Origin of the sequence: Bacillus sp. AFS088145 (assembly GCF_002564465.1) — a bacterium.
Lineage (GTDB): Bacteria > Bacillota > Bacilli > Bacillales > Bacillaceae_G > Gottfriedia.
In genome coordinates this window covers 57,672-115,342 of record NZ_NUUX01000025.1, presented here as the reverse complement: position 1 = coordinate 115,342, position 57,671 = coordinate 57,672, and the positions used below count along the sequence as shown (strand labels likewise).

At 32.5% G+C, this 57,671-nt stretch carries 62 protein-coding genes and 3 tRNA genes (2 of these 65 cut by a window edge); 45 read left to right on the top strand and 20 right to left on the bottom strand.

What is annotated here, in order from left to right:
* From ispG to COI44_RS16220, 3 genes are all read right to left on the bottom strand, one after another.
* Positions 1-169 carry the beginning of a flavodoxin-dependent (E)-4-hydroxy-3-methylbut-2-enyl-diphosphate synthase gene (ispG, locus tag COI44_RS16230; RefSeq protein WP_098233313.1) on the bottom strand. The gene continues 932 nt to the left of window position 1, outside the view, so only the first 169 of its 1,101 coding nucleotides appear in the window; the start codon lies at positions 167-169; its stop codon lies beyond the left edge, outside the window.
* A gap of 117 nt (positions 170-286) precedes the next feature.
* Positions 287-619, bottom strand: coding sequence for a hypothetical protein (locus tag COI44_RS16225; protein ID WP_098428852.1), 333 nt, complete (start codon positions 617-619; stop codon positions 287-289).
* 118 nt (positions 620-737) lie between these two features.
* Entirely contained in the window at positions 738-1,496 is a 759-nt protein-coding gene (locus tag COI44_RS16220) for a DUF1189 domain-containing protein (RefSeq protein WP_098428851.1), read from the bottom strand.
* A 314-nt stretch (positions 1,497-1,810) separates the two neighbouring features.
* Here COI44_RS16220 and COI44_RS16215 point away from each other — a divergent pair.
* The 17 genes from COI44_RS16215 (at position 1,811) to COI44_RS16135 (ending at position 17,363) form a co-directional block, all read left to right on the top strand.
* A tRNA-Asn gene (locus tag COI44_RS16215) sits at positions 1,811-1,885 on the top strand.
* Between the two features lie 12 nt (positions 1,886-1,897).
* Positions 1,898-1,974: transfer RNA gene (locus tag COI44_RS16210), tRNA-Met, on the top strand.
* 12 nt (positions 1,975-1,986) lie between these two features.
* Positions 1,987-2,076: transfer RNA gene (locus COI44_RS16205), tRNA-Ser, on the top strand.
* A gap of 207 nt (positions 2,077-2,283) precedes the next feature.
* Complete coding sequence (locus COI44_RS16200) at positions 2,284-2,892, top strand: superoxide dismutase (RefSeq protein ID WP_088010981.1); 609 nt, start codon at positions 2,284-2,286, stop codon at positions 2,890-2,892.
* A gap of 116 nt (positions 2,893-3,008) precedes the next feature.
* A complete protein-coding gene (locus tag COI44_RS16195; protein ID WP_098428850.1) occupies positions 3,009-4,226 on the top strand; it encodes an MFS transporter in 1,218 nt (405 codons plus the stop codon).
* A gap of 108 nt (positions 4,227-4,334) precedes the next feature.
* Positions 4,335-6,494, top strand: a complete 2,160-nt coding sequence (locus tag COI44_RS16190) for a peptidoglycan D,D-transpeptidase FtsI family protein (RefSeq protein ID WP_098428849.1) — start codon at positions 4,335-4,337, stop codon at positions 6,492-6,494.
* Positions 6,495-6,750: 256 nt separating this feature from the next.
* Positions 6,751-7,572 carry a phosphate ABC transporter ATP-binding protein PstB gene (pstB, locus tag COI44_RS16185; RefSeq protein WP_483295492.1) on the top strand — a complete coding sequence of 274 codons (822 nt, stop codon included), beginning with the start codon at positions 6,751-6,753 and terminating at the stop codon, positions 7,570-7,572.
* 23 nt (positions 7,573-7,595) lie between these two features.
* Positions 7,596-8,249, top strand: coding sequence for a phosphate signaling complex protein PhoU (gene phoU / locus COI44_RS16180; RefSeq protein ID WP_098428847.1), 654 nt, complete (start codon positions 7,596-7,598; stop codon positions 8,247-8,249).
* Positions 8,250-8,385: 136 nt separating this feature from the next.
* On the top strand, positions 8,386-9,372 hold the full coding sequence (locus tag COI44_RS16175; protein ID WP_098428846.1) for a nucleotidyltransferase family protein: 987 nt from the start codon (positions 8,386-8,388) through the stop codon (positions 9,370-9,372).
* A gap of 85 nt (positions 9,373-9,457) precedes the next feature.
* Positions 9,458-9,607 (top strand): 50S ribosomal protein L33, encoded by a 150-nt coding sequence (rpmG, locus tag COI44_RS16170; protein ID WP_056475024.1) that lies wholly within the window; start codon positions 9,458-9,460, stop codon positions 9,605-9,607.
* A 121-nt stretch (positions 9,608-9,728) separates the two neighbouring features.
* Positions 9,729-10,292 (top strand): 5-formyltetrahydrofolate cyclo-ligase, encoded by a 564-nt coding sequence (locus COI44_RS16165; protein ID WP_098428845.1) that lies wholly within the window; start codon positions 9,729-9,731, stop codon positions 10,290-10,292.
* A 191-nt stretch (positions 10,293-10,483) separates the two neighbouring features.
* Entirely contained in the window at positions 10,484-11,431 is a 948-nt protein-coding gene (locus tag COI44_RS16160) for an L-lactate dehydrogenase (RefSeq protein WP_098428844.1), read from the top strand.
* Positions 11,432-11,796: 365 nt separating this feature from the next.
* The gene (locus COI44_RS16155; protein WP_483295491.1) at positions 11,797-12,543 is read left to right on the top strand and encodes a M15 family metallopeptidase; all 747 of its coding nucleotides are present in this window, start codon (positions 11,797-11,799) and stop codon (positions 12,541-12,543) included.
* Positions 12,544-12,654: 111 nt separating this feature from the next.
* On the top strand, positions 12,655-12,858 hold the full coding sequence (locus tag COI44_RS16150) for a YqgQ family protein (protein ID WP_098428842.1): 204 nt from the start codon (positions 12,655-12,657) through the stop codon (positions 12,856-12,858).
* 57 nt (positions 12,859-12,915) lie between these two features.
* Positions 12,916-13,890, top strand: coding sequence for an ROK family glucokinase (locus COI44_RS16145; RefSeq protein WP_098428841.1), 975 nt, complete (start codon positions 12,916-12,918; stop codon positions 13,888-13,890).
* A gap of 308 nt (positions 13,891-14,198) precedes the next feature.
* Complete coding sequence (locus COI44_RS16140) at positions 14,199-16,091, top strand: LTA synthase family protein (protein WP_098428840.1); 1,893 nt, start codon at positions 14,199-14,201, stop codon at positions 16,089-16,091.
* A 336-nt stretch (positions 16,092-16,427) separates the two neighbouring features.
* Positions 16,428-17,363: a M14 family metallopeptidase gene (locus COI44_RS16135; RefSeq protein WP_179887147.1), complete on the top strand. Its 936-nt coding sequence runs from the start codon at positions 16,428-16,430 to the stop codon at positions 17,361-17,363.
* An 84-nt stretch (positions 17,364-17,447) separates the two neighbouring features.
* Here COI44_RS16135 and COI44_RS16130 read toward each other — a convergent pair whose 3' ends face one another.
* Complete coding sequence (locus COI44_RS16130; RefSeq protein WP_098428838.1) at positions 17,448-17,624, bottom strand: DUF2759 domain-containing protein; 177 nt, start codon at positions 17,622-17,624, stop codon at positions 17,448-17,450.
* A 156-nt stretch (positions 17,625-17,780) separates the two neighbouring features.
* On the opposite strand from COI44_RS16130, the gene COI44_RS16125 reads away from it, so the two are divergent.
* Both COI44_RS16125 and COI44_RS16120 read left to right on the top strand, forming a co-directional pair.
* A complete protein-coding gene (locus COI44_RS16125; RefSeq protein ID WP_056475045.1) occupies positions 17,781-18,407 on the top strand; it encodes an MBL fold metallo-hydrolase in 627 nt (208 codons plus the stop codon).
* 12 nt (positions 18,408-18,419) lie between these two features.
* Complete coding sequence (locus tag COI44_RS16120) at positions 18,420-19,550, top strand: SAM-dependent methyltransferase (RefSeq protein WP_179887145.1); 1,131 nt, start codon at positions 18,420-18,422, stop codon at positions 19,548-19,550.
* A gap of 29 nt (positions 19,551-19,579) precedes the next feature.
* Here the strand turns inward: COI44_RS16120 and COI44_RS16115 are convergent, their stop codons facing one another.
* Positions 19,580-19,822 carry a DUF2626 domain-containing protein gene (locus COI44_RS16115; RefSeq protein WP_056475051.1) on the bottom strand — a complete coding sequence of 81 codons (243 nt, stop codon included), beginning with the start codon at positions 19,820-19,822 and terminating at the stop codon, positions 19,580-19,582.
* A 348-nt stretch (positions 19,823-20,170) separates the two neighbouring features.
* Between COI44_RS16115 and comGA the strand changes: the two genes are divergently transcribed.
* The 9 genes from comGA to COI44_RS16070 are packed head-to-tail and all read left to right on the top strand — an operon-like array spanning position 20,171 to position 24,889.
* On the top strand, positions 20,171-21,232 hold the full coding sequence (comGA, locus tag COI44_RS16110; protein ID WP_098428836.1) for a competence type IV pilus ATPase ComGA: 1,062 nt from the start codon (positions 20,171-20,173) through the stop codon (positions 21,230-21,232).
* Positions 21,225-22,268, top strand: coding sequence for a competence type IV pilus assembly protein ComGB (gene comGB / locus COI44_RS16105; RefSeq protein WP_098428835.1), 1,044 nt, complete (start codon positions 21,225-21,227; stop codon positions 22,266-22,268). The genes comGA and comGB overlap by 8 nt, the downstream gene beginning before the upstream one ends.
* An 11-nt stretch (positions 22,269-22,279) precedes the next feature.
* Positions 22,280-22,576 (top strand): competence type IV pilus major pilin ComGC, encoded by a 297-nt coding sequence (gene comGC / locus COI44_RS16100; RefSeq protein WP_098233287.1) that lies wholly within the window; start codon positions 22,280-22,282, stop codon positions 22,574-22,576.
* Positions 22,542-23,015 carry a competence type IV pilus minor pilin ComGD gene (gene comGD, locus COI44_RS16095; protein ID WP_098428834.1) on the top strand — a complete coding sequence of 158 codons (474 nt, stop codon included), beginning with the start codon at positions 22,542-22,544 and terminating at the stop codon, positions 23,013-23,015. Before comGC ends, comGD begins: the two co-directional genes overlap by 35 nt.
* Positions 23,002-23,331 (top strand): type II secretion system protein, encoded by a 330-nt coding sequence (locus COI44_RS16090; RefSeq protein WP_098428833.1) that lies wholly within the window; start codon positions 23,002-23,004, stop codon positions 23,329-23,331. Before comGD ends, COI44_RS16090 begins: the two co-directional genes overlap by 14 nt.
* A complete protein-coding gene (comGF, locus tag COI44_RS16085) occupies positions 23,312-23,746 on the top strand; it encodes a competence type IV pilus minor pilin ComGF (RefSeq protein WP_098428832.1) in 435 nt (144 codons plus the stop codon). Before COI44_RS16090 ends, comGF begins: the two co-directional genes overlap by 20 nt.
* Positions 23,715-24,119, top strand: a complete 405-nt coding sequence (locus COI44_RS16080) for a hypothetical protein (protein ID WP_098428831.1) — start codon at positions 23,715-23,717, stop codon at positions 24,117-24,119. Before comGF ends, COI44_RS16080 begins: the two co-directional genes overlap by 32 nt.
* 13 nt (positions 24,120-24,132) lie before the next feature.
* Complete coding sequence (locus tag COI44_RS16075) at positions 24,133-24,657, top strand: shikimate kinase (protein ID WP_098428830.1); 525 nt, start codon at positions 24,133-24,135, stop codon at positions 24,655-24,657.
* A 22-nt stretch (positions 24,658-24,679) separates the two neighbouring features.
* Positions 24,680-24,889 carry a YqzE family protein gene (locus COI44_RS16070; RefSeq protein WP_098428829.1) on the top strand — a complete coding sequence of 70 codons (210 nt, stop codon included), beginning with the start codon at positions 24,680-24,682 and terminating at the stop codon, positions 24,887-24,889.
* Between the two features lie 119 nt (positions 24,890-25,008).
* Here the strand turns inward: COI44_RS16070 and COI44_RS16065 are convergent, their stop codons facing one another.
* Both COI44_RS16065 and COI44_RS16060 read right to left on the bottom strand, forming a co-directional pair.
* On the bottom strand, positions 25,009-25,815 hold the full coding sequence (locus tag COI44_RS16065; RefSeq protein ID WP_098428828.1) for a YqhG family protein: 807 nt from the start codon (positions 25,813-25,815) through the stop codon (positions 25,009-25,011).
* Entirely contained in the window at positions 25,802-27,487 is a 1,686-nt protein-coding gene (locus tag COI44_RS16060) for a DEAD/DEAH box helicase (protein ID WP_098428827.1), read from the bottom strand. Before COI44_RS16060 ends, COI44_RS16065 begins: the two co-directional genes overlap by 14 nt.
* A gap of 357 nt (positions 27,488-27,844) precedes the next feature.
* Here COI44_RS16060 and gcvT point away from each other — a divergent pair, with 357 nt between their 5' ends.
* The 4 genes from gcvT (at position 27,845) to COI44_RS16035 (ending at position 33,107) form a co-directional block, all read left to right on the top strand.
* Positions 27,845-28,948 carry a glycine cleavage system aminomethyltransferase GcvT gene (gcvT, locus tag COI44_RS16055; RefSeq protein ID WP_098428826.1) on the top strand — a complete coding sequence of 368 codons (1,104 nt, stop codon included), beginning with the start codon at positions 27,845-27,847 and terminating at the stop codon, positions 28,946-28,948.
* Positions 28,949-28,974: 26 nt separating this feature from the next.
* Complete coding sequence (gene gcvPA, locus COI44_RS16050; RefSeq protein ID WP_286133982.1) at positions 28,975-30,360, top strand: aminomethyl-transferring glycine dehydrogenase subunit GcvPA; 1,386 nt, start codon at positions 28,975-28,977, stop codon at positions 30,358-30,360.
* Positions 30,332-31,789, top strand: coding sequence for an aminomethyl-transferring glycine dehydrogenase subunit GcvPB (gene gcvPB, locus COI44_RS16045; RefSeq protein WP_098428825.1), 1,458 nt, complete (start codon positions 30,332-30,334; stop codon positions 31,787-31,789). Before gcvPA ends, gcvPB begins: the two co-directional genes overlap by 29 nt.
* A gap of 592 nt (positions 31,790-32,381) precedes the next feature.
* Positions 32,382-33,107, top strand: a complete 726-nt coding sequence (locus COI44_RS16035; RefSeq protein ID WP_098428824.1) for a group II intron maturase-specific domain-containing protein — start codon at positions 32,382-32,384, stop codon at positions 33,105-33,107.
* A 144-nt stretch (positions 33,108-33,251) separates the two neighbouring features.
* Here COI44_RS16035 and COI44_RS16030 read toward each other — a convergent pair whose 3' ends face one another.
* Positions 33,252-34,808 (bottom strand): bifunctional metallophosphatase/5'-nucleotidase, encoded by a 1,557-nt coding sequence (locus COI44_RS16030; protein ID WP_098428911.1) that lies wholly within the window; start codon positions 34,806-34,808, stop codon positions 33,252-33,254.
* A 645-nt stretch (positions 34,809-35,453) separates the two neighbouring features.
* Between COI44_RS16030 and COI44_RS16025 the strand changes: the two genes are divergently transcribed.
* The 3 genes from COI44_RS16025 to COI44_RS16015 all read left to right on the top strand — a co-directional run bounded on the left by COI44_RS16025 (position 35,454) and on the right by COI44_RS16015 (position 38,589).
* Positions 35,454-36,815 carry an aspartate kinase gene (locus tag COI44_RS16025; RefSeq protein ID WP_098428823.1) on the top strand — a complete coding sequence of 454 codons (1,362 nt, stop codon included), beginning with the start codon at positions 35,454-35,456 and terminating at the stop codon, positions 36,813-36,815.
* 74 nt (positions 36,816-36,889) lie between these two features.
* Positions 36,890-37,390: an Lrp/AsnC family transcriptional regulator gene (locus COI44_RS16020; RefSeq protein WP_179887144.1), complete on the top strand. Its 501-nt coding sequence runs from the start codon at positions 36,890-36,892 to the stop codon at positions 37,388-37,390.
* Positions 37,387-38,589, top strand: coding sequence for an aminotransferase (locus COI44_RS16015; protein WP_098428821.1), 1,203 nt, complete (start codon positions 37,387-37,389; stop codon positions 38,587-38,589). Before COI44_RS16020 ends, COI44_RS16015 begins: the two co-directional genes overlap by 4 nt.
* Before the next feature lie 46 nt (positions 38,590-38,635).
* Here COI44_RS16015 and COI44_RS16010 read toward each other — a convergent pair whose 3' ends face one another.
* The 8 genes from COI44_RS16010 to COI44_RS15975 form a co-directional block, all read right to left on the bottom strand.
* A complete protein-coding gene (locus tag COI44_RS16010) occupies positions 38,636-39,391 on the bottom strand; it encodes a sirohydrochlorin chelatase (RefSeq protein WP_179887143.1) in 756 nt (251 codons plus the stop codon).
* A 33-nt stretch (positions 39,392-39,424) separates the two neighbouring features.
* Entirely contained in the window at positions 39,425-40,210 is a 786-nt protein-coding gene (gene cobA, locus COI44_RS16005) for a uroporphyrinogen-III C-methyltransferase (protein ID WP_141546941.1), read from the bottom strand.
* 16 nt (positions 40,211-40,226) lie between these two features.
* Positions 40,227-40,445: a DUF3906 family protein gene (locus tag COI44_RS16000; protein WP_098428819.1), complete on the bottom strand. Its 219-nt coding sequence runs from the start codon at positions 40,443-40,445 to the stop codon at positions 40,227-40,229.
* 16 nt (positions 40,446-40,461) lie between these two features.
* Complete coding sequence (locus tag COI44_RS15995) at positions 40,462-42,084, bottom strand: nitrite/sulfite reductase (RefSeq protein WP_098428818.1); 1,623 nt, start codon at positions 42,082-42,084, stop codon at positions 40,462-40,464.
* A gap of 11 nt (positions 42,085-42,095) precedes the next feature.
* Positions 42,096-42,692: an adenylyl-sulfate kinase gene (gene cysC, locus COI44_RS15990; RefSeq protein ID WP_098428817.1), complete on the bottom strand. Its 597-nt coding sequence runs from the start codon at positions 42,690-42,692 to the stop codon at positions 42,096-42,098.
* 12 nt (positions 42,693-42,704) lie between these two features.
* Positions 42,705-43,856 (bottom strand): sulfate adenylyltransferase, encoded by a 1,152-nt coding sequence (gene sat / locus COI44_RS15985; RefSeq protein WP_098428816.1) that lies wholly within the window; start codon positions 43,854-43,856, stop codon positions 42,705-42,707.
* 79 nt (positions 43,857-43,935) lie between these two features.
* On the bottom strand, positions 43,936-44,637 hold the full coding sequence (locus COI44_RS15980; RefSeq protein ID WP_098428815.1) for a phosphoadenylyl-sulfate reductase: 702 nt from the start codon (positions 44,635-44,637) through the stop codon (positions 43,936-43,938).
* Between the two features lie 122 nt (positions 44,638-44,759).
* Complete coding sequence (locus COI44_RS15975; protein ID WP_097978548.1) at positions 44,760-44,903, bottom strand: YezD family protein; 144 nt, start codon at positions 44,901-44,903, stop codon at positions 44,760-44,762.
* Positions 44,904-45,221: 318 nt separating this feature from the next.
* On the opposite strand from COI44_RS15975, the gene COI44_RS15970 reads away from it, so the two are divergent.
* From COI44_RS15970 to COI44_RS15960, 3 genes are all read left to right on the top strand, one after another.
* The gene (locus tag COI44_RS15970) at positions 45,222-45,647 is read left to right on the top strand and encodes a divergent PAP2 family protein (protein WP_286163940.1); all 426 of its coding nucleotides are present in this window, start codon (positions 45,222-45,224) and stop codon (positions 45,645-45,647) included.
* Between the two features lie 246 nt (positions 45,648-45,893).
* Positions 45,894-48,125 carry an MMPL family transporter gene (locus COI44_RS15965; protein ID WP_098428814.1) on the top strand — a complete coding sequence of 744 codons (2,232 nt, stop codon included), beginning with the start codon at positions 45,894-45,896 and terminating at the stop codon, positions 48,123-48,125.
* Positions 48,126-48,288: 163 nt separating this feature from the next.
* Entirely contained in the window at positions 48,289-48,924 is a 636-nt protein-coding gene (locus tag COI44_RS15960; protein ID WP_098428813.1) for a peptidylprolyl isomerase, read from the top strand.
* Positions 48,925-49,019: 95 nt separating this feature from the next.
* Here the strand turns inward: COI44_RS15960 and COI44_RS15955 are convergent, their stop codons facing one another.
* A complete protein-coding gene (locus COI44_RS15955; RefSeq protein WP_098428909.1) occupies positions 49,020-49,343 on the bottom strand; it encodes a rhodanese-like domain-containing protein in 324 nt (107 codons plus the stop codon).
* 175 nt (positions 49,344-49,518) lie between these two features.
* On the opposite strand from COI44_RS15955, the gene COI44_RS15950 reads away from it, so the two are divergent.
* Positions 49,519-50,352: a lipoate--protein ligase family protein gene (locus tag COI44_RS15950; RefSeq protein WP_098428812.1), complete on the top strand. Its 834-nt coding sequence runs from the start codon at positions 49,519-49,521 to the stop codon at positions 50,350-50,352.
* A gap of 802 nt (positions 50,353-51,154) precedes the next feature.
* Here COI44_RS15950 and COI44_RS15945 read toward each other — a convergent pair.
* Positions 51,155-51,460 (bottom strand): hypothetical protein, encoded by a 306-nt coding sequence (locus tag COI44_RS15945; protein ID WP_098428811.1) that lies wholly within the window; start codon positions 51,458-51,460, stop codon positions 51,155-51,157.
* Between the two features lie 343 nt (positions 51,461-51,803).
* On the opposite strand from COI44_RS15945, the gene splB reads away from it, so the two are divergent.
* Positions 51,804-52,829, top strand: coding sequence for a spore photoproduct lyase (splB, locus tag COI44_RS15940; protein ID WP_098428810.1), 1,026 nt, complete (start codon positions 51,804-51,806; stop codon positions 52,827-52,829).
* Between the two features lie 182 nt (positions 52,830-53,011).
* Positions 53,012-53,449, top strand: coding sequence for a transcriptional regulator MntR (gene mntR / locus COI44_RS15935; RefSeq protein ID WP_097978553.1), 438 nt, complete (start codon positions 53,012-53,014; stop codon positions 53,447-53,449).
* A gap of 89 nt (positions 53,450-53,538) precedes the next feature.
* On the opposite strand, the gene COI44_RS15930 is transcribed toward mntR, so the two are convergent.
* Together COI44_RS15930 and COI44_RS15925 are read right to left on the bottom strand one after the other, a co-directional pair.
* Positions 53,539-53,934: an SA1362 family protein gene (locus tag COI44_RS15930; protein ID WP_098428809.1), complete on the bottom strand. Its 396-nt coding sequence runs from the start codon at positions 53,932-53,934 to the stop codon at positions 53,539-53,541.
* Between the two features lie 110 nt (positions 53,935-54,044).
* Positions 54,045-54,974: a DUF1385 domain-containing protein gene (locus COI44_RS15925; protein ID WP_098428808.1), complete on the bottom strand. Its 930-nt coding sequence runs from the start codon at positions 54,972-54,974 to the stop codon at positions 54,045-54,047.
* Between the two features lie 206 nt (positions 54,975-55,180).
* Between COI44_RS15925 and COI44_RS15920 the strand changes: the two genes are divergently transcribed.
* From COI44_RS15920 to efp, 4 genes are all read left to right on the top strand, one after another.
* Positions 55,181-55,795, top strand: coding sequence for a YqhR family membrane protein (locus tag COI44_RS15920; RefSeq protein WP_098428807.1), 615 nt, complete (start codon positions 55,181-55,183; stop codon positions 55,793-55,795).
* A gap of 89 nt (positions 55,796-55,884) precedes the next feature.
* Positions 55,885-56,343 (top strand): type II 3-dehydroquinate dehydratase, encoded by a 459-nt coding sequence (aroQ, locus tag COI44_RS15915; RefSeq protein WP_098428806.1) that lies wholly within the window; start codon positions 55,885-55,887, stop codon positions 56,341-56,343.
* Positions 56,330-57,391, top strand: coding sequence for a M24 family metallopeptidase (locus COI44_RS15910; RefSeq protein WP_098428805.1), 1,062 nt, complete (start codon positions 56,330-56,332; stop codon positions 57,389-57,391). The genes aroQ and COI44_RS15910 overlap by 14 nt, the downstream gene beginning before the upstream one ends.
* A 150-nt stretch (positions 57,392-57,541) precedes the next feature.
* A protein-coding gene (gene efp / locus COI44_RS15905) for an elongation factor P (protein WP_098428804.1) crosses the window boundary here: on the top strand, positions 57,542-57,671 show its start. It continues 434 nt past the right edge of the window; 130 of the gene's 564 nt are visible here — the first part of the coding sequence; its start codon is at positions 57,542-57,544; its stop codon lies beyond the right edge, outside the window.

The window sequence follows — 57,671 nt, the reverse complement described above, 5'->3', positions numbered from 1 at the left end:
CAATCTGACATCCAGCTTCTTCAAGTCGTTTAATTTCTGCAACTGTTGCTTCAACATCGTGTGTTTTTGTCGTTGTCATACTTTGGATAGAAATTTCATTCGCTCCACCAACAACTACATTACCTACTTTAACTGCACGTGTTTTACTTCTATGTGTAATTTCGTTCACGAGTAACTCGCTCCTTCAAAAATAACTTTATTTCTATTTTGTATAAATCTACATTATCATATTTTCTACATGATTACTCTTTTTATCAACTGGTTCTAAAGAAATATATCACAAATTTTATTTTTGTGAAGAGTAAATTGGGAATTTATATGATTTTCCACTTTGAATTTTAGTAGGTGAAAGTCCATTGTTTAATGCACTAAAATCTTTTGTAATTTGGCTAATTGGCTGGTTAAAATCAGGGTTAAGGTCTTCGATAATTCCTAAAACAGTGTCACCATTTTTAACTTGAATTTTTTCATATTTTGGAAGTGAGGTTGCTTTTGTTTCTGATTTTGTTGCTTTTGCCACTGTAGCAATATGTTTAGTTGGGATCGTCCCTACTTGTAGGTCAAAAAATATTATATATGCAAGCAATAAAGAACCTAGTAAAAAAGCTATTTTTTTCATTAATAATCACTCCTTTTGTAGACTATATGCTTGTCCACAACGAATATTCCTACTAGGAGCTTGGACTAATAAATATTTTAGCAAAAAAAAAGAAGTGTGAAACACACTTCAGTAAACATTATTTTTTAGAAGGTAAATTTTTAATTGTTAATGTGTACATACCAACTGTAATTAAAATAAAAATTAAAGTTTGGAATGGAATATTTATTTTCAATAACCCTAGCAATAAATAGATAACAGTAGGTAGTGTTAAGCTATATGATACCATTGCAAAGCGTTGTCTAAAAGGCAAGTGCTTAGTCGATTTAAATAAAGCTGTTAAAAACGCTAATAATGTAGCAACTATAAATATGAAGATACAAGATCCTAAATAAAATAGGAAAAATAATGCGATTAAAAATACTGGAAGAGCTTCTTTTATATTTTTAATAAATTTTGAAACGTCTGCTTTGTTTATTTTTGTAGATTTTAATGAAGGGTAAGGAAAATCTTGCTCGCCTTTATCATTTTTTATAATTACTCTATTTTTTAAAACAACAACAGCAAATTGTTCATTTTTTAATTTTGAAGGTATAACTGTTTCATTTGGATAAAAAGCATATTTATATTCGCCGATATTTCGTTCGAACGGCGTATTATCGTTAATTGTTATAGCTCCTTTGTTTAAAGAAATTGACTGTATATTGTCTTTAAGTAAATCAGAAACATTGTTGACCTGAAGCTTTACATTTTTTTCAAATGAAAAGAAACCCGGAAGAGTATATAAAATTGCTAGTAGGAAAAGAAAAAAGATTGTTTTACCGATTTTTTGGAGTCTATATCTTGATATTGTTTTTGGAGAGTATAAACTAAACCAAAATTGTTTAAATATATTCATAAACTCATCCTTTCTTATTTAATGTTATTTCACTTCCCGACATTTATTATGTAACTTTCGGGCTATTTTGTATATTATAATCTTTTTTTGGTCATTGAATATTAAACTTTAATTAAAATGATAAGAGTAAATAAGAAGAGCAAGACAATGGTTTAAGGATCGTATTTAAGTTTGGCTTTAAATCTCGATAAAACAATTTATTTTCACTAAAAAATAGTTAATATAAATTAATAATCAAAAAAATAATAAAAAGTGTTGACGTCTAGTTTGAAACATGATAAATTAAATATTGTCTTAAGGACAACATAAATTATTCCGCAGTAGCTCAGTGGTAGAGCACTCGGCTGTTAACCGAGTGGTCGTAGGTTCGAACCCTACCTGCGGAGCCATTTATATAGTTTGGCGGTGTAGCTCAGCTGGCTAGAGCGTACGGTTCATACCCGTGAGGTCGTGGGTTCGACTCCCTCCGCCGCTACCAATATTTTATTATGGAGTAATACCCAAGTCCGGCTGAAGGGATCGGTCTTGAAAACCGACAGGGGTGTAACAGCCCGCGGGGGTTCGAATCCCTCTTACTCCTTAATTAGTGAAAAAGTCTTCAACTTTCATGTTGAAGATTTTTTTCGTTTTTTATATCTTCTATGATCCACAACGCTTAAATAATTTTCTTCCAAAAATTAATCTTTTTTACTTTCTTTCCCTTTTCTGAGCATTACTATTGAAATCTTTCAGTTTATTTGATAACTTTAAATTGAAATTCACTATTATCTTTGGGAGGAAATAAAAAATGTCAAAATTTGAATTACCACAATTACCTTATGCTTATGATGCATTAGAGCCACACTTTGATAAAGAAACGATGAATATTCACCACACTCGTCACCACAATACATATGTAACAAACTTAAACGCTGCTTTAGAAGGTAAAGAAGTAGCTGCTTCTTCAATTGAAGAATTAATTTCAAACTTAGATGCACTTCCAGAAGGTATCCGTACAGCTGTACGTAACAATGGTGGCGGACATGCTAACCATAGCTTATTCTGGACTTTATTAACTCCAGAAGGCACAGGCACTCCAGTTGGTGAAGTTGCTGAAGCAATTAACGCTAAATTTGGTAGCTTAGATGAGTTAAAAGCTGCTTTCACTCAAGCTGCATTAACTCGTTTCGGTTCTGGTTGGGCTTGGTTAGTAGTAAACAATGGTGAGTTAGAAGTGACTAGCACAGCTAACCAAGATTCACCTTTAATGGAAGGCAAAACTCCTATCTTAGGTTTAGATGTATGGGAGCATGCTTACTACTTAAACTACCAAAACAAACGCCCTGATTACGTTGGTGCATTCTGGAATGTAGTAAACTGGGAAAAAGTAGAAGAATTATACCAAGCTGCAAAATAATTTATAAAAAATGAACACTACTTAATTTATTTAAGTAGTGTTTTTTTTTATGTTTAAAAAAGGATAAATTTTCATTTACTCGGAAAACTAGTTCATGAGACAAAGGAGAGTTTAATATGAGTAAGTGGAAATTTTTATTAGGTGACGTAGATTTAAATAAAGATTTAATTCTTTTGCTGAGTGTCGGTGGATTGTTTACTTTAGCGACAGCTTTATCTAGCACATTTGTAAATGTTTATTTGTGGAAGCAATCAAATAATTATTTACCAATTGCTTCGTACCAATTTTCGATCGCATTTTTTCAAGCTCTTACATTCGTAATAGCAGGCAGATTAGCTAAAACAATTGATCGAGTTGTCATTTTAAGAGTGGGTATTTCTTTTTTGGCAATATTCTACATAGTCGTTTTACTATTTGAAACGAAGACATTATTAGCAACAATTTTGATTGGAGCGATTTTAGGGGTAGGTAATGGTTGTTACTATTTAGCGTTTAACTTATTAACGTTTGAAGTTACTGAACCTGAAACTAGACAATTTTTTAATGGTTTTTTAGGGCTAATTAATTCGTTCACGGGAATGCTTGGCCCATTTATAGCTGGAGCGATTATTTCTTCAATGATCGGAAATAAAGGTTATCATTTTGTGTTTCTTGCTGCAGTTATTTTATTTATATGTGCAGTTGTCTTAAGTTGTTTCTTAGTTAGACGGGAACTTGATAGTGAATTCAATATTAAGCGCGTCATTCAAGAAAGAAAATTAAATGAAAATTGGCGGAAAGTAACTTATGCTAATTTCTTTCAGGGGATTCGTGAAGGGATTTTTATGTTTGTTATTTCAATTTATATTTTCTTATCTACAGGAAGTGAATTTGCTCTAGGGAAATACGGATTAATTACATCGTTAATTAGCTTTATTACCTATTATATTGTTACAAGAATTATAAAAGAAAATTTTAGAATGAAAGCTATATTTATTGGTGGTTTTCTATTATTCTGCGCTGTTTTTGTAATCGCTTTTAAAGTTTCGTTTCCTTTATTAATCATTTACGGTGCAATAATTTCTTTGGCATATCCAATCATTTTAGTACCTTACTTATCTTTAACATATGATATAATAGGAAAATCGTATAAGGCCAGGGAATATAGAGTGGAATATATCGTAATACGTGAAGTGTATTTAAATAGCGGTAGAATGTTTTCTATTGCAGTTTTTATTGTATGTACATCACTATTCCAACCAGAACAAGTTATTCCATTATTAATGTGTTTATTTGGTGCAGGACACTTTTTGGTCTATTTCGTAATGAGAAAATTAGAATATAAGCATGCTTAAGTATTGTCACTAAATTGTCAAAAACTTAGCAGTGATTCTTTTTCCAAATCATTAAAATATTAATATGTAGAATTAGAATTAGTAATTGTTGAAAAAAGAGGAGAAAAAATGAATAAGCCTAAGAAATATAAAATCACATTACCAACACGACTGAATACACTATTTTTTCTTGTGTTTGTCTTATTTTCTTTTTTAATTCTAAGATTAGGTGTCGTACAAATTGTTAAAGGTGAAGACTATAAATTAGAATTAGAGCGTACAGAAAATATGACCGTCGATCAAGCTGTTCCAAGGGGAAAAATTTTAGATCGTAACGGAAAGGTTGTCGTAGATAATACGCCTTTACGTACAATTACGTATACAAGAAAAAAAGGGACAACTTCAGGTGAGTTATTAACAATGGCTACAAAGTTAAAAAGTTATCTTAAGATGCCAACTAATAAAATAACTGAACGAGATCGAAAAGATTATTGGTTATTAACAAATCCTAAAGAGGCAAAAAAACTAGTTTCAAAAGAAGAGGATAAAGCACTAAAAGCCCAAAATAAAGATGATGACGCTGCTTACAATAAGGCTTACTATAATTTACAGCTTGATAAAATTACAGCAGCTGATATTAATTCACTGAGTGCAAATGACTTACAAATACTTGCAATTTACAAGCAAATGAGCGTTGGTTATGCACTAACCCCACAATCAATTAAAAGTGAGGGAGTTACTGAAAAAGAATATGCCACAGTTAGTGAACATTTGGATCAGCTTCCAGGTGTAGATGTAACAACAAATTGGGAACGAAAATACGTTTATGGTGATACGTTCCGAACAATTTTAGGTAATATTACTTCTGAAAAAGAAGGATTACCTGCTCAGAATGTAGATTATTATTTAGCACGTGGTTATGACCGTAATGATCGCGTAGGAAAAAGTTATATAGAAAAACAATATGAAGATGTTTTACGGGGTACAAAAGGTAAGGCACAAAATGTTATTGATTCAAATGGAAATGTTATTGATACGAAAGTGATTACAGAAGGGGAACCTGGAAGTGATTTAGTACTATCAATTGATATTGAACTTCAAGGTAAAGTTGATGAAATTGTAAAAAGAGAGCTCTTAAAAGCTAAAGGAACGTCAAATGGTCGATATTTGGACCGTGCATTTGTTACGATGATAAACCCGAATACGGGTGAAGTTTTAGCAATGTCAGGAAAGCAAATTGTTAAAGACAAAAAGACAGGAAAAAATAAAGTTGTCGATTATGCAACTGGAAATCTTACTTCATCTTATGAGATGGGTTCAACAGTAAAAGGTGCAACACTTTTAACTGGTTATCAAACAGGAGCAATTACTCCAGGACAAAGGCAATTCGATACACCGATTAAAATTGCAGGTACACCAGTAAAAGCGTCATATAAAAACTTCGGATGGATTAATGATTTAGATGCACTAAAATATTCATCAAACGTTTATATGTTCAGAACGGCAATGGCTATTGGACATGCACATTACGTAGAGAATAAGCCTCTAGATATCGACGTTAAAGCGTTTGATACATTCCGAAAAAGTTTCAGTCAATTCGGACTTGGTGTTAAAACTGGAATTGATTTACCTAATGAAGCAATTGGATTTAAAGGTGTAGATAAAAACCCAGGTTTCCTACTAGATATGGCGATTGGGCAGTATGATACTTATACACCACTTCAATTAGCTCAATATGTATCTACAATCGCAAATGGAGGTTACAGAATTCAACCACATGTTGCGAAAGAATTGAGACAACCTTCAATCGGTGAAGATACAGGTGTCATTAGACAAGAAATTAAGCCTAAAGTTTTAAATCGTATTGATATGAAAGATTCATACATCAATCATGTTAAACAAGGTTTTATCAAAGTATATAATGAGACTGGTGGTACTGCTCGAAAATACTTCTTAGGCGTAGACTATAAAATAGCTGGTAAAACAGGTACAGCCCAATCATTTTACGACGGTCCAGATCGTAAAAAATACAATGGGCCACAAAAAACTTATAATGAAACATTGATGGGATATGCTCCGTATGACAATCCTGAAATTGCCTTTGTAGTAGTAGTTCCTTGGTTGCAAACTGACCAAGCGCCAGTAAATAAATACATTGGCCGAGATATTATGGATGAATACTTTAAATTGAAAAAAGAAAGACAATCAATTTATAATGACGAACCAAAAGACAATTTAGATAACCAAGACAATCAAGATAGTCAAGATACTCAAAATAAAAATCAATAAGAAGAGAAGGGGTTAAACCCTTCTCTTTTTTATTTGGAAAACACTCCTTTTCTACACCCTTCCTTCACCTTCTGAACTTATTTACATAATCTTTACATTCGGTTAAAACAGGTTTAATAGTTTGAGAATATGATTATTCATGTAACGTATTACTGATTTTAAACGATTATAAATTTTATCTATTGTTTAGTTAATATTTTATCTATCAAAAATAGAAAGCTTCCTTTAGGATGAGAGGGGATCGAAAGTTATGACAATGACATTAAATAGAGAAAATACAATTAAAAACGATGATATTGAAGAGATTAATACAATCGTAAAAAAATCGATTGTTTATGATACTCAAGATTTGAATTTATGGTATGGACAAGATAAAGCATTAAAAAATATAAATTTAAGTATTTATGAGAATGAAGTTACTGCGATTATTGGACCTAGTGGATGTGGTAAATCGACTTATTTAAAAACGTTAAATCGTATGGTTGAGTTAGTTCCTTCAGTTCGAACAGAAGGCAAGATCCTTTACCGCGAACAAGATATTTTCGACAAAAACTATCCTGTTGAAGAATTAAGAACGCACGTAGGAATGGTATTCCAAAAGCCAAATGTATTCCCTAAATCAATTTGGGAAAACGTTGCATATGGACCGAAAATACATGGTATTAAAGATAAAGCTACATTAAATCAGATTGTTGAAAATAGTTTAAAAGGCGCAGCAATTTGGGATGAGGTTAAAGATCGTTTGCATGAGAATGCTTTTGGTCTTTCAGGAGGGCAACAACAACGTTTATGTATCGCGCGCTGTTTAGCAATCGAGCCAGATGTTATTTTGATGGATGAGCCTACGTCAGCATTAGATCCTATCTCAACTTTAAAAGTTGAAGAGTTGATTCACGATTTAAAGAAGGATTTTAGTATTATTATTGTGACACATAATATGCAACAAGCAGCCCGTGTTTCTGATAAAACTGCATTCTTTTTAAGCGGTGAAGTAGTTGAGTTCTCAGATACAAATAAACTGTTCTCAACACCTAAAGATAAACGTACTGAAGACTATATTACTGGACGATTCGGATAATAGAAGGGAACAGGTGAAAAGAGATGAGAAATCAATTTGAAGCAGACTTAAAAACATTACAAGAAATGATTATCGAATTGGCTGAGAAAACAAAAAAAGCAGTCATTAAAAGTATGGAGGCATTTCGTACTGAAAATATAGAACTAGCTTTAGAAGTAATTGACGAAGATGATCGCATCAATAAATTAGAAAAAGAAGTGAATGAATTAATTTTAGTGATTATTACGAGACAACAACCAGTTGCTGTAGACTTAAGAAGAAATTTAACTGCTATTAAGATTGCACATGATCTTGAACGAGTTGCAGATTATGCAGTAAATATTGCAAAATCGACAATTCGTATTCGTAGTCGTCAAGAAAACTTACCATTAGAGAATATAGAAAAGATGCATGAACTTGGCTTAGATATGTTAACAAAAGCTTCAGAAGCATACCGAACGGAAGATTTACAAGCAGCCAAAGAGATTGGTGAAATTGATGATATTGTTGACGAATTATATGGCACTACTGTTAGAACTTTAATGACAAGTATTGCAAATTCACCTGAGCATGTATCCAATATCATGCAAATGGCATTTATTTGCAGATATCTTGAAAGAATTGCAGATTATGCAACAAATATTGCAGAGAATATTTATTATTTAGTTAAAGGGAAACATTATTTATTAAATCAATAATATTAGACTATAGTTTATAACAGTTAAATAAATTAAAAGGGTGTTCAGACAAAATTTACCTGAATGCCCTTTTGTCATATTTATGTAATATGAAGCATACTTCTTTAACTAGTATAAGATATTGAGGTGGTAATAAATGAAGGTTGTTATTTTAGCTGGAGGATACGGTCAAAGGCTTTTACCAATTACTAACAACATTCCTAAGCCACTATTACCAATCGCAAATAGAGCGGCAATTGAGCATTTAATATTACATTTAACTAGACTTGGGTTTAAAGAATTTATCATTCAGCTTCATTATATGTCCCAAGCAATAATCGAGACGATCAATGCAATGAAATTAAAAAATGTTTCAATTGAATATATTATAGAAGAAAAAAGTTTAGGGTCTGCTGGTTGTTTAAGGCTATCTAAGCATTTTCTTCATGAACCCTTTCTATTAGTGAATGGTGATATTTTATTTGACGGTGATATTAGAGACGCATTAAAAACTCATTTAGAAAGTAAAAGTAGATTCTCTATGTTTGTAAAACAAGTTGATAAGTGTGGATCATACGGAAATGTAAAAGTAAAAAATGGACAAATAATCGATTTTATTGAAAAGCCGAATGAAGGTAGTGAAATTAGTAAATTAGTTAATACTGGAATTTATATTATGAATCCTGAATTATTATATCAAATTCCAGAAAATCGTTATTTTGACATTAGTAATGATCTGATTCCTTTAATGTTAAAAAATAATATCTGTTTAAATGCTTTTCATTTAAAAGGTTATTGGATTGATTATGGGACACCTAGAAGATTTGCAAAGCTGAACGTAGATTGGATTGAAGAGAAATTAAACTTACCTATTCCTGCTGTTCAAATATTACCAAGAATCTTTTTAGGTGAGCATGTAACGATAAATAATAATGTTAAGATTGTTTCTCCCGTTATTATTGGGAATGATGTTACGATTGAAGAGAACTGTGTAATTGGCCCATATGTGTCGATTAGTTCTAATATTCGAATCGATCAAGGCAGTGTTTTACATCATCAAGCTGTCTTTCAAAAATATACTCTGAATTATGAGAATAAGTTTGTACATAATTCAATAAAAAAAAAATCAAAAGAAATACATTGAATCAATAAAAACTATGGAAATTATCGCGAAAGAATGTTATTATATACAAGTCTGATTATGTCACTATGTCAGGAGGGAAAATAAAATGCGCGTAAATATTACATTAGCATGTACAGAATGCGGAGATCGTAACTACATCACTACTAAAAATAAACGTAATAACCCAGACCGTCTTGAGCTTAAAAAATATTGCCCAAGACTTAAAAAAGTTACAGTTCATCGCGAAACAAAGTAAACAGTAGGAATTTTCCTACTGTTTTTTTTATATTTAAATACTTATAATTTTAATTAGAATACATATCAATAAACCTTTTTTACTTAAGAAAACTCGATCTTGACCTAAGGAGGCCAATATTATGGAAAAAAAAGAAATTAGAAGTTCTATGATGAAAAACTTGAAAAATATTTCAGTATCGGAAAGAGAAGAAAAGTCAAAACAAATTATAGAAAAATTATTAAATACACAACAATTGAAGAGTGCAGATATTATAGCAACAACGATGCCTATGGAGCATGAAATAAATACTAAGTATTTAATCACTGCTTGTTGGAAAATGAATAAATCAGTTGTTGTGCCTAAATGCAACCATGAGACTAGAAAAATGCATTTTTACAAAATCAATTCATTTGATGATTTAAAGAAAGGTTATTTTGGAATACAAGAGCCGATAGTCGAAAAATGCAAGGAAATAAGAAAAGAACTTATTGATTTAATAATTGTGCCTGGAGTAGCATATACAAAAAATGGTGAACGACTAGGATATGGTGGTGGTTATTATGATCGTTACTTAGAAGATTATAATAAACAACTCTTGGCCTTAGCTTATGACATTCAAATCATTGATGAACTACCAACAGAAAAACATGATATTAAAATGTCGTTGGTTTTAACAGAATCAAGAATAATAGAAGCAATTTAATAAGTGCATAATGTGACACGATTTGTTTGAAAATAGTTAAGACTTAATTAGAGTCTTATTATAATCAAATTTGTAAACGACTAATATTGTAACAAATTTGTAAAAAGTTTCACAAACTTTTAGTGGAAATACATATATAATATAGAAGTCCCAATTACTTACACTTTTATAACACAAATGAGGTGGATATTATGTTACACAAAGAAATAAATCGTGTCGCACTTATCGGAACAGGCGCAGTTGGAGCTAGCTATGCTTTTGGTATGTTAAATAAAGGTGTTGCCGAAGAATTAGTTATGATTGATTTAAATAAAGATAAAGCGGAAGGGGACGCAATGGATTTAAGTCATTGTTTGCCTTTTGTAGATTCTAGAACAAAAATTTGGGCTGGGGATTACAGTGATTGTAAAGAAGCAAGTTTGGTCGTTATTACAGCTGGAGCAGCTCAAAAGCCTGGAGAAACTCGTTTAGATTTAGTTGCAAAAAATTGTGCTATTTTTAAAGGGATTGTTGGAGAAATTATGGCTTCAGGATTTGACGGTATCTTTTTAATTGCCACAAATCCGGTAGATATTTTAACTTATGCAACTTGGAAATTTTCAGGACTACCAAAAGAAAGAGTAATCGGATCTGGTACTAGTTTAGATACTGCACGTTTTAGATATATGCTTGGGGATTATTTTAATGTTGATGCAAGAAATATCCATGGATATATTATTGGTGAACATGGTGATAGTGAACTGCCAGTTTGGTCTAAAACAAATGTTGGTACCTCACCAGTACACCATGTATTAAAGAAAAATCCAAAATACAGCCAAAGAGAGCTTGATGAAATATTTTTAAATACACGTGATGCCGCATATCACATTATAAAGAAAAAAGGTGCAACATACTATGGAATTGGAATGGGCTTAGTTAGATTAACAAAAGCGATTCTGAAAAATGAAAATAGTATTATTACGGTTTCTGCATATTTAGATGGACAATATGGAGAACACGATATATATATTGGCGTTCCAGCAGTAATTAATCGTGGTGGAATTAGAGAAGTTGTTGAACTAGATTTAAATGAATTAGAACAACGTCAGTTTAAAAACTCCGTAGACACATTAAGAAAAACGATGGAACCTATTTTATAAACTTGTACAAATAATACCTCTTTCTATTTGAAAGAGGTATTATTTGTTAGAGTGTTGAAATATATAATGGTCAATCGAGAAAACGTACATTAGTATTATGAGCTAATGATTAGAAAAACAATTTAGAATGATTAGTTTATAGATTAATGTTAGTTATTAATTGATCTACAAACTGTTTATTATAGAACAGTTACGTTACTCTAAGTAAAGGCTATTTGATAATAAATTGACAAGATTATTTTTCAAAAGTGTGAAGACCTCTTTCTATTTGAAAGAGGTCTTAGTGTATAGATTATTTGAAAAATATACCATCTTTTAATATTGTGAAAGTAACAAAAAAAATTAAGGAGGTAATTGTGAAAAAAATATATAGTAAGTACGCATGGATATTAATAGTAATATTCATTATTGGACTAGCTCTATTTTTTGGAAACCAAAATTATTTTAAAAATCATCTAAAAAATCCTAAAGAGACTGCGTTGAAATTTCCTAATTACGATGATACAGCTATCGAAGCTGAGAATGGATTATTAGCTGTAACGAATCCTACATCTAATTTAGTATTAGTTAATAAAGAAAGAAAGCTACCAGATGGGTATGAACCGCCAGATCTAGTTTATCCAATCGTTCCTTTACATGGTGTAAACAAAGAGAAGACATTAATGAGAAAAGAGGCAGCTCATGCTTTAGAAAAATTATTTGAAAGAGCAGAAGCAGATGGCATAAAGCTTACTCCAGTTTCCGCATATCGCTCATTTGATCGACAAAAAAGCTTGTATCATTATTATGTACAAATTCATGGTGAAGATTGGACCCAATCTTTTAGTGCTGTGCCTGGTACAAGCGAACATCAAACTGGTTTATCAATAGATGTATCATCTCCAAATTTCGGTAACAAGCTTGAACAAGGATTTGGAGAAACGAAAGAAGGAAATTGGCTTGCAGACCATGCACGTGAATTTGGATTTATCATTCGTTATCCAGAGGACAAAGTAGATATTACTGAATACAATTATGAACCATGGCATATAAGATATCTCGGGATAAAATACGCTACATATTTATATAAAAATGATTTAGCTTTAGAAGAAGTAATGAAGCCTAAAAAATAATTATAAATGCCTACAAAATAAATGGTTTGTTTGGTATTTCACATTGACGAGTAATCGTTTCCAACTTATACTTATTACATGTTTAGAAAGATAAAATAATAGGAGTTAAGTATGAAATCCGTATATGATATTCAACAATTTCTAAAGAATTATGGCACCTTTATTTATACAGGTGATCGATTAGCTGACTTGATGTTAATGCAAGATGAGCTAAAAGAATTATTTTTAGCGAATATACTTGAAAGTAAAGATTTACAAATTGCTACCATGATATTAAAAAAAGAAATGGATGAAATAAAAAATAAAACGGTTTGAAGAAATCGTTTTTTTTTAGAATCTATTGCAAACGATTTCACTGCGAAGGGAGAAGGCATTATGGCTAAAATGATTGTAGGTGTAGATTTAGGTGGTACAAGCATTAAATTGGCATTATTAACAAATAACGGGGAATTCATCGATAAATGGGAAGTACCAACAGATAAATCTGATAGTGGTAAGCATATTCCTAAAACAATTACAATTGCAATTGAAGAAAAGCTTAAAGAGATGGATAAGACAAAAGAAGATATCGCTGGAATCGGTATTGGAGCTCCAGGTTCGGTTCGGTTAGAAGATGGACTTATATTTGCAGCAGTAAATTTAGGGTGGGTTAATTTTCCTTTAAAGGAAATTCTAGAAAAGGAATCAGGTATTCCTGTAATCGTTGATAATGATGCAAATATAGCAGCTGTTGGCGAAATGTGGAAAGGTGCTGGAAATGGAGCAAAAGATGTAGTAATGGTTACGCTTGGAACAGGAGTCGGCGGAGGCGTAATTGTAAATGGGGACGTTGCACATGGAATTAGTGGATCTGCAGGTGAAATTGGTCATATAACAGTACAACTTGAAAATGGAGTATTATGTAATTGTGGAAAAACGGGATGCTTAGAAACAATTTCTTCAGCTACAGGAATTGCAAGAATAGCAAACGAGAAATTACAAAATACGACAAAAGAAACGATTTTAAGAGAAATGTCGAATGATTCACCAATTACAACAAAGGATGTTTTTGAAGCTTATTCAAATGGTGATGAAGTTGCAGAAGAAATCGTTAATCATGTAATTAGATATCTAGCTTTAGTTTTAGCCGGAGTTGGAAATACTTTAAATCCTGAAAATATCATTATTGGTGGCGGAGTATCAAATGCAGGTGAACTGTTATTAAAACCTTTAAAGAAATATTTTGACGAATTTGCTTTCACAACAGTGCGAGATTCGACAAAACTTTCGATTGCCAAGTTAGGGAATGATGCAGGAGCAATTGGAGCAGCATATTTAGTAAAAAAATTTATTACTAATGAAATTTAACTTAAATTTAAGGTACTTCTAATTGAAGTACCTTATTATGTTTATTGTATTGAATTGAAAAAGAAATTAGTTATTTGACGAGGGAACTAGTTTATGATAAATTGAATGACGTTAGAAAAAAACTAAGGTAACGTCAAATGAATTTTTTAGATCCATACATTTAGTAGCTAATAATTGTATGAATTTGTATGAATCATTTCAAAAATTCTTGGTATTTAAATGCCAATAAAATAGATATGTGAAATGCCAAACATTGTTTTATAATAGATAAAATAGATTAATAGTCTAAACAAGAGGAGGAACAGAATATGTGGAAAAAGTTTATTAAAAACTTTGGATTCCCGTTACTTGCTGTATTCCTTTTATGGATTAAAGCAACTATTCTAAGCCAATTTTATTTTGATTTAGAAATTGAAAATTCAATGCAAGAATTTATTTTGATAATTGCTCCTATATCTTCATTATTAATATTTATAGGTATAGCTCTTTTTGCAAAAGGACCAAAACGAAATCGAGCAGTTATTTGGATTACTATAATCATGTCCTTTATTTTAGTAGCCGATACGGCTTATTATTCATTCTTTGACGATTTCGTAACGATTCCAGTGTTATTTATGACTCGAAACTTTGGGGATTTAGGTTCAAGTGTTAAAGCAATGATCAGCTATAAAACAATCTTAGCTTTTTCTGATATTTTTATCTTAATTGCTGTTAATTATTTCTGGGGTAAAAAATTCTTTACTACTGGTAACATTAAAGGGAAAGCTAGAACAGCTTATTACTTAGCAGCGGTTGCTATTTTCTTAGTTAACCTTGGATTAGCAGAAACTGAACGTCCACAATTATTAACACGTTCATTTGATAGAGAATACATTGTTAAATTCTTAGGATTATACAATTATCATTTATATGATATGGTTATTCAATCAAAAACATCTGCTCAAAAAGCGATGGCTGATGATAGTGAATTAGCAGGAATCGAAAACTTTATTCGTGCTAACGATACAGGTGTGAATGCACAATTACATGGTAAATATAAAGGTAAAAACGTAGTAGTAGTTTCATTAGAATCATTACAAAATTTCGTAATTGGACGAAAAATTAATGGACAAGAAATTACGCCTTTCTTAAATAAATTTACGAAAGAAAGTTATTATTTTGATAATTTTTACCACCAAACAGGACAAGGTAAAACATCTGATGCTGAATTCTTAATTGATAATAGTTTATTCCCGTTAGATCGTGGTGCTGTTTACTTTACAAACAGTGGTAATACGTTTACTGCTACACCAGCAATTCTTAAACAGGATCAAAATTATTACACTTCAGTAATGCATTCAAATAATAAATCTTTCTGGAACCGAGATATGATGTATCCAAGTCTAGGTTACGATCGTTATTATAATGAAGTTGACTTTAAAGTATCTGCAGCTACTTCAATTGGCTGGGGACTAAAAGATAAATATTTCGTTGAACAAGCAGTAGACAAAATGGTAGCAGAGCCTAAACCGTTCTATAACCGTATGATTACACTAACTAACCATTATCCATTCGAATTAAACGATGAGGATTTAATGATTCCACGTTTAAAAACTGGAGACCAAACTGTTGATAATTATGTAACAACAGTACGTTATTTAGATGAATCACTTAAACATTTCATTGAAGAAATGAAAGCAAAAGGTTTATATAATAATACAATCATTGTTATGTATGGTGACCACTATGGTATTTCTGAAAACCATAATCGTGCAATGAGTGAAGTATTAGGACAAGACATTACACCTGCAGAACATGTTAAATTACAAAAAGTACCTTTCTTTATCCACTTACCTGGACAAACTAAGGGTGAAACAATTCATAAAGTTGCAGGTCAAATTGATGTTAAACCTACAATTTTAAACTTATTAGGTGAAGATCCAAATAAAACATCTATCAACTTTGGTAATGATATTTTCTCTCCAAAACACAAAAACTTTGTAGTTTTCCGTGATGGAACAATTGTTACAGATAAATATATTTACACTGGCGAGAAGATGTATGATCCAAATACTGGTGAAGAATTAAAAGGACAAAAACCACCTAAAGAAGACTTAGCAAAAGCAAATAAATCACTTGAGTATTCAAACTCAATTATTTATAAAGATTTACTTCGTTTCTATGAAGTTAAATATAAAAAAGCTGATACGAAGTTTGAATAAACAAAAAAGCACTCCCTTCATGGGAGTGCTTTTCTCATGTTACAAAAAAAAGTAATTTGTTATTAAAAAAAGTAACATCATGTTAATTTCCACTACAGGATGCTTGCCTTTAAGTGTATTGAGAATTGGAGCTACCTTGTGATATTCGTCCTGCAAATCTTTTAACCCCATTTCTCAGCCATTCTGCTAATCATAGAAAAGTCCAGAACTCACGAAGCTTTAATAATTTAATATGACTATGTTAAAACGCTAAATAAAGCACTTCCTAAACGAAAGTGCTTTTCTTTATTTTAATTACATACAATTAACTAGAATATAACTGATGAGGTGAAAATTTTGTATAAAAACAATTGGCCTTTATCCTTTCATCCAAGAAGATATGATTTTAATGAACTTTCAAAAGATATTAGTTTATTAGTACAAGAATTTCCTTTTCTTCGTTTAAATACGATTGGTCACAGTGTTTTATATCAGCCTATATATGAGATTCAAATTGGAAATGGACATAGAAAAGTACATTGGAATGGTTCGTTTCATGCAAATGAATGGATTACAACTTGTGTAATCATGAAAATGCTTTTTTGGATCTGTAACACTTTAAAAACTGAAGAGTTGCCATTTCATAAAGAATTGGTAGCTTTATTTAATGAGAATACTTTGTCGATTGTCCCTATGGTGAATCCGGATGGGGTAAATTTAGTTATAAATGGAGCTGTTGAACAAAGTGATTATATGGAATTTGTTCATAAAATTAACGAAGGAAATGATGGTTTTACTGGATGGAAAGCAAATATAAGAGGTGTTGATTTAAACAATCAATTTCCTGCACATTGGGAGTTTGAAAAAGAAAGAAAGAAACAAAAAACATTCTCTCCTAGAGACTACCCAGGAGATGCTCCTTTAACTGAACCAGAAACAATCGCTATGAGTAATTTAGCAATTGAAAGAAAGTTTGATCTTATTTTGGCTTTGCATACCCAGGGGAAAGAATTTTATTGGGGTTATGACAATCTTGAACCGCCTATCTCAGAAGTCTATGCTAATTATTTTTCTATTGTGAGTCCGTATAAAGCAGTAAAAACAATTGATAGCCATGCTGGTTATAAGGATTGGTATATACAAGATTTTCGGAAACCAGGATTTACACTTGAATTAGGTAAAGGAATAAACCCATTGCCACTTTCTATGTTTGAATCGATTTTTTCCGAGACATTTCCAATTCTGTTAGCGTCATTATTTAATTTAGAAAATATCCAATCATCTCTTAAATAAAAAAGCTGACANNTGTCAGCTTTTTTATTTAAGTAACATGTTTTCTATATATAGAAAATAGTCCGTTACATAAAGAAATAAATATTATAAGTGCGCTGGTGGATAACCGTTATGTAAAATTGTCATAATGGCAAACCAACCAAATAAAACTAATGTAGCGCCAGACCAAAAAACGGCTAAAAAGTTCTTCTTCTTTAATGATCCTAATAAAGCAGGAACACTTAGAATAGCTACTAGTATAAAAATAATAACTGTACCCATTGTAAACCCCCTATAAATTTCGTCAAGCAACCCCTGTTTGCTATCACATCATTATTATTGTAAAACTTTTGCGAACAATTGTCTATTTGAAATTAAGTGCTAAAACAAAATTATGATATAGTATTATATAGATTAAAAAGAAAGCAGGGTATGAATATGAATGTTTTACAATTACCATTAGGTCCATTACAAACTAATTGTTATATCTTAAGTAATGATATGAATGAAGCAGTTATTTTTGATCCAGGCGAAGAAGCACATGTAATCTTTAATGTTATTGAAGAAAATAAATTAAAGCCATTAGCAATCCTTCTAACTCACGCCCATTTTGATCATATTGGGGCTGTTGATGATGTGCGTGATGAATATAATATACCCGTTTATATTCATAAATATGAAGCAGATTGGCTAACAGATGGACAAAAAAATGGTTCTGAATTATTTATGAGAAATCAGTCAATATTTGCAAGGGAAGCAGATCACTTGATTGAAAAAGAAGGTAAAATGGAAATTGGTCGTTTCTTATTTTCAATTTTCGAAACTCCAGGCCATTCACCAGGAAGTGTTTCATTTTATTGTAAAGAAATAAAGACAGTATTTTCTGGCGATGCATTATTTGAAGGAAGCATTGGACGAACTGATTTACCTGGTGGGGATCACGACCAGTTGATTAGAAGTATAAAAGGTAAACTTCTTTCTTTACCTGATGATGTCGTTGTATGTAGTGGTCATGGAGAAACTACAACGATTGGTGATGAGAAAAGACATAATCCATTTTTGTAATAAGGTAATATGATGAAAAACATAATTATTAATGCGATAAATAACAGCAAAAAAGGTTTTATTACATACGAACAATTTATTTCGTTAGTGCTTTATGAATATGAAAATGGTTATTATCAAATGGCAAATGAAAAAATTGGACGGAAAGGTGATTTCTATACTACAAGCTCAGTAGGTACAGTATATGGAGAAGTAATTGCAGCTACATTTTGTCGGTTTGTTAAGAATAACCTAATCGAACCTTTTTTTGTTGAAGTTGGTGGTGGAAATGGCAGATTCGCATCATCCTTTCTTTCGTACTGTGAAAAAAAAGAGCCTGAAATTTACTATAATTTAACTTATTATATTATTGATGCAAGCCAATATCATGGTAAATTACAAAAAGAATTATTGGCGAACCATTTGAATTGTAAATACTTCTCAAATATATTAGAAATCGAGCAAATCAATAGTGGAATGGTATTTTCAAATGAATTGTTTGATGCTTTGCCTGTTCGAGTAGTTGAATTTAATCAAAACGAATGGCATGAGGTAGTAATTGTAATTGATGGACAAAATAATCTGAAAGAAAATCTCATTAAAATACAAGATAGTGAAATCAGTGATTTTCTAAGTAGATACAATTTTGTTGGAAAAAATGGGCAAAGAGTTGAAATTCCTGTTGGTATGGAAAAAGTATATGACCTTTTACAATCGAAAATTAGTAAAGGAATCATTTTAACTGTTGATTATGGTTTTACGAGGGAAGAATGGGATGCACCTCATCGAATTAAGGGAAGTTTGCGCGGTTATTACAAGCATGAAATGAAATCAAATATACTAGAGCATTTAGGGCATATGGACATTACAACTCATATTCATTGGGATGAATTAAAAAAGTTCGGATTACAGAATCATATCGAAAATCTATACTTTTCTAACCAAAGAGATGCAATATTAGATTTTGGTATTTTAAATTGGCTTATTCCGCATGCTCAGTCAAATCCATTTTCAAGCGAATATAAACAAAATAGGGCTGTACAATCTTTAATTATGCCTGGGGGAATAAGCGATTCCTTCCAATGGCTATTACAAACAAAAGGTATGTCAACAAACGATCTTACTAAGTTGATTGAATTGATTTCATTAAATGAATACAAATAAAAAAACCAGTCATATGACTGGTTTTTCTATTACTCACTAAAGCCTGGTACTAATAAGAAAGTACTATAATATGTAAATCCAATAAAGAACACAGTTAAGTATGCGCCAAAGATATAGATGTACATACGCTCAGAAAGCTTTAGATAGCCTAATACTACGAAAAATGCTGTTTGACATGCGAAAATAAGTGCAGCTGCTGACATATGTCCAACAAAGAACATTACCGTAAATATAGCTGTCCAGAATCCTAGAACGCGGAACATTCGATCCATCCTAAATCCCCCCATTAAAAATTTCTACCCATTCATTATTATAAAATAAGAAAGTTACAATTGTAAACAATGTATTAATACAATTCTAAATTGATTCTAGAGATAATGAAATTAACATATCTGATATTATTTTTCTTATTTAATGATTTTCTATACATTGATTTGAAAACATACTTTTTGTTTTATGATATATATTTGATTTTCTTGTACGTTATTTAGGTAAATTAACTTTAGTTTATAGATAAATGTTAGCTAAATTTAAATTTTTCGTCTAGTTTCATAATTATCATGATTTGATAGCTGAGGAAAACAAAAATATAATTGCTCATATAGAAAGGGGGAGTAAAAATGGTATCAGTAGAAAAAATGGTCGAAGAACTTCTAAAAAAAGCTTGCCATTTTGGAGCATCGGATATTCATTTATTACCAAAAAAGGATGATGTACAAATTTTTTTTCGTGTTGATGGTGAGTTGAAACTGATTCAACGAATAAATAAAGAGAAGTCTAAGAGGATTATCATGCATTTGAAGTTCTTAGGAAGTATGGATATAGGTGAAATTAGACGACCACAGACTGGAATTTTAGTTGTTAACATTAATGAAATTTTATTATCACTTCGCTTGGCTACTTTACCAACGATTATTGATGAATCTATGGTTATTCGTATTCATCCTCAACAAAAAATCGCTCCAATAGAAAGTCTTTCCTTATTCCCATCTACTACTCGTAAGCTTTTGTCTTTATTACATCATTCTCATGGGCTAATGATGTTTACAGGACCAACAGGCTGCGGGAAAACGACAACGCTGTATTCCTTATTACAGTCAGCAAAAAAAGACATAGCAAGAAATATTATCACTTTAGAGGATCCGATTGAAAGGAAATCTGACGAATATTTTCAAGTCCAAGTTAATGAAAAAGCAGGTTTAACATATGCAACTGGATTAAAAGCTATTCTTCGGTCTGATCCAGATATAGTTATGGTAGGAGAGATTAGGGATGAAGAGACTGCGAAAATTGCCGTTCGGGCAGCATTGACCGGTCATTTAGTATTAACGACAATTCATTCAAATAATACAAAAGGTGCATTATATCGAATGTTAGAGCTTGGAATTCCAAAGGAGGAATTATTTCAGGCAATTGTTGCGATTGTTTCTCAAAGATTAGTTCCAGTAAAATGCCGTTTTTGTGAAGGGGATTGTGAACCAAACTGTTTTGTAAATCGAAATCACAGAAGATTAGGGGTTTATGAATTGCTTTATGGTAATGCTCTAAATTCGGTTATTAATGAATTTAGAGGGATACAAGAAGATGTTCAATTTCCTACTTTAAATAATCAACTCATTAAAGGTTATGCATTAGGTTTTATTGATAACAAACATTTGGACAGAAGTATAATCTATGGGTAAATTTTTTAATAAAGTAAAATTAACTTATATTGAACAGGCTAATCTATTAAAAATATTAGGAGAACTTTTACAAAAAGGTTATCCTCTAATTCAAGCAATTGAATTCTTAACGATTCAATTCCCAGATGACCTAAAAGAATTGATTTATAAAGCAAAAATAGCTTTGGTGGAAGGAGGATCATTCATCGATTTTGCTAAAATGCTTGGTCTTCATCAAGATGTACTCGTTTACTTGTATTATGCAGAAAAGCATGGTGATTTGTCCTTAGCGCTAGGGGAAGGCAGTTATATGCTTACAAAAAAGATTCAACACAGAGCTTACATAAGAAAAGTCATGGGGTATCCTATTTTTTTAATCACAATATTATTGTTAATTTTGTTTTTGTTTAGAAATATAATCATTCCTCAATATGAAATGCTATTTTCAACATTCCATTCTAATCAGAACTCTTTTATTTTCATCTATCTTCAAGTTATAAAAAGATTACCTTCCATTATGTTTTCTTCTCTTTTCCTAATTGGATTGACAGCCTATGGATACTTATTGGCAATTAATAAATTAAATTCAATCGAGCGAATGGATAAATTAATTCAAATCCCGTTAGTAAGGAAGTATTTAATTACAATGAATACTTATGAATTTTCAATGCAGTTAAGTATATTATTACATGCTGGTTTTCCCATAGTAGATGCACTAAAAACAATGCAGAATAATGATAGTAGGACATTTATAAAAGAAAAAGCAGTAGTTTTCTACAATCAAATATTAAACGGAATTTCTATGCAGGAAGCATTTAAAAATGAACGTGCATTCCATAGAGATATTATATTTGTGATTGAACATGGCATGAACAATAGTACTCTTAGTAAAGAACTTGCTGACTATGCTGATTATTTAAAGGAGAGTATTGAAGCTTACTTTCACAAATCGATAAGGATCATTCAGCCGATTATTTTAATCCTAATCTCATCAAGTATTCTATCACTGTATATAGCCATCTTGTTTCCTATGTTTCAATTGATGAACAATATCTAGGGGGAGTTAGTTTGAATGAAAAAGGATTTACTTTAATTGAAATGTTAATTGTTTTATTTATCATTTCACTTCTTTTATTGCTTGTGATACCAAATTTAGGAAAACAGCAACAGTCGATTCAAACGAAAGGATGTTCTGCACTTCAAAAAATGGTTCAGTCAAGTGTTGAATCATATCGATTAGAAAATGAACAATTACCTGAGAGTTTATCAGTCTTAAAAGAACAGGGCTATATAACATCATATAAATGCAATAATAAAGTTGAATTATCGTATGACAAAGCAACTGGATCTGTATCAATACCTTAAAAAAAGGTTGGATAATTCGTTTGGTTTTACATTTGTTGAGATGTTATTAGTCCTTTCAATTATGATATTGTTATTGGGTTTACCGATTAATCAAGTTAGGAAGATAGAAGACGAACAAAAGTTAACATTATTTATTCAAATGCTTCAAAATGATATTTTTCTTGCACAAAGGAACGCAATAATAAAACAAATTCCTACTAGGATCATCTTTTATCAAAATAAATATGAAATGGAAGATAATTTACTAAATACCCCTGTAGTCATTCGAAATTTCGACAAATCAATTAGTATAACTAACCTTACTTTAAAACCTCCGTTAAGATTTAACTCCGATGGTAATATCTCAAGCTCTGGAACGATTTCAATTAAATATAAAAAAGCAGAATATATAGTTACTTTTTATTTAGGAAGTGGTCGATTTAAATATGATCGGAAATGAAAAAGGATTTACATTTATCGAGGCAGTTATATCTTTAAACTTACTAATTATTTTTTGTATTATGATTGTTCCTTCAATGTCATTATTTTTACAAAAAAAAGATAAGATAACGATTAGCAATATGGCAGATGACTTATTAACAGATATGGTTCATCTTTATTTTATTAACAGAGAAGATTTTAAAGTGGGTTTCTATACAAAGAATGGCAGAGAGTTTTTAGTAAAAATAAACTCTAGAAATAATTTTAATTCGATTTGTGTTACTTGGACTGATCGAAAAAAGGAAAGTGAAATTTGTGAAGAAATTGCAGAATGAAAAAGGCTTTACTTTACTAGAAACACTTTTTTCACTTGTTTTATTTTTAATGATTATTTCTATATCAACTTCAAGTATAAAAAGCTTTGTTAAACGAAATTACAGTTATGAATCCGTAAATAGGTTAGAATTTGATAATTTTATAAAAGAAGTTCAAAAAGAGGCAAACAAAAGTATAAGTTTTACAGTTCATTCCGACCTTCTTCTCTTTGAAGAGTTTAATCAAGTTACGATTAGTTATCGAAAATATGCAACAATAATTCGACGTCAAAGGCTTGGATTAGGACATGAAATTGTACTTCAGAATATAAGGGATATAAAGTTTGAACAAATAAGCGAAAGGCAAATCCTAGTAAAAGTAATCGATTTAAATGGTGGAATATATGAAAAAACTATTCGGATGTTTATCAATTAAATTTAAAATACTTGGTGAAAATGGAGTGTATTTACCTTACACGATCTTTATGATAAATATTTTACTAATTTTTTTTCTAATACAAATAGATATTTTTCATTCGTTCAATACCTTTTATTCTTATGCGATAAATCAAAACAAACTAGACCGCGTGCATTCACAAGCAATTTACGATTTAAAGCATGGTAATTTACCACTTCAAGGAAATACAGTAAAGTATTATAATAATACAAAAATTATATTGAATACTTTTTTAGTTGCAAATGATGAATATCATGTAACTTTAACTTGTAGTAATTCAAAAATAAAAAAATATGTAGTTCAATTTAAATATAAAAAAAGTACAAATCAAGTATCGGATTGGATCGATTAAGTTGGAGGATGAAATGGAATCAATTTATTTAGTAGGATTTATGGGGTGTGGTAAAACGACAGTTGGAAAGGAATTAGCTAAAAGAGTAAACAAAAAGTTTATTGATTTAGACGAGGAAATTGTTTCTCAAACAGGCAAAAGCATACCAGAATTGTTTAATGAGTTTGGTGAAAGCGGTTTTCGCGATCTAGAAACCCAAGTATTAAAAAATTTACCATCAAAAAAAATGATTACTTCAACTGGTGGTGGAATCATTCTTCGTGATGAAAACATTGGATATATGAAAGAAACTGGCAAAATAATTTATCTTGAAACTCCAATTGAAATAATATACGAAAGAATCCATTTGGATTCTAACCGACCAAATGCTGTAAATCGAACGATTGAAGAACTAACGGAACTGTTTCAAAAGCGAGAATCACAATATAAAAAAGCGGATTATGAAATTTCAACGAATAATTTAACACCAATTGAAATTGCGTTGGAAATCATTGACTGTTTAAATTATGCAAAAGGAGGAGATAGTAGAAATAAGTGACAAGAAAGTAAGGTGATTTCTATTGAAAACAAATGATTATGTAAAATATATGACAGAACAATTTATTAATTATATCGATCAACCAAAAGAGAAACGTGATTCAATAAAACAAGAAAAAGAAGAGTTGAAGGCTCCATTTTCTACTAACATGTTTGGAATGTTACCATTAAGTCTAGCTTTATTTATGAAAAAAATTCAAAATCGTAAAGACAAAGAAAAGAAAAGTATTTAGTTAATAAGACTGATTTCAAAAAAAGAAGTCAGTCTTTATTTTTTTGTGATAGGAAGAAAAGGGAAGAGGAACAATCTTATTTAGATTTCCCTCTATACCTAATCTCCACTTAAAACCCTTTAACTTAATTTATTCATTGTGTTTGGTGATAGATAAAAAAGTCCACCATTAATTGCATCAACATGAATAATTGGTTCGTAAAGTTCTTTAAGTGCATTGAATTCTACATGATAATTTTCAGGTTTTTCTTCATCAGCTTCATAAAATTGATTTAATAAATCTAAATCATGTTGCCATCTATTCCTTGCTTCTTCAGCCCATACCGTATCTTCTTTTTCAATTTTGTTTCGAAGTAATTGTTCCATTCGATTTAAACCACTTATTGGTTTAATCAAAGGTGACATGGAATAGCAAAAATCAGGTATTTTAGAGTTGAATTGGATTTTTTCAAGTTTTATATGAAAATCTTCAATAATCCTTCCGGAAATTAAATGGATTCCAAAAGAATATAAATAATCTTTTTTATGATCACAAGTAAATGAAACCTGATAATTAACAGCTAACCAAGGGTGTAATGCAATTTGTTGGCCGGTTGGTGCTTTTGTATCTTCATAAAGTCTAATTGATTGTCCTAGTTCATTAACGATTGAGAAAATTTGGTGAAGGCGGGGAGACCCAAAATGAATTTGTTCACCTTTAAGATCTTCAGGTGCATTATCACTATCTGTAATCAGTGTTAACTTCATTGGATTTGGGATACCGCCTGTTTTTTCTAAATAATGCCAATAGAAAGGACGATTCATTAATTTTTTATCCATCTCAATTGTTAATTGTATTTCTAAATATGTTGGTGTTTTCTGTAGAATTTTACAATCATTATGTCTAAAAAAGTATTCGATATAATCATGAATTTCATGTTGCTGCATAACTATCACCTGCTTGTTTATGTTGCTGTAATTGAATGATGGACGTTAAATTTTCCATTTTAATTTTCATTTCGCCTTCAGTTTTAGAGTGAATAAATATTTCATTCATATGAGCTTCAAAATCTTTATAAGGAATTCTAGTTAGAATATCATCCAGTTCACCAATCACACGCTCGAATAAATTGATTTTTTCATAAAGTAGTCTTAGTATGTGTTCTTCAATTGAGCCAACAGTCGCAAAGTTATAGATACTTACATCCTCTGTTTGTCCAAGTCGATGTATACGTCCTATTCTTTGTTCTAGCCTCATTGGATTCCATGGAAGGTCATAATTAATCATATTTGAACAAAATTGTAAGTTAATACCTTCACCACCAGCTTCGGTTGCTATTAGCACCTGTACACGATTTTTAAATAATTCTTTCATCCAATCTTTCTTACCACGTTTAAAGCCACCACGAAATGGTACTGATGTAATACCGTTTTGCTTTAATAACCATTGCAAATACAACTGTGTTGCGCGATATTCAGTAAAAATTATTACTTTATCATTTATTTTTTTAATTAGTTCAACTACTTTATTTGCTTTTGAATTAGACGTAATTTGATTAATTTGATGAAAAATTTTCTCGATATAAGGATCGTTAATATCAATATTTTCTTTTTCAAATCTTTGAAGCATTTTTTTCATTGATACATAAACTGCTTCACGACTACTACAGGCTTCACGCTTAAATGTTAAAAAGGAGAATGCTGAGGTTACCCCAGTATATTGTGATTTCTGCCATTCATCGATTAAATCATAAAGTTTTTGTTCTTCCTCATTAAAATTAATTAACACTGTTTCTACCTTTCGCTTTGTCCATTCGATGCCTGTATCTTGTCTACGATTTCGAACCATTACTTTTCCAATGAGTTCTCGTAATAAGTCTTCATGCTCTAATGAGCGGTTCTTAGCAGAAAAATATTCTTCAAAACTAGATTTATTACCTAAATGGCCAGGTTTTAATAAAGAAACTAAATGGAAAATTTCTTCTATGTTATTTTGAACTGGTGTAGCAGTAAGCAGTAAACAATATTTCTTTTTAAGATGTTGTACAAACTCATAGTTTTTTGTTTTATTATTTTTAAGTTTATGAGCTTCATCGATAATGACGAGATCATAATTGATACTTAATATTTTTTCTCGATGAGGATCTCTTTTTGCAGTATCAATCGATGATACAACTACATCACAGCTATCCCAAACATAATTCTTTTTTTGTTGTGCGATTGCTGGAATATGGAATTTTGTATTTAATTCAAAGGTCCACTGAGATACAAGTGATGCTGGAACTAGTATAAGCACCTTATTAACTAAACCACGAATCATGTATTCTTTTAAAATTAAACCAGCCTCAACGGTTTTACCTAATCCTACTTCGTCAGCTAAAATTGCTTTTCCATTCATTTTTTCAATTACAGTCGTAGCTACATCTAATTGATGAGGCAGTGGAGTTAAATTAGGTAAATGTGTAGGAGCAATCATACCTGTAAAAGATGGAACTGCTAATCTGGTAGAAGTATGATAGGCAAGCTTATAATTCTCCCAATTTGACCATGGTCCATCATTTTCAAGCTTCTCTAAGAACTCTTCCTGCCACTCTGTATGGAATTTAATCTCAATTGACATGTAATCCTCACCTATTTCATTTTTATATTGGATAATCATGAACGATATAGTGGAATAACAGCTATAATGTTCGTTGTTTTATTTTTAAAAAAATTCACTTTGATATTGCTGAAACTTGTCGTTTAATGTTAGGATAATAGTGTAGAAAAAAGTAAAAATTTATTATTCTTTTATTAAACAAAAAACTCTTATTGTTAAGAAAAAACAGTTAACTAATATAGATTGATATTATTTTCTTGTTTTCTACTAGTTTTTCCGAAAATATACAAAATATGTAAATTATTTAATGGTTAGCTGGACGAACTATTAATTTAGTTTTCCATCATGCTAGCATGTAGATAAGGGGGAAATGGCTACATGACGACTTTATTACGCACACCATTGTTTGAAGATTACAAAGTATTAGGTGGTAAAACAATTGATTTTGGTGGCTGGGAGCTACCTGTGCAATTTTCGAGCATTAAAGAAGAACACGAAGCTGTTCGTACAGCAGCTGGTTTATTTGATGTTTCTCACATGGGAGAAATTGAAGTAACTGGTAAAGATAGTCTTAAATATTTACAAAAAATGATGACAAATGATATTTCTAAATTAAATGAAGAAGGCGCATTATATACAGCAATGTGCTATGAAAATGCTGGAACTGTAGACGACTTATTAGTTTATAAGTATAACGATGAACACTATTTATTAGTTGTAAATGCGTCTAATATTGAAAAAGATTTTGAATGGTTACTTTCACATGTTGAAGGTGATGTAAAAGTAGTTAATAAAAGTAATGAAGTTGCACAATTAGCTCTTCAAGGGCCAAAATCTGTTGCAATTTTACAACGTTTAACGAATGAGAACGTTACTGATATTAAGTATTTTACTTTCAAAGATAATGTATTAATTGGTGATCTAAATGTTTTAGTTTCACGTACAGGTTACACTGGTGAAGATGGATACGAGCTGTACTTAGCTGCTGAAGATGCGTCTAAGCTTTGGACTTTACTTTTAGAAGCAGGTAAGGAAGACGGTTTAAAACCATGTGGATTAGGTGCTCGTGATACACTTCGTTTCGAAGCTGCTCTAGCATTATATGGTCAAGAACTAACAAAAGATATTACTCCATTAGAAGCTGGTATCGGCTTTGCTGTGAAATTAAATAAAGAAGAAGATTTCTTCGGTAAAGAAGTTCTGAAAAATCAAAAAGAGCAAGGTGTACCTCGTAAACTTGTTGGAATTGAAATGATTGACAAAGGTATTCCAAGAACTCACTATCCTGTATATGTAAACGGGGAAGTAATTGGTGAAGTAACAAGTGGTACACAATCTCCAACATTAAAGAAAAATATTGGACTTGCATTAATCAAATCTGAATTTTCTGCTTTAGGTACTGAACTTGAAGTTGAAATTCGAAATAAAAAATTAAAAGCAGTTGTAGTTTCAAAACCATTTTACAAAAGAGAGAAGAAGTAACTAGGGGGAGAAAGGGGATTACCTTAATGCATCGTTATTTACCAATGACAGAGCAAGATCGTCAAGAGATGTTAAAAGTAGTAGGTGTTTCATCAGTTGATGAATTATTTAGTGATATTCCTGAAAAAGTTCGTTTTAATGGCCTATTAAACATTAAAAAAGCAAAATCTGAATCTGATTTAATTCAGGAGTTAAGCGAATTAGCGAAAAAAAATGCTAACTTAAGGGAGTATGTGTCTTTCTTAGGTGCTGGTGTTTATGATCATTACTTACCAACAGTTGTAGATCATGTTATATCTCGTTCAGAGTTTTATACTGCTTATACGCCATATCAACCTGAGATTTCACAAGGTGAACTTCAAGCAATTTTTGAATTCCAAACGATGATTTGTGAATTAACAGGAATGGATGTAGCAAACTCTTCAATGTATGACGGAGGTACTTCTCTTGCTGAAGCAACTACTTTAGCAGCTGGTCATACTGGTAAAAAGCGCATTTTAGTTTCAAAAGCTGTTCACCCACAATCACGTGAAGTTATTTTATCTTATGCTAAAGGTCAACACTTAGAGGTTGTTGAAATTGGACTTAAAGATGGAAAAACTGATCTAGAAGAGCTTAAAAATGAAATGAACGATAATGTTGCTTGTGTTGTTGTTCAATACCCTAACTTCTATGGACAAATTGAAGAATTAGATCAAATCGAGCCAATTGCTCATACAGGAAAAAGCTTATTCGTAGTTTCAAGTAATCCATTAGCATTAGCGGCTTTAACTCCTCCTGGAGAATTCGGAGCTGATATCGTTGCTGGTGATGCACAAACTTTTGGTATTCCTACTCAGTTTGGTGGACCTCACTGCGGTTACTTTACAACTACAACTAAATTAATGCGAAAAATGCCAGGTCGCTTAGTTGGTCAAACTGTTGATGGCGAAGGTCGTCGTGGTTTCGTATTAACATTACAGGCGCGTGAGCAACATATTCGTCGTGACAAAGCGACTTCAAATATTTGTTCAAACCAAGCATTAAATGCTTTAGCAGCTTCTGTTGCGATGACAGCTCTTGGAAAAAATGGTGCAGTTGAAATGGCAACTCAAAATATTCAACGTACACAATATATGAAAAAGAAATTAACTGAAAACGGTATCTCAGTAGTATTCGGTGGCGCAGCATTTAATGAACTAGTAATTGATGTAAAACAAAATGTTACTGAGATTAATAAACATTTATTTACAAAGAAAATTATCGGTGGTTATGACTTAGCAAAAGTTGAACCTGCTATGGAAAATCATATGTTAATCGCAGTAACAGAATTACGTTCTAAACAACATATTGATACATTTGTAGAAGAGCTAGCTTTATTAGTAGACGGAAAGGGGATGCAACATGCTGAAGGATCAACCGTTAGTTTTTGAGATGAGTAAAGAAGGTCGTATCGCATATAGTCTTCCAACGATGGACGTTGAGGATTTCGATATCGAGGAAGTAATTCCGGCGGCTTATGTACGTAAAGAAAAAGCGAATTTACCAGAAGTATCTGAATTAGATTTAATGCGTCATTATACAGCGCTATCAAAAAGAAATCATGGTTTAGACTCTGGTTTCTATCCACTTGGATCTTGTACAATGAAATACAATCCAAAAATTAATGAAGCTGTAGCTCGTATAGCAGGTTTTGCACACGTTCATCCACTACAAGATGAGTATTCTGTCCAAGGCGCTTTAGAATTAATGCATGAGCTTCAACAAGAATTAAAAGAAATTACTGGTATGGATGAAGTAACTTTACAACCAGCTGCAGGTGCACATGGTGAGTGGACTGGATTAATGATTATCCGTGCTTATCACGAAAGCCGCGGTGACTTCAACCGTACTAAAGTAATCGTACCTGACTCTGCTCACGGTACAAACCCAGCATCAGCAACTGTTGCAGGTTTCGAAACAATCACTGTTAAATCAAATGAAAAAGGTTTAGTTGACTTAGATGATTTACGTCGTGTAGTTGATGAAAACGTTGCAGCATTAATGCTTACGAATCCAAATACATTAGGTCTATTTGAAGAAGATATTTATGAAATTTCTGAGATCATCCATGCTGCAGGCGGAAAAGTTTATTATGATGGAGCTAACTTAAATGCTGTATTAAGTAAAGCACGCCCTGGAGATATGGGATTTGATGTAGTACATTTAAATCTTCACAAAACATTCACTGGTCCACACGGTGGCGGTGGCCCTGGTTCAGGTCCTGTAGGGGTTAAAGCAGATTTAATTCCATACTTACCAGCACCAATCGTTGAAAAAGTTGGAGAAGAATATGTTTTAAATTTCGATCGTCCAGAGTCAATCGGTCGTGTAAAACCTTTCTTTGGAAACTTTGGAATCAATGTTCGTGCATATACTTACATTCGTTCAATGGGTCCAGAAGGTTTAAAACAAGTAACAGAAGATGCAGTTTTAAATGCTAACTATATGATGCGTCGTTTAGAACCACATTTTGACCTACCATTCGATCGTCATTGTAAGCATGAGTTCGTATTAAGTGGAAAACGTCAAAAGAAATTAGGTGTTCGTACATTAGATATCGCTAAACGCCTATTAGACTTTGGTTACCACCCACCAACAATTTACTTCCCATTAAACGTGGAAGAATGTATTATGATTGAACCAACTGAAACTGAATCAAAAGAAACATTAGATTCATTTATCGATACAATGATTACAATTGCTAAAGAAGCTGAAGAAAATCCAGAAATCGTACAAGAGGCTCCACATACAACTGTTGTAAGTCGTCTTGACGAAACTTTAGCAGCACGTAAACCAGTATTACGTTATATTAAAGCATAAATCAAAAAGTTCCCTTATCCAAGGGAACTTTTTTTATGGGTGTGCCCATCATGTGCATAATCTATAGGGTGCAAGTCCCGAACCGCGAAGGCAGTAGTAGTGGTTAGCTTAAGACAAGGGTGTCCGTGGTGACGCGGAATCTGAAGGAAGTCGGCGGCAAATTTCCGGCCTAAGGAACACGAACTTCATATAAGGCTAGGTAACATTGGATGAGTTTGCCCAACAAAACGAAGTCCTTACTGCCAAAGATGGTACAGAGTAAATGAAGTAGGTACATGGAAAGAAAGAGTATGCACTTACCTGGGGAGGTCTGACAGAGATGCTTCACACATGGAGTAACTTATCTAGTGATAGATAACTGAACTGTCAGAAGTCAGCAGACGTCATAGTACTTGATGGTTCGAAACATTAAGGAAGGGCTGAACAAATTAAGAAGAACTGATACTAATAGAATACATTCTATGAAGAAGCAGATAACCTTAAGTAAGGCTTACTCAAAGGAGGAAATGGTGAATACATGGGGGACTTTGAGAAGGTGGAGTAGAATGTTACGCAAATAGACCATCATGTTCACGTAGAAAGGAAATATCAAATGTTAATGGAAAGGATACTAACACGGGAAAATCTTCTGAACGCTCTAAAAAGAGTGGAACGAAACGGGGGCAGTCACGGTGTAGACAACATGACGACCAAAGACCTGCGTTCGTACATTGTCGTGCACTGGGATGAATTAAAGAAGTCACTCTCAAATGGAACCTACAAACCTCAACCTGTCCGTCGCGTCGAAATTCCGAAACCGAACGGAGGAAAAAGGCTACTAGGCATTCCAACCGTGTTAGACCGATTCATTCAACAAGCAATTACCCAAGTATTAACACCAATTTATGAACCAAGTTTTTCGGAACATAGTTATGGATTCCGTCCAAAAAGAAGAGGACATGACGCAGTAAGAGAAGCGAAAGGCTACATAAAAGAAGGATATAGATGGGTAGTTGATATCGACCTAGAAAAGTTAGGTTGGTGTGGATATTATGCGTTAGCAGATACTGCAAGTCATTTTAAAGACTTTGACAAATGGTTAAGAAGAAGACTCAGGATGTGTCTGTGGAAACAATGGAAAACACCTAAAACAAGAATAAGAAAACTGACTGGATTAGGTGTGAACTTCCATAAAGCATACGAATGGGGAAACAGTAGAAAAGGCTTTTGGCGAATCGCCAAAAGCCCAATCCTTCATAGAACACTTGGGAATGCATTTTGGCAAAACCAAGGTCTTAAAAGTCTATATCAAAGATATGAAATTTTACGTCAGACTTGATTTGAACCGCCGTATACGGAACCGTATGTACGGTGGTGTGAGAGGTCGGGAGTTAGTCACTCCCTCCTACTCGATTCGTATTTCTCCAAAGGTATTATAGAATCTTATCAAAATGAAACTCGTGTTTTTGGACCTTCTTAAAATCTATTTAATCCGATTAATCCTACCATCAAATGTCTGGACAAATGGTTGCTTTTGTTCCTTCATATATTCTTCAAATGCATCAAAATCTGTTAGACCTTCCACTTTATTTTTTCCTGTTAGTAATACCGAGAAATTGTCACCGCCATTTGCAAGATAGCTATTTGTAGTGACAGTATAACTAGTTTGTGGATTAATTAGAGTACCATCTGTTTGCATGATATTAATCACTTTGTGCCCAGAACTTTTTGTACTATCCCAAGTGTATTTTAAACCTGATATTTGTAGCATTCGAACACTTCCATGTTCCTGCCATTGCTGATTGAGAAGTTTCCGGATTTGTTCACCAGATAATGTCATTTTAACGAGTTTCATTTTAAATGGTTGGATCGTGAACAATTCATCCAAAGTTACATCCCCTTTTGGAAGATCAGCACGTATTCCACTAAAGTTCATAAATGCGAAATCGGACTTCATTGCAATTCGTTGTGAATCTGCAATTATATTTCCTAAACTAGATTCTCCATTATGATTCTTCTTACTTAAGATATCGTTTGCAGCTTTTCCAACGACTTTATTTACGATAGGTTCAATTTTAGATTCATAATTTTGTATCATTTTCTTTATTTCAGGATCTGGTTTTATGCCATCTTGGTAGACCATCTTTATACTTGCCTTTTTGTCTACAATATCTTTCGTATTTGGATCAATTGTTAACTGAATGTCGGAGAAAGATGTTCCATAAGAGTAGGATTGAACAATCAGCTTTCCGTCTACTTCTTTGTTAAGATAAGTATGTGTATGTCCAGAAATTATTACGTCAACTTCATCATCCATTTTTTTGGCCATTCGAACGATTTCACCTGTAGCATTACCATTTGCTTTGGACTGATTTCCACCATTATGTGCCAACACCACGATTGTTTTTACACCTTGTTTTTTAAGCGTTTTAACTGAATTATTGATTGCTTTTACTTCATCAATAAACTTTACGCCATCTGTTCTATTTGGTGGTGCAATCTTTGGAGTATCTTTTATTACGACGCCGATAAATCCAATCGGTACGCCATTAATATTTTTTATACTGTATGGAGGTAGAATGGTCTTACCTGTTTGATCTTCGATTACGTTGGCGCATATATACGGGAAATTTGCCCCAGTAAAATAACCAGTTTTTTGATTGTTTCCTCCTCGGATCAACCTCAACATTTCATTCACACCACGATCGAATTCATGGTTTCCTAGAGTCCCATAGTCAAAGCCCATCTTGTTTAATACTTCAATTGTAGGTTCATCCTGAAGAAATGAAGAGATTGGAGGACTCCCACCAACCATGTCACCAGCATGAACTAAAATAGTATTTTTGTTTTCCTTTTCCTTTTGATTCAAATATGCGGAAAGATATTCTACTCCGCCAACATTCCTGCCGTTAAATTTTCGGGTCGTATCTAATTGTCCATGAAAATCATTAACGCCAAGTAATTGTACTTGAATGAAACGGTTCTTATCTTTCTTGGTGTTAATAGGAATGTTTCTAGCAGCTGGCTTACTAGAAGCCATAAATACTCCTGCAGATAATGTGGTCGTAAGAACAAAAGCAAGAACTGCTTTTTTCAATGCGTTCCAATTCAATATATTCTCCCTCCTAATTTGCTAGTAGGTTACTTCCTAAGCATAGGGAAGGATTGTTAAAGCTTCTTTACTATAGTGTGGATTTTCAGTTAAATTTGAAAGCAGATTATTAATACGTTCCTAAGAAAAATTACTAGTAATGAGCAGTGTATTAAAAGCAAGCTATAGACAATAGCTAGCAAAAAATAAAAGCAAATTTAAGAAATATAAAACCGTTAAAGGTCTGTCTACTACTATTTTTTGTTTGTTTTCTTAGGTTATTTATTAAATATTTTTAAAATTATTTTTAATTGCATTTTTATACAATACACAAAATGGACCAACAGTAATACAAGGCATATAAGAAGTACAGGGGGAGGAGGGACTAAAGAGTAATAGAGTCTTTAAAAACAATTTCTTATTGCCATTCTTTTCACTGGATTGAATAAATACCCACAATAACATCAAATTCTTTTTGTAACATACTAAAATTTCAAAAAAAACTTAATAAATGGTGTTGATTTTTTCTCACATAAGGAGGATAATTGTAACATTATTTTTAACTGAAAATTAACTAAATTAGGGGTAATAAAAATGAAAATCGTAAAATTTGGTGGGTCTTCATTAGCCACTTCGGAACAAATTGAAAAAGTATTTCAGATTGTTACATCAGATGTTGAACGTAAAATTATCGTTGTATCTGCACCAGGTAAGAGATTTCCAGATGATATCAAAGTTACCGATTTACTAATTAGTTGCGCACAAATTGCTCTACAGGGAAAGGATTATTCGAAAGAATTCAATCAAATTATTCAAAGGTATTCTGAAATTGCAAATGGATTAGGTTTATCTGAGGATATTATGAATGAAATTTCACTAGGTATCGAACTTTCTTTAAGTAGTAAAAAGGATCATCCTGCAAGATATATGGATGCTGTTATGGCATGTGGGGAAGATAATTGTGCTAGGTTAGTAGCGTCATATTTTCAGTTAAAAGAACTTGAGGCAAGTTATATTAATCCAAAAGAAGCAGGTTTATTTGTTACAAATGAACCAGGACATGCCCAAGTTTTAGCGAAAAGCTATGAGAACTTATTTGAATTGAGAAAAAAATCTGGAATTCTTATTTTCCCAGGATTTTTTGGATATTCAGAAGATGGACATATCGTTACATTTTCTCGCAGTGGTTCAGATATTACTGGTTCTGTTGTTGCCAACGGAGTAAAAGCTACTTTATATGAAAACTTTACTGATGTTGATGCAGTTTTTTCTGTAAATCCTGCGATTATTCATAATCCAAAGGAAATTAAAGAATTAACTTATCGAGAAATGAGGGAGTTATCTTATGCAGGCTTTAACGTATTTCATGACGAAGCATTGATACCTGCCTTTCAAGCTGGAATTCCAGTTAACATTAAAAATACGAATAATCCAACTGCTCCTGGTTCACGAATTGTTAAGGAACGTACGTTATCAAACGGTCCTTTAATTGGGATCGCGAGTGATAATGGATTTTGTAGTATTTATATAAGCAAGTATTTAATGAACAGAGAAATAGGATTTGGGCGTAAATTATTGCAAATACTTGAGGATTATCAGATTTCATATGAGCATCAGCCAAGTGGAATCGACGATATTTCAATTATTATTCGTCAAAATCAATTACCAGTTGAACTAGAATTTCAAATTATTAATCGAATCCAAGATGAATTAGATGCAGACCATGTGGTCGTTGAAAGAGACCTTGCCTTGATTATGTTAGTAGGTGAAGGGATGCGTCATAATGTTGGTACTACTGCAAGAGCGAGTAAGGCGTTAGCAAATGCGAGAATAAATATTGAAATGATAAACCAAGGTTCTTCAGAAGTAAGTATGATGTTTGGAGTAAAATCATGTGATGAGAAAAAAGCAGTACAAGTTATTTATGAAGAATTCTTCTCAAAAAGTGTCATCTAACTAAATTACTAAAATAAAGATGAATAGAATGAACATCTAACGTAATTCCAGAAAATGGAATACATAAGGAGTATATGAATATGACAGAAAAAGAAATACAATTACTTCAGTGTATTGAACAAAATGGACGCTTAAGTAATGACGTAATAGCAAAAATGATAGGAGCTACTGAAGAAGAGGTAGCTGATATATTAACAAAATTTGAAAACGATCGTATTATTCTTCAATACATTACGCTTATTGATTGGGGGAAAGTCCCAGTTCAAGAAAGTATAACTGCTATGATTGATGTAAAAGTAGCTCCAAAACGTGGCGTAGGGTTTGATGAGATTGCTGAAAAAATCTATTTATACCCAGAAGTAAAATCAGTTTATTTAATGTCAGGAACATATGACTTATCAGTTGTAGTTGAAGGAAAAACAATGACATCAATTGCTTCATTTGTATCCCAAAAACTATCGACTTTAGAATCTATTTTATCAACGACTACCCATTTTATTTTAAAACGTTACAAACATGATAGTATCGTATACGGTCAAAAACAAAGTGATAAGCGTATGGTGATCACGCTATGAGTAAATTTAATTTATCAAATACAGTAACTACACTACAACCATCAGGAATTCGAAAGTTTTTTGATTTAGCGGCTAGTATGGATAATGTCATTTCTCTTGGGGTAGGTGAACCTGATTTTGTCACTCCTTGGAACGTGAGAGAAGCAAGTATTTATTCGTTAGAAACAGGACATACGGCATACACTTCAAATGCTGGACTGCTAGAATTACGTCAAGAAGTAAGTCGTTATTTTGCTAAGAAATTTGATGTGCATTATAGTCCAGAAGATGAATTAATTATAACTGTTGGGGCAAGTCAAGGGATTGATATTGCTTTAAGAACAATTTTAAACCCAGGGGACGAAGTAATCGTTATTGATCCATGCTTTGTTTCATATGCTCCTTTAGTTTCACTAGCAGGCGGTGTTCCAGTTCATTTATCAACGACAGGAGAAGAAGAGTTTAAAATCAATCTTCAAGCGTTGAAAAAGAAACTTACACCGAAAACAAAGGCAATCTTACTTTGTAACCCTAATAATCCAACTGGTACTTTACTAGAAAAAGAATTATTAGAGGATTTAGCCGTATTTGTTAAAAAGCATAATTTAATTGTTATTTCTGATGAAATTTATGCTGAGCTTGTTTATGATGGCGAATATACAAGCTTTGCTAATATCGATGGAATGCGAGACCATACAATTTTAATTTCTGGATTTTCTAAAACATTTGCAATGACAGGCTGGCGACTTGGAATTGTTGCAGCACCTTCGGACATTATTTCCCATATGCTTAAAGTTCATCAATATGCAATTATGTGTGCACCAACTATGTCACAGCATGCTGCAGTTGAAGCACTTCGAAATGGCGATCATGATGTAGAAGCAATGCGACGCAGTTATATGCAACGTCGTAACTTCCTTGTGCAATCTCTTCAAGAAATTGGATTATCATGTCATCTTCCAGGTGGAGCTTTTTATGTATTCCCATCAATACAGAATACTGGCTTAACATCAGAGGAGTTCGCTGAACAATTATTATTAAAAGAGAGAGTAGCGGTCGTCCCGGGAAATGTTTTTGGAGATTGTGGAGAAGGGTATATTCGATGTTCTTATGCAACTTCATTAAATCAATTAATTGAAGCTACAAAAAGGATTAATCGATTCTTACAGACTCTTCCAACTTACCAACCAACAAATTTTATTAAAGTTGAAAGTAAATAAACGAAAAATAAAAGCTCTTGTTTTCTATTTGAGGAAACAAGAGCTTTTATTTTATTGCAATATATAATTCCTTTTTTTGAGCTTCAAGTATTCTTTCAGTAAAAATTGATGTAATTAAGTGATCGTACCCTAAGGTTTCACATAATTTCCAGTTATTTTGCATTTCTAGAGGTAGAGCTTTTATTTTATCTTTTATTTCATTCATAAGAGTTCCTGAAAAAAATAAATATGGAACGATTATTACCTGTTGATTTTTTTCAATCAATAGTTGATTCCAAACTTCGTGAATCGAAGGCTTTGAAACGGACATAAAAGCGGGAAGAACAGGATGCTTTAAATTTGCTTCAAGGAGTTTAACGATTGAATTGAAATCATCGATCGTTAATGGATCACTACTACCTCGTCCAACTAGCAGTATTTTAGTTGGCTTTATGAAATGCTTAACCTTTTCATTAATTCGCTTTTGGATTAATTCAATCATATTTTTGTGTATTCCGATTGGTGTGGCAATTTTTATTTTTATGTGTGGATATTCCTTTTGAAATTTCGCGATTTCAATAGGGATATCCACCTTTGCATGATTTGCAGAAAGGAGTAAAACCGGCAATACTGTTACCGATTTTGCTCCTTTACGCAAACAATTCTCTAATCCTACTGAAATTGATGGTTCAGCGAGTTCAATAAAACTAATTTCTTGAACAGGGCAATCAATTTGTTTTTGTACTTTTTTAACAAATTGTATGGCTGAATGGACAGCCGATTTTACACGGCTTCCATGACATACATATAAGATTGCATCCATTCTAAAGCACCTCATTCCATTTTAAGGGAGAATTTATAGACTTGAATAATTAATGTTTTTATGTCCAGTGATCTCGTTATAGTTAGTCTCAAACCATTGTAATTGATGGTGTAATTTAACTACTTCACCTACGATAATCATACTAGGATTTGTTATTTTTTCTTTTTCAACGTCTGATATGACATTTTTTAATGTACTAATGACAGTACGCTGTTGTTCAGTAGTACCATAGTGAATCAGGGCAACGGGTGTGTCTTGATGTTTTCCATTTGAAATTAGTTGATGTCGAATATATGGTAAGTTATTAACTCCCATATAAATTGCTAGTGTGTCAATGCCTTTTGCTAAAGAGGCCCATTTAACCGTATCCTCTTCTTTGCAATGACCTGTTACAAAAGCAAAGGAACTACTATAATCACGATGGGTGACAGGTATACCAGCATAAGCTGGAGCTGCTATACCTGATGTAATGCCAGGAATGATTTCAAAAGAGACACCACGTTCCACAAGATAAGTTGCTTCTTCACCACCACGACCAAAAATGAAAGGATCTCCACCTTTTAATCGAACTACGTTTTTGCCTTTTTTTGCATACTTTACTAAGAAAGCATTTATTGTTTCTTGTTTTAATGCATGGTAGTTTGGGAGTTTACCAGCGTATATTAACTCGACGGATTCTTTTGCATACTCTAATAGTTCTTTATTAACTAGTCGGTCATATATAATGACATCTGCATTTTGAATGCACTTTAGTCCTTTTACTGTAATTAGATCGACATCCCCTGGTCCAGCACCAACTAAATAAACTTTTCCAATCATTCCACACACCTCATCATTATCGTTTACTTAAAACTTCTAAATCTAAAACAAATCCACCACTTTGACTAACTTTCTTTTTTTCATACATCAGTAGTTCTTTAACGTCCGGTTTTTTAACATAAAACTTTTCAAGCTCTGTATCAACTAGTTTAAATGCTTTTTCATCATCACTTGCTAATATAACAATTGGAACGATACGACTTTCGATTGATGCTTCAAATCGATATAAAAACATATGTCACCGACTTTCTTTAAGATGCATTGACAGTTTCAAGAATGGAAGTTAAATAGGTTTGTAATTCTTCAATTCCAACTCTTGATACATAATCTAAAAAGGTTTCTGAAGGTAGTTTATTTTCGTTAAAGTGCTGCAAGAATTTTTCTAATACTAGGTGGAGGGCAGGGGATTCAACCTTCCCTTTTAATTTTTCATTTAATTTCCCACCGTTGGCTAATGTTCCACCTACATAGATTTCAAAAGCCTCTACTAATTCTTTTTTCTCATTTCGAGCCTTTATTCCTTGAAGTCCGATATCAGCGATTGCTCTTTGACCACAAGAGTTAGGGCAACCAACCATATGAATTCTAACAGGTACATCCAAAGTAATTTTTTCATCTAAATAAGCAGCTGTATCCTTCATACGAGCCTTCGTTTCGACTAATGCTAAATTGCAGTATTCATTTCCGGTACAAGCAACAGAGTAACCAATAAATTTTGGCGGTATTGGTGTGAATTTTTCAAGTATTGGTTCTTTCAATAATTCATCAATATTTTCAGTTGGAATATTTGGCAAAATTAAATTTTGTGAATTACAATTACGTATTTCACCATTACCGTATTTTTTAACAATTCTAGCTAACTCAAAAACTTCCTTAGAATGCAATCTTCCAACAGGTATACTTAATCCAACATAATTTAATCCTTCTTGCTTTTGTGGTTGAACCCCATAAAAATATCCTGCATTCCATGACTCTTCAAAGCCAGTTCCTTTTGTTAATAGCTTACCTGTATATCCTTCTAAAACTTCTTTAAACTTTTCAACGCCCCAATCAGCAACTAAAAACTTTAAACGAGAGTGATGGCGTTTCTCACGGTAGCCAAAATCTCTAAAGATTGTTGTAACGGCGATTGCAACTTCCTTCACTTGGTGAGGTAACAAGAATACATCAAGTTCTTGAGCTAAATGTGGAGCGGAAGAAAGCCCACCACCAACTTTTAAATGGAAACCAGAAGTTTCTTTGCCGTCAATTTCTTTAATAGCCGGAATAAATGAAATACAGTTAATTTCTGCATTTGATGCATTATTTTTGTTAGTACTGATCGACATTTTATATTTTCTAGGTAGATTAGAGAACTCTTCATTAAACTGAAAGAATTCATAAATTTCCTTTACGATAGGTGTAGTATCAAATAATTCATTTGGATCAATCCCTGCAAGTGGATTTCCAACGATATTACGTGTAATATCACCACATGCACCAGCACTAGATAGCCCAACTTTTTCTAAACGAGTGAAAATATCTGGTATTTGATCAATTGTTAACCAATGAAATTGGATCGCTTGACGGGTTGTAATATCATATACATCTCGGCCATAATCACGAGCGATTTCTGCTAATGTTATAAGCTGTTCATGTGTTAATATGCCAGACGGAACATTAACTCGCATCATAAAATATCCAGCTTCTTTTGGTTTTTGTAAATAGCATCCAGCCCACTTGAATAAATCCCATTGATCTTTTGGAATTGATTCAAACCCATTTTCAGCATAGTAGGGGATGTCATCATAAATTTTAAGTCCATCCTTAACAAGTTTCTTTTTTTCAGTTTCATTAAGCTTAAGATTATCTTTCCAAATTTTTTCAAATGCCATCGAACATCACCTTACCCAATATAATTTTTACTCTTTAAAAATTGAAGTATTGTTTCAACACATTCTTGTACAGATTGTTTATCAGTATTTAATGTAATTTCTGGATTTATTGGTGCCTCATACGGAGAGCTGATACCCGTAAAGTTTTGAATTTCACCATTTTTTGCTTTTTTATAAAGTCCTTTCGGATCTCTACTCTCACAAGTTTCAACGGAGCATTCTACGTAAACTTCAATAAACTCGTCTTGTTCGACTAATGACCGAACGATATTTCGATCAGCAATAAATGGGGAGATAAAGGCTGTTAAGACAATTTGCCCGTTATCAACAAAGAGTTTTGCTACTTCACCAATTCGTCTTATGTTTTCAGTTCTGTCAAAATCAGTGAAACCTAGATCTTTGTTTAAACCGTGACGAATATTATCACCATCTAATACGTATTGTTGAACATTAAGATGGTATAAAGCTTTTGCAATCTCGTTAGCAATCGTCGATTTACCTGAAGCAGATAAACCAGTAAACCATAAAATACAGCTGTGGTGATTGTTTTTTTGTCGACGGTCTTCTTTTGAAATACTAGCCTGGTGCCAAACGATATTTTTAGACATATAACTTTTCTCCTATTCCACAGAAATTGATTCAGGTTCTTTTAAACCTTCAATTAATACTTCAACAACTTCTTTTCTACTAAAAGCAGAAGGAGGAACTTCACCTTTTTTTAGCATTTCACGAACCTTCGTACCTGATAATGTTACGTGATGTTCACTACCATGCGGGCATGTTTTTGTAGATGCCATATTTTCGCACTTTGAGCAATAGAAACTATTTTCAAAGAATAGGAGAGAGATTCCTAATTCATCTTGTGAAAATTTTTGAAAGATTTTTTGTGCATCATAAGTTCCGTAATAATTGCCAACGCCAGCATGATCACGCCCTACAATAAAATGTGTGCAGCCGTAATTTTTTCTAACAATCGAATGGAACACAGCTTCTCTTGGTCCCGCATATCGCATTGCGGCAGGGAATACGGCTAAAAATACACGATCTGTTGGATAATAGTTTTGGAGTAAGACTTTATAGCTTTTCATTCGGACTTCTGCAGGAATATCGTCCGATTTTGTCTCTCCAACTAATGGGTTTAAGAACAAACCATCCACAATTTCAAGTGCAGTTTTCTGAATATATTCATGGGCACGATGAACTGGATTACGAGTTTGAAACCCAACTATTTTCTTCCAATTTAATGATGCAAATTTTTCTCTTGTTTCTTTTGGACTTAAATAATGTTCTGTGAATTGGGTATGTTTAATTTGTCTAATAACAGTTACTTCGCCACCTAAATAAACATCACCACGGGAATACAATTTTGCGACTCCAGGGTGGTTTGCATCAGTAGTACCATAAACAAACTGTGCCTCAAGTAATTTGTTAGGTGTATAAATATCATCAATCTTTAACAAGCCATACACTTTATTTTCCCAAGTTAGTTTAACTAGTTCTCCTAGTTTTAGATTGCTGGCTATTTGTCCACTAACAGGAAGGGTAATTGGAATACTCCATACAGTCCCGTCTTTTAATCTCATTGTGCTTACGACTTGCTCATAATCTTCTTTTCCTAAATAACCAGTAAGGGGACTATAAGCTCCATTTCCAATTAACTCTAGATCACTTAACGCGATTAAATCTAAAGGAATTTCCTTCAAACCATCCTTCACAGTAACTTCTGGATTAAATCGATTAATTAAGACTCCGCCATGAGGGGGTAAACTCATTTCTAAACACTCCTTAAATTTTCCTATTTTAATAGTTAGTAAGAATAAACTTTCATTTTTTAGCATCTAATAAAGACAACTAATCATGTAATCCACATTCATTTTTTTGTGAACCAGACCAACGACCAGAGCGACTATCTGAAGAATTCGAAGCAGGTAATGTACATACCTCACAACCAATACTTGGGTACCCTATATCGTGTAATGGATTGTATGGGAGATTTTTGTAATATACATATCGCCAAACTTCCTTCCAAGTCCAATGGATTAAGGGACAAACTTTAATTGAACTGAACTTATTATCTAGATTAAGAAATTCTGTTTTTTGTCTTGAAGGAGATTGTTCCCTTCTTAAGCCTGACACCCAGGCTGGAGCACCATTTAGAGCTTCTTGAAGTGGTAAGATTTTGCGAATATTACAGCACTTATTTGGTTCACGCTTCCATAGCTCATCTCCATGAATACTTGCTTGCTCTTCTAAAGTCAGACTTGGTGTTTTCTTTTCTATTTGTAAGTTTGGATATTTAGCTTGCACGCGGTCTATTAATTCATAAGTTTCCTTGAAATGTAGGCCGGTCTCTAAGAAAACAACCTTTGCATCTGGTTTTACTTTTGAAATTAAATCAATTAATAAGATTCCTTCTACACCAAAGCTACAAGCATAAATTAGGTCATCACCATAGGTTTTGTAAGCCCACTCTAGTACTTCAAGTGCACCTTTTGTTTCATTATCAATTGAAAAGTCCGGAATACTTTTCACGTTCCAATTTTCAAATCTCATTTTCTTTTCCTCCAATTGACTAAAGAAGCCAAGTTATCCTAAAAAGAAAAGGCAGCTCAAATCTACATTTTTCATACGTAGACTTGAGCTGCCTCTAGTTTTTCTAGTCAGCAGGAACATATTTACTTTAATCGTATTTTTTCTTGCTTTTCTACTTGAATAATTCTCCCATCTTGAACGACTAATGTGATTGTTCCAAATCTTAAACCATTAAGTAACGATTCCACGACCTCAATGATGGGTGTTAAGTCGTTGGTTTGGCTCATGAGCTTCCTCCTAGAATTTAATTACAACTAAGTCTATCAGAATTATATGAATTGTCAATTTCAAAAATGATAATTTATTAAAAATTTATATATTTCATAATCTTGTATTATGTGATTGAAATTCTCCATTATATGTCAACTATTAAATAAAAATAATAAGTAAAAAACATAATAATATTGATACAAAAGTAAAGATCTGTTTTACATTTTAATATTTAACAAAAATAATTTTGTTCTTATAAGCTATTAATGAATATACAATTATTTAAGAAAGATAATAATGGAATAACAATTAGTTACACTTAAAGGAGGTTCCTTTTGACAATTCTTCATAACGAGCCATTAATTTCAGCTATTATAGCGTGGTTTATTGCGCAGTTTTTAAAGGTCATTATCCATTTATTTAAAGAAAAAGAATTTGATATATCTAAGTTTTTTGCTTCTGGTGGTATGCCAAGTTCACATTCCTCAACAGTTACTGGATTAGCATTAAGTGTTGGATTAACAGAAGGTTTTGGAAATGTTACTTTCGCAATCTCAGCAATTTTTGCGACGATTATTATGTATGATGCTTCAGGTGTAAGATTGGCAGTAAGTAAACACGCAAAGTTATTAAATGATTTTTTTCATGGAAGAATTAAAAATTATAAAGCATTAAATGAACTAGTAGGTCATACTTCATATGAGGTTGTTGTTGGAGCATTAATTGGAATCATCATTGCCATCATAGTTTCAAAATTTTAACGCTCTAATATAAATCAATTGATTTATATTATGGGCGTTTTTTTACACATTAAGAAAAGATCAATTGGCATCGAGGTAGTTCATTCGACGGGTGGCCATTATTAGGAAGTGCAATTACTCCTTTGCCTTAAGACTTCACTTGGAGAGTAATCTTTCTCTTTTTTCTGACTCAAAATATAAATCAATAGGCGAATTTACATCAGTTTGATAAGATATTGGTAGGATATGTAAATAAGGAGTGGAAAAATGAAAAGTACAGTAAGTGAAAATAGTGCTTGGAAAAAGGTGGGTCGATCGATTTATCAATTCCGGTATATTGTTATTGCAATTTTAGCTATATTTTCAATCATTCTAGGTATTTATTCGAAGCATTTACCTGGCATTTTAGATGGAGATGGTTTTAGGACACCTGGAGAGTATGAAAAAGCTAAGAATGTACTAGAAAAAGAATTTGAACAATCGCCAGATTCACTCATCATCATACTTGAGCGGAAAAAGGGTGCCTCTAACGCCGAATTCCAATCTGATATTGAACGGATTGTGAAGGAAGTTCAAAAAGAAAAGAATATAAAACAATTTCATCACCCTCTAATGAATCCGGGTATGAAAAAAGATAATATTGCCTACTTATCTCTATTATTCAATGAGAAGGATCACGATAAGCTTGTTGATCTAAACAATAAATTTGCAAAAAAAGTAGAGTCTTTTTCAGATGATACTGTAAAGGTAGGAACAACTGGATTTACAATCATTAGTGATGTAATGAATAAAACTAGTCAAGATGACTTAAAGAAAGCAGAAATGATTGGTGTACCGATTGCGTTTATCGTCCTATTTTTTGCATTTGGAAGTTTAGTTGCATCTGCGATTCCAATTATAATCGGTATGATTAGTATTTTAAGTACATTTGGAATTTTATTCTTTATAGGTAAGCATGTTGATTTATCAATCTTTGTCTTAAATGTTGCACCGATGATTGGATTAGCACTATCAATCGATTTTGCCTTATTATTCGTAAGCCGTTATAAAACTGAATTACAGAATCATTCATCAGTGAAAGAAGCAATTAGTGTAACGTTTGCAACTGCAGGTAGAGCGATTATTTTTTCTGGTATTTGCGTATTTATTGGATTATCAGCTCTGTACTTCATAAATATTGATTTATTTAGAAGTGTTGCAATAAGTGGTGCAGTTGTTGTATTAGTTAGTTTATTTTTATCATTAACCCTATTACCAGCAGTACTTTCTGCTCTTGGTAAAAATATTAATAAAGGTACGTTAAAATCGATTGCGAATCGAAGCCAAGACCAGCAACAAGCAGTTTGGAGAAAGTTCGCAAATTTCGTTATGAAAAGACCGATCATCATGGCACTAACATCATTAATCATTTTAGGTCTTTTCGTCATTCCAATTAGAGATGTGCACCTAAATATACCTACAATTGATGCATTACCAAAGGATGCAACGTCGAGAATTAATTATGAAAAATATCAAAAAGCTTTTCTTCCGGAAGCTCAAAAACATGGAACGGTCTCAATTGTACTAGAATCTAATACTGACTTTTTAAAGCAAAATAATGTAAACGCATTAGATAAAGTACAGAAAAAGCTTGAAGATGACAAGAATGTTTATGAAGTTAAAAGTGTGTTGAATGCAGTTAATTTAAACGCTCAGCAATTATTACCTGCTTTAAAATCTCCAAACGCATCAAAAATTCAGCCTGCTATTGATGCCTATATTAAAAAGAATAAAACTTATATTCAAGTATTCTTGAATTCTGATCCAAAATCAGAAAAAGGGAAGCAATGGGTAAGAGATTTTGAAGATAAATACAATGGGAAAATTGAAGGACTTAATTATACTGTCGGTGGTCAAGTGAAATTTGAACAAGAATTATTTGATGAGATTACAAATAATATTGTATACGGTTTACTTGTGATTATGGTTAGTACTTTTATCATATTAATGATTGCATTTAGGTCCATGATCATTCCAATCAAAGCGATCTTAATGAATGTATTATCTTTAAGTGCAACGTTTGGAATCATTACTTGGTTATTCCAAGGTGGTAATTTTGGCTTACCTCAATCTGATATCATGTTGATTTTGCCAGTGTTTGTCTTTGGTTTAGTTTTCGGTTTAAGTATGGACTATGAAGTATTTTTAATGTCGAGAATGCAAGAGCTATACTATGAATCGGGAGATAATACTTATTCAACAAGAGAAGGGTTAGTATCGACGAGCCGTATTATCACATCAGCGGCATCCATTATGATTGTTATTACAGGAGCATTTGCTTTTACAGATATGGTACCTGTTAAACAGATGGGAATCGGGATTGCTATTGCCATTTTCTTGGATGCTACAATCGTTCGTTTAGTTTTAGTTCCAAGCTTAATGCAGTTATTTGGAAAATGGAATTGGTGGTTTCCATTTGCTAAAAATAAAATCGATGAACCATCTAAACGAGTTGGATAAATAAATTAAGAGAAACTGCTATTCATTTCGTATTTGAATAGCAGTTTTTTAATATTTATGTGAACTAACTCGGTCTGTGTAAAAATTCCCAATTTTTCGAAACTATAGAAAATACATGGTCAAATTTGGTAAACTAAAAAATGAAAGAGGGGGAGAAGGAAAAATGTTAAAAAGATCGATTAGGGCAATTTTAATAAGCTGTCTTGTATTAACAATCAGCTTATTAGCAGCATGTGGTAACAATAATGAAAAATCTGCAAATGGTAAAAAACATGGGAAATTACCAATAGCAACAATAAAGGTAAAGGATTACGGTGTCATTAAAGCTGAATTATATCCTAATATTGCACCAAATACAGTAGATAATTTTATTTCACTAGCAAACAAAGGATTTTATAATGGATTAACATTCCATCGAGTTGTTAGAGACTTCGTAATTCAAGGTGGCGACCCTGAGGGAACTGGTGGCGGTGGCCCAGGATATGCAATTGATGGTGAATTTACATCAAACGGCTTTAAAAATAACTTAAAACATACAACAGGTGTACTATCTATGGCACGAACTGGTGATCCAAATAGTGCTGGAAGTCAATTTTTCATAATGGCAAACGATACACCTGACCTTGATGGGCAATATGCTTCATTTGGTAAAGTGACAGAAGGAATCGATATTGTTAAGAAAATAGACGCAGTTGAAGTGGATTCAATGGAAAAACCTGTTACTCCAGTCATCATCGAGTCCATAAAGGTCGATACAAAAGGCGAGAAATACGCTAAACCAAAAACTCATAAAGAATAAACTTGTCCTGAGCTTGGTTTTAATGACTTCTATATAAAACGCAAAAACTACTTCATAAAAATGAAGTAGTTTTTTTCATTTAAATTAAATATGGATTATAAACCTTTTTTAATTTTACCAGACCAAAGTTTGTATCCGCCCTTAAGTTGGTAAAGTTCTGTTACACCTTGTTTACGTAAAATACGTGCAGCTTGTCCAGGACGAACGCCCATTTGATCATATAAATAGACTGCCTGATCTTTACGAATTTCTTTTGAACGCGTTTTTAATTGTGCGAACGGAATATTTCGAGCACCTAATATATGGCCGTTCTTAAAATCTTCTTGATCACGTAAGTCAATTAGCTGAGATTTACGGTAGCCAGCACGAAATTCTTCCTCAGTTAACGTTTTAATTAAACGTTTTTGGTAGAAATACATAACTGTTGAGTATACAATGATACCTAGTACGACAAAAATTATTGGTAAAAACTGACTCAAATTTTTCAACACCTTTCAATTACCTACTTATCTTATTATAATTCTCTAGTAGGATTGTGCAAGAAACTTTCATTAAAAAAGTAAAAATTTATCGAAAAATGAGGAGATTTTCAACATGACAAAGACAAAGTGGAATTTTATTAATAGCGGAGTAAAATCAGGTAGCTATAATATGGCTCTTGATGAATGCCTAATCAAGTGGCAAAGTGAAGAAGGTTTTCTTCCAACACTGCGTTTCTATGAATGGGAAAATCCTACTGTAACAATCGGATATTTCCAAAAAAACCAAGAAATAAGTTTAGATGCATTAAAAAAATACAATGGTGATTTCGTAAGACGCCAAACTGGTGGAAGAAGCGTACTTCATCACGATGAATTAACTTATAGCGTAATTGTACCTGAAAGCTACCCAAATATGCCTGTATCTGTTACAGAAGCATATCGAGTGATTTCAATGGGAATTTTAGAAGGGTACAAGCTACTTGGTTTAGATGCTTCATTTTCTGTACCAAAAACTGCTGAAGAAAAAAACGAATTAAAAAACCCAGCAAGTGCCGTTTGCTTTGATGCGCCATCATGGTATGAAGTTGTTGTAAATGATAAAAAAATTGCTGGAAGTGCTCAAACGAGACAAAAGGGCTCAATTCTTCAGCACGGTTCAATTCCTTTAAATATTGATGTTGATATGTTATATGACTTATATATTTTCTCTTCTGACGCAGTGAGAGAAAGAATGAAAAAACGATTCTTAGATCGTGCAACATGGATCAATGCAGAAAGTACTACTCCTAAAACAATGGCTGACTTGTATGAAGCATTTGAAAAAGGCTTCGAAATTGGATTAGATATTGAGTTGGTGCCTTATGAATTAACAGAGGCTCAAGAGGAGGAAGTACTGGAATTAGCTGCTACTAAATATAATACTGCGGAATGGAATTTACGTAAGTAGTTTTTTATTGAAAGCCTTTTTTGGCTTTCTTTTTTTGGGCATTGAGGGGGTTAATAAAAGAAGTAAGGATGCAAATGAAAATTGAGCTGTAGGTATGAGGGAGAAAAAGTGCAATAAAAACTGGGAGGCGCAAATAAAGGTCGTAAGAGAGCAAATAAAAACTGAGAGGCTGCAAATAAAAGCTGTAAGAGTGCAAATAAAAACTGAGAGGGGCAAATAAAGGTCGTAAGAGTGCAAATAAAAACTGAGAGGCCGCAATTAAAGGTCGGAAGAGTACAAATAAATGTAGAAGTGCAAATAAAAAAGGCAAAAGTACAATTAAAATTCGATAACCGCAATTAAAAAAGGCAAAAGTGCAATTAAATTTCGAAAATCGCAAATAAAAACACGAAAACCGCAATTAAACCAAAAATATACCAATACGGCTAAGGGTATCCTGGCGGGATTAAGGCATAATATAAGTCATATTGAACGCAAAATTTTAATGTAACCGCCGAAATGTAGCGTAATTCCATTAAAATTAATACTTTTTAAATAGATCCATCCTGTTTTTCCCGATGATTAATAACCGTGTAAAAGGAAGACCGCGTTATTGGGATGGTAAAGCTTTATATCGTAAATGGGTTTTAATCGTAAATCTTTCTAAATCAATTTTTTTAATAAAGCGGTAAATTATCTGAAAAGTATGTAAGAGAATTAATTGACAAACATGTTGCTTATGGAACTTATTGCACTATTGAGTGGGAATAAAATAGGTGGAGAATCTATTCTTCACCTTCACATTTAATAAATGAATTGTTTTCTAATCAACAATTATTCCGTCATATCTAAATTGTTGATACTCTTTTCCTGCCCATCGTGCGTTTAAAAGGTCCATTTGGATACCTATATCTAAATGGTACTCCCCAGGTTCTTTCAGCTCTTTAAATACAAGGGTGTCATTTTTATAATCACCCAGTCCTGTATCCTGAATATCAATCAGTTTATCATCCTTGTTGCGTAATTCTACATGTATATCAGCACCATTAACCGCATCATAATTCGTGAATCCAACACGAACATGATCCCCTTTATGTAAATGACCTTCCCTAATATACATCTTAACCAATCCATATGTATGCTCCTTAAGTGGATTAGGGTCTGGAGTTGGTTTACTGACTTTAGTAGTGAAAGCTTTAATTTTATTTTCTTTTTTATGTACATTTAGGATATCCTAATAAAATCCTAATGATATAGCGGTTAACGTAGCAGCTACTAAGAGTATTTTTGTTTTAAATTTCATTTGTTTCTCCCATAAAATAATCCCCCTGTTTTTAATCTAAAATTAACTTTACCATAAAATATCCGTTAGGTGCATTAGAGCATCACAAGAGAAACTTCCTACCTTTTCCACTGTTTTAATTATTATCATGGTTAATACTAAACAAAAAAGTGGAGAAGGAGTAGATTATATGAAGCCTTTTATACCAAAGCTTGTTTATTTCGAGCCCCAAGCTTTAGAGTATCCGTTAGGAAAGGAATTAAAGGAGAAATTTGAGCAGATGGGTTTAGAAATAAGAGAAACAACATCTCATAATCAAATTCGAAATTTACCTGGTGAAAATGATGTCGAAAAATACCGAATCGCTAAGTCTACTTTAGTAGTTGGGTTGCGTAAGACTTTAAAGTTTGAAACATCTAAACCTTCAGCGGAATATGCAATTCCTCTTGCTACTGGCTGTATGGGGCATTGTCATTATTGCTACTTACAAACAACGCTTGGTTCCAAGCCTTATATTCGGGTATATGTAAATTTAGAGGATATTTTTGAGCAAGCCCAGAAATATATAAAGGAACGCGAGCCTGAGATTACACGGTTTGAGGCTGCTTGTACTTCTGATATAGTTGGCATAGATTATTTAACACATTCTCTTAAGAAAACGATTGAATTTATTGGTGAAACAGAATACGGTCGTTTACGATTTGTAACGAAATTTCCACATGTAGATCATTTACTTGATGCAAAACATAATGGAAAAACAACATTTCGATTTAGTATAAATTCTAGATATGTTATCAAAAACTTCGAACCTGGAACAGGCTCATTTGATGAGAGAATAGAAGCCGCCAAAAAAGTTGCATATGCAGGATATCCATTTGGGTTTATTGTTGCACCTATTTATATGCATGAAGATTGGGAAGAGGGCTATGAGGAGCTTTTTATTCGATTAAAAGATGCATTAGGTGAATTGGCAAATGAGAAGATGACATTTGAACTTATACAGCATCGATTTACTAAGCCTGCCAAAAAGGTGATTTTAGAAAGGTATCCTAATACTAAACTTGAAATGGATGAAGAGAAAAGGAAATATAAATGGGGCAAATATGGCATTGGAAAATATGTTTATCAAAAGGAAGAGGCTGCTTCAATTGAAGAGACCATTTCGGGTTATATAAAAAAGTATTTTCCTAATGGAGAAATTCAATATTTTACATAATGAAGTGTATCTATTTTATAGGTACACTCTTATTATTTTTATCATACTCTTATACAGAATGAAGATCTATTATCATTTAAATGTGTTCATGTTAATTGCACTTTTGGTATATGTGTTGTATCATTTTATTTGATGCTTATTGTAACGGAATAAAGTTTGAATGAGTGTATTGGAGGAAGAACATGCCCACACCTAGTATGGAAGATTATATTGAACAAATTTACCTTTTAATTGAAGATAAAGGGTATGCTCGTGTATCTGATATTGCTGAAGCATTATCAGTACACCCATCGTCAGTAACCAAAATGGTGCAAAAACTAGATAAAGACGATTACTTAATTTATGAAAAATATAGAGGGTTAATCCTAACCGAAAAAGGTAAAAAAATGGGAAAAAAACTTGTCTATCGCCATGTATTACTAGAGCAATTCTTAAGAATTATTGGTGTGGATGAAAACTTAATTTATCAAGATGTTGAAGGAATGGAACATCATATGAGTTGGGAAGCGATTGATCGAATTGGCGAACTAGTTCAGTTCTTTGAAGAAGATAAAAATCGAATTGAAGCATTAAAATATATTCAAAAATCGAATGAAGAGCAATCGAATTCAAAAAAATAGGAAGACTGTGTTTCGAAATAGAGCACAGTCTTTTACTTTCAAATTAATGGTCTCAGATTGATTGAATTGTCCAAAAAGAAAGACCGTGCTTAGTAGGAAGCACGGTCTTTCTTTTTGCCCTTTTCACCCTCAATCACAGTTAAGTGACTTGCATCCTTTGATCGTTTTTTTAACAAAGGCGTGGAGGTACTTTTTCTTGAAGTGGGCTTTGATTTGTTAATCGATTTTTTTAACGAGCTAGATTTTTGAGTGTTATATTTTTTTATAGTTTGTTTTGCAGCCTTACGATAGGAGTCTTGTTGGCTTCTTTGACTGTTTGAAGATGAGAAAACTCTATAAATAAAATAAATAATTAAAAGAATTAATCCAATAAACAAAAATCGTTGTAATAATTTTGCTGGATCGTTTATCAACTGAGAAATTAAGCCAAAAAGTGCTAATGCTATTATTCCATAAAATATTGATGTGTACACTTTTTGATTCACTTTAAGCACCTCCTATGGTGAAGAGTAAATAATGTATTAGAAAAATATTGTTTCTTATAGTTTATTACATTTTATCCAATAAGTTGATATTTTTTATAAAATTCTGTCAATTAATTCTTGTTATTTTTTTCCACTTCTAAAAGTCGGTTAAATGAAGCGATTGAGACTTCAACTTGATCATCAGATGGTTCTTTAGTTGTTAATAATTGAAGCCATAATCCAGGGTAACCTACCCATCTTAATATAGGAATATTTCGAACTTTATTTGTTAATTGAAGAACCTCGAACGAAACACCTATAACGACTGGAATTAATAAAAGTCGATCGACAATTCTAAGCCAAAGTGGGCTTGTTGGAACTAAGAAGTATATGAACATACCAACAATTACAGTAAATAGGATAAAGCTACTTCCACAACGATAATGAAGTCGAGATTGGGATTGGACTCCTTCAATCGTTAAAGGAATATTGTTTTCATATGCATTAATCACTTTATGCTCGGCACCGTGATACATAAACACTCTTTTTATAAATGGAGTCAAGGAAACTAAGTAAATATAAATTAATAAAAAACCTAGTTTTAAGATAGTTTCTATTACGACTTGTTGAAAATCGGTTTCAAATATTGGTTTCAGTGTTGCTGCTAGTAGTACCGGTACAAGTGTAAAAATAACTTTCCCAACTAAAAATGATAAAACGGCTAGTAATGAAAGTCCTAGATAAGTTGCAAGCGTACCTTTTTGTTTTTCACGCTCAATTGCAATTTGCTCATCATCTTTTGGATCAATTCCATATCTTTCAGTTGAGTAATTTAAATGCTTGGATCCATTAATACTTGCTTGTATAATCGCGACTACACCACGGACAAAAGGAATTTTCTTTAATTTTTGCATTGTCCGATTTATATGTATCGGTTCTTCATAATATTGAATTTCTTCATTTGTCCTGCGGATAGCAGAGACTGTATGTGTTTTGCCACCAAACATTACGCCCTCTACGATTGCTTGACCCCCATAAACTGCTTTATTTTTCTCTCTCATGTTGCACCAACCTAAACTTGTTTTTTATCTATTACTATCTATTGTAAATGTAAGCATAATAATGGTGCAAGTAAGAAGTAGGAAAATCTAAATAATAATCACAATATTTTTAATTTTCTAATAAAAAATCGGAATCACATTAAACATTTCTTTGTTGGACATAATACTCAGAGATATTTAGCAATGTATGGAAAGGGAAATGTTAAATGCAGGAAAAAGATAAAGAACAAGAAAAAAAAGGTCAGGATCAAGAACAAGAAAAGGATGTGCAAGGTAAAGAAAACAATCAAAACCAAGATCAAAATCAGAGTCAAAGTCAAAATGAATACCTAGTCCAAGGTGGCGATGGTGATTCAAAAGGGAACAAGAACTTTAATAAGATTGTAAGTATTGGGTTTTTCGGTGGCATATTTTGGTCTACTGTTTTGTTAGTTCTTAGTTATTTTGACTTTACTCAAATTGGTCCAAATTTTGTTTTAGAAAGAATCAAACTTGGAAAATGGGCAAATGGTAATGTTGAAAACTTAATTTCTATTGTTGGTATAGGGATTATTTCAATCCTTATTGCATTTGTATTTTATTTTATCGGTAGAAAATTTAACGGAGTTCTGCCAGGTATATTTTTTGGATTGCTTCTGTGGGTTATTGTTTTTATTCTTCTTGGTAAAATAGCATTCGATTTAAAAGCAATTAAGGATTACTCGTCTGATACGACAGTTACTACAATCTGTTTATTCATTTTATACGGAACCTTTATTGCATATTCTGTTTCTTTTGCATTTCAAGAGCAAAAGGCATATTTGCGTGGCTATTCAAAATAGTCTGGCCTATGATAAAATAAACCTTGGGTATTCCAAGATATGAGTGTTTGGGATAAATATGCGAAAAATGATGGGTGGAGACTTTTAAAATGGCTAAGTTTTTATTATTGAATGGACCTAATCTAAATATGCTCGGTCAGAGAGAAGTTTCTATCTATGGTTCAACTACATTAAAGGATATTGAAGATCATTTAACATCGCTTGCACATGAAGATGGGGATACGATTGATTGTTTTCAATCGAATCATGAAGGTGAATTAATCGATCAACTGCATGCGGCAAATAATGTCTATGATGGGATTCTGTTTAATCCTGGCGCATTTACTCATTACAGTTATGCAATTCGTGATGCAATTGCAAGTATTACCGTACCAACAATTGAAGTACACATTTCAAATATACATAAAAGAGAAGAGTTCCGACATAATTCAGTTTTAGCTGCAGTAACTGTAGGGCAAATCGTTGGTTTAGGTGTGTATGGATATGATTTAGGTTTAAGTGCGTTAAAAAAGATTAGTAGGGGAGAGAAAAACAATGGAAAAAATTAAAAAGTTACGTGAAGCTTTAGTAGAAAAAGGATTAGACGCATTATTAGTTACTAGTACATACAACAGACGTTACATGACGAACTTCACAGGTTCTGCTGGTGTTGCTTTAATCACTCAGGACAAAGCTTTATTCATTACTGATTTCCGCTATATTGAACAAGCTACTAGCCAATGTGAAGGTTATGAGATTGTTAAACATGAAGGTTCAATTCCAGCTGAAGTTTCAGCTTTAACAGAGAAATTTGGCATAGCAAAACTTGGGTTTGAACAAGATCATGTTACGTTTACAGAATTTGGTTCTTACCGCAAAGTGGTAAAAGCAGAATTAGTTCCTGTAAGTGGATTAATTGAAAAATTACGCTTAATTAAAACAGATGCAGAGATTTCAATCATTAAGGAAGCTGCTAAAATTGCAGAATCTGCCTTTGATCATATTTTAGGATTTATCCGTCCAGGTGTTACTGAATTAGAAGTATCAAATGAGTTAGAATTTTTTATGCGTAAATTAGGTGCTACTTCGTCATCATTTGATACAATCGTTGCTTCTGGTACTCGTTCTGCTCTTCCTCACGGTGTAGCATCAGAAAAAGTAATTGAAACAGGTGATTTTGTCACTTTAGATTTTGGAGCATACTATAAAGGTTATGTATCAGATATGACTAGAACAGTTTCTGTAGGTGAGCCTCATTCTGATTTGAAGAAAATTTACGATATCGTTCTTGAAGCTCAATTACGTGGTGTTAATGGGATTAAAGCAGGTATTACAGGTAAAGAAGCTGATGCTTTAACTCGTGATTATATTACGGAAAAAGGTTATGGAGAATATTATGGACATGGAACTGGCCATGGTATTGGTCTAGAAGTACATGAGGGACCTGGCGTATCATTCCGTTCTGATACAGTATTAGAGCCAAATATGATCGTAACTTGTGAACCAGGTATTTATATTCCAAATCTAGGTGGAGTTCGTATAGAAGATGATTTAATCGTTAAAACTGGTGGTAACGAAAACTTAATGTCTTCACCAAAAAATCTAATCATTTTATAAGTTTTCATTAGATTAGAAAATAGAACTACACAAAAAGCGTATTTTACTTTATGATATAAAGTTGTAAAAGAAATTCATGGTAAGAGAAATGGTTCTTTTTTTACACAATACATACTTATCGAACCATTTCATTTTTTAGGAGGATATTTAATGATTTCAGTAAATGATTTTCGTACAGGTTTAACAATTGAAACTGACGGTGGACTTTGGCAAGTAATGGATTTCCAACACGTTAAACCGGGTAAAGGTGCTGCATTCGTACGTTCAAAACTTCGTAACC

Excerpts from the sequence above, each read along its gene's own strand:
- COI44_RS16225 (WP_098428852.1), bottom strand. The coding sequence starts at position 619 with ATGAAAAAAATAGCTTTTTTACTAGGTTCTTTATTGCTTGCATATATA.
- COI44_RS16220 (WP_098428851.1), bottom strand. The coding sequence starts at position 1,496 with ATGAATATATTTAAACAATTTTGGTTTAGTTTATACTCTCCAAAAACA.
- COI44_RS16200 (WP_088010981.1), top strand. The coding sequence starts at position 2,284 with ATGTCAAAATTTGAATTACCACAATTACCTTATGCTTATGATGCATTA.
- COI44_RS16195 (WP_098428850.1), top strand. The coding sequence starts at position 3,009 with ATGAGTAAGTGGAAATTTTTATTAGGTGACGTAGATTTAAATAAAGAT.
- COI44_RS16190 (WP_098428849.1), top strand. The coding sequence starts at position 4,335 with ATGAATAAGCCTAAGAAATATAAAATCACATTACCAACACGACTGAAT.
- pstB (WP_483295492.1), top strand. The coding sequence starts at position 6,751 with ATGACATTAAATAGAGAAAATACAATTAAAAACGATGATATTGAAGAG.
- phoU (WP_098428847.1), top strand. The coding sequence starts at position 7,596 with ATGAGAAATCAATTTGAAGCAGACTTAAAAACATTACAAGAAATGATT.
- COI44_RS16175 (WP_098428846.1), top strand. The coding sequence starts at position 8,386 with ATGAAGGTTGTTATTTTAGCTGGAGGATACGGTCAAAGGCTTTTACCA.
- rpmG (WP_056475024.1), top strand. The coding sequence starts at position 9,458 with ATGCGCGTAAATATTACATTAGCATGTACAGAATGCGGAGATCGTAAC.
- COI44_RS16165 (WP_098428845.1), top strand. The coding sequence starts at position 9,729 with ATGGAAAAAAAAGAAATTAGAAGTTCTATGATGAAAAACTTGAAAAAT.
- COI44_RS16160 (WP_098428844.1), top strand. The coding sequence starts at position 10,484 with ATGTTACACAAAGAAATAAATCGTGTCGCACTTATCGGAACAGGCGCA.
- COI44_RS16150 (WP_098428842.1), top strand. The coding sequence starts at position 12,655 with ATGAAATCCGTATATGATATTCAACAATTTCTAAAGAATTATGGCACC.
- COI44_RS16140 (WP_098428840.1), top strand. The coding sequence starts at position 14,199 with ATGTGGAAAAAGTTTATTAAAAACTTTGGATTCCCGTTACTTGCTGTA.
- COI44_RS16130 (WP_098428838.1), bottom strand. The coding sequence starts at position 17,624 with ATGGGTACAGTTATTATTTTTATACTAGTAGCTATTCTAAGTGTTCCT.
- COI44_RS16125 (WP_056475045.1), top strand. The coding sequence starts at position 17,781 with ATGAATGTTTTACAATTACCATTAGGTCCATTACAAACTAATTGTTAT.
- COI44_RS16120 (WP_179887145.1), top strand. The coding sequence starts at position 18,420 with ATGAAAAACATAATTATTAATGCGATAAATAACAGCAAAAAAGGTTTT.
- COI44_RS16115 (WP_056475051.1), bottom strand. The coding sequence starts at position 19,822 with ATGGATCGAATGTTCCGCGTTCTAGGATTCTGGACAGCTATATTTACG.
- comGA (WP_098428836.1), top strand. The coding sequence starts at position 20,171 with ATGGTATCAGTAGAAAAAATGGTCGAAGAACTTCTAAAAAAAGCTTGC.
- comGB (WP_098428835.1), top strand. The coding sequence starts at position 21,225 with ATGGGTAAATTTTTTAATAAAGTAAAATTAACTTATATTGAACAGGCT.
- comGD (WP_098428834.1), top strand. The coding sequence starts at position 22,542 with ATGACAAAGCAACTGGATCTGTATCAATACCTTAAAAAAAGGTTGGAT.
- COI44_RS16090 (WP_098428833.1), top strand. The coding sequence starts at position 23,002 with ATGATCGGAAATGAAAAAGGATTTACATTTATCGAGGCAGTTATATCT.
- COI44_RS16080 (WP_098428831.1), top strand. The coding sequence starts at position 23,715 with ATGAAAAAACTATTCGGATGTTTATCAATTAAATTTAAAATACTTGGT.
- COI44_RS16075 (WP_098428830.1), top strand. The coding sequence starts at position 24,133 with ATGGAATCAATTTATTTAGTAGGATTTATGGGGTGTGGTAAAACGACA.
- COI44_RS16065 (WP_098428828.1), bottom strand. The coding sequence starts at position 25,815 with ATGCAGCAACATGAAATTCATGATTATATCGAATACTTTTTTAGACAT.
- COI44_RS16060 (WP_098428827.1), bottom strand. The coding sequence starts at position 27,487 with ATGTCAATTGAGATTAAATTCCATACAGAGTGGCAGGAAGAGTTCTTA.
- gcvT (WP_098428826.1), top strand. The coding sequence starts at position 27,845 with ATGACGACTTTATTACGCACACCATTGTTTGAAGATTACAAAGTATTA.
- gcvPA (WP_286133982.1), top strand. The coding sequence starts at position 28,975 with ATGCATCGTTATTTACCAATGACAGAGCAAGATCGTCAAGAGATGTTA.
- gcvPB (WP_098428825.1), top strand. The coding sequence starts at position 30,332 with ATGCTGAAGGATCAACCGTTAGTTTTTGAGATGAGTAAAGAAGGTCGT.
- COI44_RS16035 (WP_098428824.1), top strand. The coding sequence starts at position 32,382 with ATGTTAATGGAAAGGATACTAACACGGGAAAATCTTCTGAACGCTCTA.
- COI44_RS16030 (WP_098428911.1), bottom strand. The coding sequence starts at position 34,808 with ATGGCTTCTAGTAAGCCAGCTGCTAGAAACATTCCTATTAACACCAAG.
- COI44_RS16025 (WP_098428823.1), top strand. The coding sequence starts at position 35,454 with ATGAAAATCGTAAAATTTGGTGGGTCTTCATTAGCCACTTCGGAACAA.
- COI44_RS16020 (WP_179887144.1), top strand. The coding sequence starts at position 36,890 with ATGAATATGACAGAAAAAGAAATACAATTACTTCAGTGTATTGAACAA.
- COI44_RS16015 (WP_098428821.1), top strand. The coding sequence starts at position 37,387 with ATGAGTAAATTTAATTTATCAAATACAGTAACTACACTACAACCATCA.
- COI44_RS16010 (WP_179887143.1), bottom strand. The coding sequence starts at position 39,391 with ATGGATGCAATCTTATATGTATGTCATGGAAGCCGTGTAAAATCGGCT.
- cobA (WP_141546941.1), bottom strand. The coding sequence starts at position 40,210 with ATGATTGGAAAAGTTTATTTAGTTGGTGCTGGACCAGGGGATGTCGAT.
- COI44_RS16000 (WP_098428819.1), bottom strand. The coding sequence starts at position 40,445 with ATGTTTTTATATCGATTTGAAGCATCAATCGAAAGTCGTATCGTTCCA.
- COI44_RS15995 (WP_098428818.1), bottom strand. The coding sequence starts at position 42,084 with ATGGCATTTGAAAAAATTTGGAAAGATAATCTTAAGCTTAATGAAACT.
- cysC (WP_098428817.1), bottom strand. The coding sequence starts at position 42,692 with ATGTCTAAAAATATCGTTTGGCACCAGGCTAGTATTTCAAAAGAAGAC.
- sat (WP_098428816.1), bottom strand. The coding sequence starts at position 43,856 with ATGAGTTTACCCCCTCATGGCGGAGTCTTAATTAATCGATTTAATCCA.
- COI44_RS15980 (WP_098428815.1), bottom strand. The coding sequence starts at position 44,637 with ATGAGATTTGAAAATTGGAACGTGAAAAGTATTCCGGACTTTTCAATT.
- COI44_RS15975 (WP_097978548.1), bottom strand. The coding sequence starts at position 44,903 with ATGAGCCAAACCAACGACTTAACACCCATCATTGAGGTCGTGGAATCG.
- COI44_RS15965 (WP_098428814.1), top strand. The coding sequence starts at position 45,894 with ATGAAAAGTACAGTAAGTGAAAATAGTGCTTGGAAAAAGGTGGGTCGA.
- COI44_RS15960 (WP_098428813.1), top strand. The coding sequence starts at position 48,289 with ATGTTAAAAAGATCGATTAGGGCAATTTTAATAAGCTGTCTTGTATTA.
- COI44_RS15955 (WP_098428909.1), bottom strand. The coding sequence starts at position 49,343 with ATGTATTTCTACCAAAAACGTTTAATTAAAACGTTAACTGAGGAAGAA.
- COI44_RS15950 (WP_098428812.1), top strand. The coding sequence starts at position 49,519 with ATGACAAAGACAAAGTGGAATTTTATTAATAGCGGAGTAAAATCAGGT.
- splB (WP_098428810.1), top strand. The coding sequence starts at position 51,804 with ATGAAGCCTTTTATACCAAAGCTTGTTTATTTCGAGCCCCAAGCTTTA.
- mntR (WP_097978553.1), top strand. The coding sequence starts at position 53,012 with ATGCCCACACCTAGTATGGAAGATTATATTGAACAAATTTACCTTTTA.
- COI44_RS15925 (WP_098428808.1), bottom strand. The coding sequence starts at position 54,974 with ATGAGAGAGAAAAATAAAGCAGTTTATGGGGGTCAAGCAATCGTAGAG.
- COI44_RS15920 (WP_098428807.1), top strand. The coding sequence starts at position 55,181 with ATGCAGGAAAAAGATAAAGAACAAGAAAAAAAAGGTCAGGATCAAGAA.
- aroQ (WP_098428806.1), top strand. The coding sequence starts at position 55,885 with ATGGCTAAGTTTTTATTATTGAATGGACCTAATCTAAATATGCTCGGT.
- COI44_RS15910 (WP_098428805.1), top strand. The coding sequence starts at position 56,330 with ATGGAAAAAATTAAAAAGTTACGTGAAGCTTTAGTAGAAAAAGGATTA.